Below are 56,358 nucleotides of genomic sequence, written 5' to 3'. Positions count from 1 at the left end.
AGCTTCTGGCGGTTTGAGCGTTCGATCTCCTTGACGATGATCTTCTCGACGATCTTTTCAGCCATCACTGTGACGCGCTCAGCCTGTGGTGCCTCGGTGAGCGTTTCTTCCAGGTCCTCGTCATCCTCGATCAGCGCGGAAGAGAGCGGCTGGGAAAGCTTCGAACCGTCGCGGTAAAGCGCATTCGCCTTTACGCCAAGCGACCAGCTCAACTCGTAGGCAGCCTTGCAGTCCTCGATGGATGCGTCGTTCGGCATGTTGACGGTCTTGGAGATCGCGCCCGAAATGAAGCTCTGCGCCGCCGCCATCATACGGATATGGCTTTCCACGGAGAGGTAGCGTTTGCCGATCTTGCCGCATGGGTTGGCACAGTCGAAAACAGACTGGTGCTCGTCCTTCAGGTGCGGCGCTCCCTCCAGCGTCATGGTGCCACAAATGTGGTTGTTCGCGGCCTCAACCTGCTCTTTCGTGTACCCAAGGTGACGCAGGAGATCGAAGCCCGGATCGGTCAGGCGTTCCTGTGGAATACCGAGAATTCCTGTGCAAAACTCCTCACCCAGCGTCCATTGGTTGAACACGAAACGAATGTCGAACGCGGTCGGTAGAGCCTTTTCGATCTTGTTAATCTCAGTCTGACCAAACCCGTGCCCAACAAGAGAGGTCGGGTTGATACCGGGAGCATTGTCGAGTGTGCCGTGGCCAACCGCATAGGCAACGATTTCCTCAACCTCATCCCGGGAGTAGCCGAGGTTTGAAAGTGCTGCAGGGACCGAGCGGTTGATGATCTTGAAGTAGCCACCACCCGCAAGCTTCTTAAACTTCACAAGCGCGAAGTCCGGCTCAATACCCGTGGTATCGCAATCCATTACAAGACCGATTGTGCCTGTCGGCGCGATTACCGTCGTCTGGGCGTTGCGGTAGCCGTGTTTCTCGCCAAGAGCAACGGCCTCATTCCAGACCGCATGGGCCAGGTTCAGCAGATTACCGTCTGGGCAATTGGCATGGTCGAGCGCGACCGGTGGGACCGAAAGCCCCTCATAGTCGGTCAGCGCACCCTGTGCCGCCCGGCGATGGTTCCGCATGACGCGCAGCATGTGTTTCGCGTTCTTTTCATAGCCCGGGAAAGCTCCAAGCTCCGCCGCCATTTCAGCCGACGTCCTGTAAGCCACGCCCGTCATTACGGCGGTCAACGCTCCACACAGCGCTCGGCCCTCGTCGGAGTCGTAGCTGTGACCAAGGTTCATGAGCAGGCCACCAATATTGGCGTAGCCAAGCCCCAGGGTCCGAAACCGGTAAGACAGTTCGGCAATTCGCTCCGACGGGAACTGGGCCATCAAAACCGAAATTTCCAGCGTGATGGTCCAGAGACGGCTGGCATGCATGTAGCTGCGCGCATCAAACTTGCCGTCTTTCAGGAACGTCAGAAGGTTCATCGACGCAAGGTTACAGGCGGTGTCGTCGAGGAACATGTACTCGGAGCAAGGGTTGGACCCACGGATCTCACCATCCTCCGGGCATGTGTGCCAGGCGTTAATGGTATCATGATACTGAATACCAGGATCCGCACAGGCCCAGGCCGCGTGGCCAATCTGTTCCCAAAGATCACGCGCCCGAACGGTCCGTGCGACCCCACCATCGGTCCGGCGCACGAGTTCCCAGTCGGCGTCGTCACGTACCGCCTTGAGGAAAGCGTCGGTCACGCGCACCGAGTTGTTCGAGTTTTGCCCCGAAACCGTCAGGTATGCCTCAGAGTCCCAGTCGGTGTCGTAGGTTTGGAAGTCAATCGATGTGAAACCCTGGGCCGCGTACTGCAGGACACGGTTGATGTAGGTTTCAGGAACCATCGCCTTTTTGGCGTCCCGTACCGCTTTCTTGAGCGCGGGGTTTTTCTTTGGATCAAACGCATCCGCTACACCGCCATCCCAGCTGCGGATGGCTGCAAAGATTGCGTTCAGCCGCTGCTCATGGACCTTGGAACCGGCGACGAGGCTCGCGACCTTCTGTTCCTCAAGAACCTTCCAGTTGATGAAGTCCTCAATATCCGGGTGATCCATGTCGCAGATCACCATTTTGGCGGCGCGGCGTGTGGTGCCGCCCGACTTGATGGCGCCCGCCGCGCGGTCACCGATCTTCAGGAACGACATCAGACCGGAAGATTTACCGCCGCCGCCAAGCGACTCGTTTGCAGCGCGCAGGGATGAAAAGTTCGTACCGGTACCGGAACCATATTTGAAAAGGCGTGCCTCACGGGTCCACAGGTCCATGATGCCACCGTCGTTTACGAGGTCATCCTCAACCGACTGAATGAAGCAGGCATGCGGCTGCGGATGCTCGTACGCGGATTTCGACTTCGTCAGCTGCTCCGTCTCGAAATCGACATAATAATGTCCCTGCCCCGGCCCATCGATGCCGTAGGCCCAGTGCAAACCGGTATTGAACCACTGCGGGCTGTTGGGCGCTCCCATCTGGCAGGCGAGCGAGTAACGCATTTCATCATAGTAAGCCCGCGCATCCTCCTCGGTGGAGAAATAGCCTCCCTTCCAGCCCCAGTAGGCCCAGGCCCCTGCGAGGCGGTCGAAGACCTGCTTGGCCGAGATCTCTCCACCGTAGCGTTCTTCTTTCGGCAGTTTGGCGAGCTTCGCCTCGTCCGGGACGGAGCGCCAGAGAAACGACGGCACACCCTTTTCGCGCACTTTTCGTGTGGCAGCGGGGACACCGGCCTTCCGGAAGTATTTTTGCGCAAGGACATCAGATGCAACCTGGCTCCAGGAAACGGGAACCTCAAGGTCGGTGAGGCTGAACACGACCGAACCATCGGGGCTGCGGATTTCAGAGGCGGTGGTTTTGAAATCGATCGCTCCGTAGGCACCGGTTTCGTGTTTCGTAAAGCGTCGCTCTATTTTCATGTCCTGCCTCTGATACTCATCTCCGGCCCGTTACCATGTGGCTGGCGGCTTCTGCCGCATCCAGGATAACACACCAGATATTGTGCGCGTCTGAATTTCGAGTACTAATTGCAGGCAAAGAGGCCGCCCGGTCAACCAAAATATATGCGAATTTCGCACATTTTGTGGTTGACACCAATGCACCCCCTACACCGGGTAGTGGTTAATTTTCATTAACGATTGCAGATAGTTACAATGAAATAAGGCGGTTCCGCGACAGAATCACGAATACCGCCTTTGCTTCGCCAGAAAATTGATTCAATTTTACCCGATTTCAACCATGAGTTGTTGGAAATATGGGTTCTCCGGAGTGCGGATTATGCTCGGCCAGTCGGGGTTGTGCATGCTGTCGGGAAAGTGCTGCGCCTCTACGCACAAACCCGCGTACGGACCATAGCGTTTGCCATCATGTCCCGGCGTATCAATCACCATCTCAGCTGCATTAAATACCTGAATAGCAGGCTCTTTTGTCCAAAGTGACAACTGAAGATCCGTCTCTTCGCAGTACACTGTGGCAGCCGGTATTGAGGTATCACGATCCGCCACAAGGACCAGATTATTGTCGAGACCCGTTTCACCTGTGGGCGAATCACCAACGGCACGCGGCGTCCGGAAATCGAGATGCGTGCCTTCAACGGTCTCAATCGTGCCCAGTGGAATCAGCGCGTCATCCGACGGAGTGTACTCCGCCGCATCAACATACAATATATGGCCCCGCACATCCGGTCCGGTACCGAGGTTGTAGTAACTGTGCTGAGCCAGATTGATTGGCGTTGGGCGATCCGGCCGCCCGTGCATTTCACAGATAAGCCGCGGCCCCTCCAACCGGTATTCAACCATGAACTCGACATGCCCGGGATAGCCCTGCTCCCCATCAGGACTCGAATAGGTCAGAATAACGGCCTCACGCTTTTCGTCGTGATCCATATTCCAGACACGCCGCTCCAGCCCCTTTACACCACCATGCAGATGATTGGGGCCGTCATTCGTGGTCAGTTGATAGCGTCTGCCTTCCAGTTCAAATTCCGAGTTTGCCGTCCGATTCGCGATCCGCCCCGCGATAACGCCGTGTGATCTGGCGTGTTCGACGTAGTCCTCGACCTTTGGAAAGCCCAGCACCACGCCCAAACTCCCTTTGGGTCCATCAACACGCCAGTCACGAACACAGGTTCCCAGACTAATAATCGACACCGCGGCCGAGGCACTCTCCAGCGTGATCTCCTCAACGGCCGTACCATCGACCCGACCAAATATGCGTTTTTTCATCTGCTCCCCCAATCGCTCGACTTCGTCAGTGCGGTTATAGAGACTTGAAGGGCAGTTCCAACACAGGAAAACGAAACGCATGAGCGCGGGCACCGTCCGGCACCCGCGCTTTTCACGCACTACACATCAGCAGTGCGACGAAGCGGGATTGTTTCCCCGCCCAGTCCGCAGTTATCCCCGGCGGTGGCCATCTCCGCGACGGTGGTCCCGATCATGGCGGTGTCCGTCACCACGACGGTCATCGCCATTCAGGACGCCGTCATCGTTGCGGTCCATGCGCTCAACAATATTGCCGAAACGCTCGTCCATCTCGGCCTGGGTGATCACGCCGTCACCGTCCTCATCGAGGTTCTGGAAGGTATCGACCATGCGGTTGCGAACGATTTCGAGATAGATCGACTCGAATTCATCAAGAGAAATATTCCCCTCGCCCGACTGATCCGCGCCAGTTACCAGAGCCGAGCGGTATGAATCAATTTCGGTCTGACTGACGGACCCGTCAGCATCCGCGTCAACGTTCTTCAGGATCTGGCCAAACATTGCACGACCACCGCGATGATCACCGCGGCCACCGCCAAATTTGGCATGAACGATACGTCCGTCGGATTCCGAGACTTCCGTCGGAGCGGTGGTGTTGTCAGCCTCCGTTTGTGCCGTAGCAAAAGTCAGACCCGACAACACGGTAGCGGCGGCCAAAAACGTAACGGGGATGATGTTGCTCTTTTTCATGTTTTGTCCTTTCGGTTTCAATGGAGACGCCTGTCGTCCCGCTGATCCCTAGGTAGCAACTCATTCCCAAAAAGGTTTGTCAGGCGACACCCAGGTTTGTCGCGGTTTGTCGCAACATATTGGCCTGATACGTTTTGCGACAAATCACCCCCCTGCAAGGCAGCAAAAGATTGATTTTTCGCGGGAAAAAAATGTTATCTGCACCTCACGACGCCCGATCCGCAACGTTGGAGACCCGATTTGTCCGATCCAATCGCCCCACATGTCCTTATCGTGGACGACGCTCGCGACATCCGTGAACCGCTGGGTCAGTACCTGCGGAAGCACGGCTTTCGGACGCAACTTGCCGGGAACGCATCGGAAGCACGGGGAGTCCTCGCGGGGTCCGCAATTCATATCGTCATTCTCGACATCATGATGCCTGGCGAAGACGGTCTCAGCCTGTGCCGCTGGCTGGTCGCCCATAACGGTCCGCCGGTTCTACTCCTCACGGCTATGGCAGATGAAACCGATCGGATCGTTGGCCTTGAGCTTGGCGCGGATGACTACCTTGTAAAACCGTTCAACCCGCGCGAACTTCTCGCCCGCGTCCGGGCCATCCTGCGGCGCGCTCCCCCGGAAATCGCGGCACCGCCGAGTGGCCGGCGACGGTTCGCATCGTGGCTGCACGATCCCGACGCAATGAAGCTTACCGCCGATGATGGCCGGACGGCGGACCTGACAACCGCCGAAAACAGGCTCATGGGGATCTTCCTTGACCATCCACGGACGGTCCTCAGCCGCTCAGCCCTCCTGGACATGACCGCCGGACGGGAAGCGAAGGCCTACGACCGCGCAATCGACAACCAGATGAGCCGTCTTCGCCGGAAACTTGAGCTCGACCCCAAAAAGCCACAGATACTCCTTACCGAATGGGGTGGAGGCTACAGGCTGGCTGCCGATGTCACAGAGGACGGATGATGGAAAGGCTCCGACGGTTCCTGCCCGACGCTCTGGCGGGCCGTATCATCCTGCTGCTGGTCTCGGCTATTGTTTTTGCGAACCTCATTGGTCTGGTTATTCTGACGCTTGAACAACAGAGGTTTGACCGCAACGCCAGCATAGAACGCGAAATTGAACGCACCGCGGCGCTTGTTCCCGCCATGGAGACCGTCGACGCTCCCACGCGCCGTCTCATAGCTGACGATGCCTCAACCCGGTTTGCACGGGTCAGGGTTCAGAACAAACCCATGCTCCAGGAATCCGTTCCGGACAGACGCTCAAGCGCATTCGCTCAACAGCTATCAGACGCCCTGGGACGCGACGATGTTAGGGTGTCCATCATCGACCGGCAGCAGCCCGACGCCAATGACAACTTTCGCAGCCGCTTCAGAGCCGAGGAAGTGATTGCGATTACCATACCACTTACCCAGCGCGATGGCCGCCCGGAATGGCTGAACGTGGTCACCCGCGGGGTAAAGCCGCCGCCTGAACGCATCGACGGCCAATTGTTCCTGACGGTGCTGATCCTCTCGCTTTTGCTGGTGCTTGGAGTCTCAATGCTGATCGCGCGCCATCTCACGAAACCCTTGGCGGAACTCTCAAATGCCGCCAAAGCCGTTGGCCGCGGCGATCGCAGTATCCGCGTCCCTGAGGAAGGCCCCAGAGAGATGCGGGACGCCGCGCGCGCGTTCAACGTGATGCAGGATGAAATCGCCCGGTTCGATGCGGAACGCGTGCGAATGCTGGCGGCTGTCGGTCACGATCTCAGAACACCCATGACCAGCCTTCGCATAAGGGCCGAAATGGTCGATGAAGACGAACAGCGCGACGCGATGGTACGCATTCTCGACGAGATGACAGTCATGGCGGACGGGCTGGTCAGTTACGCGCAGAAAGGCGAAGACACCGAACCTTTTGGCCGCATCGACCTTGGGAGCCTCGTCAGGCAACTCTGTGAAGATCGCGGAGTGAAATGCACCGCCCCCGAAGGTATTGAGGTAAAAGCCCGGCGCGTAGGCCTTGGCCGCGCCGTCGGCAACCTGATCGACAATGCAATCCGATATGGTGGCTCAGCAAGCGTGTCACTCACGCGGGACGACACTTCCGCATTCGTCGCGATCGACGACGAAGGGCCAGGCATCCCGACCGAATCTCTCGAGAGCGTTTTCCAACCATTCGTCCGCGGCGACAACAGCCGGAGCCTTTCAACCGGTGGCACCGGCCTCGGCCTCTCCATAGCACGAACCATAATCGTCGCGCATAGAGGACAGGTCACACTGGAAAACCGGGAACAGGGCGGATTACGGGCGACCGCAACCATTCCCCTGGGACCGCCTAAATAAAAGCCCGCGTGTACGATGAACAGGCGGGAGACGGCATCAGATGCATTGGTATTGAATCAGCGGAAGGCGTTTTTCAGGCTGGCACAGGCCCTGCCGAAATCCATTTGTCCGCTGTGGTTGGCCTTAAGGTTGGCCATAACGCGATTGATGTCCCGAATCGAGCTCGCACCCGTTCTCTCAATCGCCTTGTCGATCGCCTGCTCGACCTCACATTCAGAAAGCTGCTTGGGCAAATAGGTTCGAATAATTTCGATCTCCTTCCGCTCCTCATCAGCCAGATCAAGCTGCCCGGCCTCCTCATAAGCGGCCGCACTGCGCTCACGCTGTTCGACCATTTTAAGCAGGAAACCCATAATCTTGTCATCAGACAGCTCACCCGCTCCGTCATCATTTCGGAGGTGAAGCTCCTGATCCTTGATGGCCGCACAAATCAGCCGCAAAGTCGCGGCCCGAACCGGGTCATCCGACTTAATTGCCGCCTTGAGATCTCGAGAAAACCGTTCGCGGATCATTACACACCATGTCCAGTCGACCCATGCGGGTCAGGTTTTGGGGAATATAATGATGACACAAATTATTCGCAAGTTTCTTCACAAAGTGTAAGTTATTGTAAAAATTGTAGTTTTCAAAAAACCCACTCCTTGACCCTAGGCCACACTGAACGTAATTTCCCCCGAATTTTAGAGGATTCGAACATGTCGCAGAACCCTTCACCCACCGAAAAAACCGACGCCGCGCTGACCTTCGGACAGTCGCGACCAACCGGGTGTATCGTCCTGAATGATGGTCAGATTTTTTACGGAAACGGGTTCGGCGCGACCGGCACCGAGGCTGCGGAACTCTGCTTTAATACGGCCATGACCGGTTATCAGGAGATCATGACCGACCCCTCCTACGCCGGACAGGTCGTGACATTCACCTTTCCACATATCGGTAATGTCGGCACAAACGATGATGATGACGAAGCCACGGCGCCCTGGGCGGCCGGCATCGTCGTCAAATGGGATCCGACCGACCCGTCCAACTGGCGCAATACCAACCATATCTCCGAATGGATGCGGAAGAACGGCCGGATCGGTGTTGGCGGCATCGACACGCGTCGGCTGACCAGATCAATCCGCTCCCTCGGCGCCCCCCACGCGGTCATCGCACACGACCCGGAGGGCAATTTCGACACGGACGCCCTCCTTCAAATGGCTCGCGCGTTTCCTGGCATCGAGGGACTCGACCTCGCCAAAGACGTCACCTGTGCCCAAAGCTACCGCTGGAACGAAATGCGCTGGGCATGGCCCGATGGCTTCACCCCGAACGAAACCCCAGGTTTTCGCGTGGTTGCCGTCGATTATGGCGCCAAACGCAACATTCTGCGGTGTCTCGCGTCCGCTGGCTGTGAGGTCATTGTACTGCCCGCGACGGCCACCGCCGAAGAGGTGCTCGCACACGAACCGCAGGGATTGTTCCTCTCCAACGGGCCTGGCGACCCGGCTGCAACTGGCGAATACGCCGTTCCGATGATCAAGACGGTTCTCGAAAAGACCGACATCCCGGTTTTCGGAATATGCCTTGGACACCAGATGCTGGCTCTGGCGCTCGGTGCCCGTACAATCAAAATGAACCACGGCCACCACGGCGCCAATCATCCCGTGAAAGACCTTGAAACCGGTAAAGTGGAAGTGACCTCCATGAACCACGGGTTTGCCGTCGATGGTCAATCGCTCCCCGACACCGTCGCGGAGACACATGTGTCCCTTTTCGATGGCTCCAACTGTGGCATCGCCATGCGCGACCGCCCGGTCTTCTCGGTCCAGCAGCACCCCGAGGCAAGCCCCGGACCGCAGGACAGCTTCTACCTTTTTGAACGTTTTGTCAGTGAGATGGAGAAAAGGGTTAAGGAACCGGTTTAATCATTAACACCCGGTTAACTTAACTTCATCTTAATGCGCACCTAGTAATACTCTCAAAGTAATTTTGTGAGTATTCCTATGGCACGAGTATTGCCAATTATAACGGCGGCCAAACCGGCCATTGCCGAACCGAAGCCGGTTGCGGTCCGGAAACCACTTGGCAGCACCCTTGTTCAACAGGGTCTGATCGAGGAAAGCGTTCTCCAGGACGCCTTGGAACAGCAGAGAACCCAGGACCAGAAACTCGGCCAAATTCTTGTAAACAATCATTGTATCACTGACGAACAGCTTCAGTCCGCCCTTTCGAGCCAGTCCGGCCTGGGGCGCGTCGATCTGAACGACAGCCCCATCGATGCCAGCTTGATGGATGGCATCGATCCATACGCCTGCCTTGCAATCGGTGCGGTGCCATGGCGCCGGGTGGGCTCTACCCTGGTGATTGCGGTGTCCAGCCCTGATGACTCCGCCGCCGCGAGAAAACTCTTCTCCCAAATCGAGGCGAAACGCGTTTCCTTTACTCTGACCTCGGTCGAGCAAATCCGTGTCGCAATCTCAAATGCATGCCGCGGTCGCATGGATGCCGAGGCGAATATACGGACCCCGGAAGGTTACAGCTGCCGCTCATGGACACAGTCAATCAACCGAGGGAAATGGATCGCTGCGGTTGCCGTCATTTTCACATTTACTTCTTTTTCTCCGCTTCTTGCATTGCAAATCCTCATGTTCTGGATCCTTGCAATGAACGCGCTGACCATGTGTCTGAGACTGACAGCCCTGTTCGTGCGGGTTAAGGGGAAGAACAAAACAGAAAGCCACGGTGGCCTGAAGCTAATGGACTACAGGAAACTGCCGAGGGTGTCCCTGCTGATACCACTTAACGACGAATGTGCGGTCGTACCGAAGCTCGTCAATGCCATGAAGTCGTTGAACTATCCCCCAGCGTTGCTCGATATCAAGCTTGTGCTGGAGGAAGACGACCTCAAAACCCTGATGGCAATTGATGCAGTCGGTCTTCCTCCAAATTTCGACATCATCACCGTTCCCGGAAACGGACTACGCACCAAACCCCGCGCCATGAACTATGCTCTTCCCTTCTGCGAGGGCGAGATTGTGGGCATTTATGACGCCGAGGACCGTCCCGACCCTGATCAGATCCAAAAGGTGGTTGAACATCTACAGGCATCGCCGCCGGAGGTGGTCTGCGTTCAGGGATACCTCGATTTTTTCAACACCAACCGGAATGTCATCTCGCGCTGCTTTACCATCGAATATGCCATCTGGTTCAGGATTGTGTTGCTAGGCGTGCAAAAGCTCGGCATCCCGATTCCATTGGGCGGAACCACGGTATTCTTCCGCCGGAACGTGCTTGAAGAAATAGGGGCCTGGGACGCGCATAATGTCACGGAAGACGCGGACCTTGGCATGCGGCTCGCCCGTTTTGGCTACCGCTGCGACATGATCCCGTCGACAACGATGGAAGAGGCCAATCACCGTCCAGTTGCGTGGATCAAACAGAGATCACGTTGGCTCAAGGGGTACGTGATCACATGGGTTACCCACATGCGGCGCCCGATTGCCCTGGCACGCGATCTTGGCTTTCGTGGTTTCATGGGATTTCAGATTCTCTTTCTCGGAGCAATCACATCATACCTCGCCATACCCCTGTTTTGGGCACTCTGGCTGGCCATGCTGGGCTACGACTTCGATCTTTTGGCCGGAATACCGCATTGGCTCGCATTTGGCATGATATCTTCCATGATGGCTGGACAGGTGATCATGCTGTTCACCGCATTTGTGGCTGCACTCGACAGCGGACGCAATACCCTTGCGTTCTGGTCACCGGTCATGTCGCTCTACTGGCTTCTTGGAGCGGTGGCAGCCTATCGGGCGGTCTTCGAAGTATTCGTCAAACCGTCCTACTGGGCGAAGACCGAACACGGCATTGACGACACCCGATAAAGGCCGGCGTCATGCCCGACCGTCACCGTCGTCGAAATTGCCATCCGCCCCGGATTCCGCCAGCAGCCTGGTCTCAAAAGCGCGGCTGAGATGCTCCTGAAGGGCTGCATCGGCCTCCGGCCCGTCCCGCGCCTCAATGGCCCGAACAATCCGCTCATGCTCTTCCAGCGCCTTCTCACTCCGCCCATCGACTTCCAGCGACGTGGTGGCAAGCAGCGCCATGGAGCGCCTGACCGATTCCAGTTGCTGAATAAGGAACCGGTTGTGGCTGGCGAGGTGTATCTGGCGGTGAAAACGCTTGTTTGAGCGCGAGAGCAGGTCAGGCCGCCCGATCAGTTCGCGGTCCTTATCGATCATCGTCCAAAGAACCCTGATCTCTTCCGGACCGGCATGTTGCGCGGCCAGACGCGCGGCAAGCCCCTCAAGCTCCGACCGCACGACATACAGCTCGGCCAGTTCATCGTGATCGAGACTCGACACAACAAGGGAACGGCCATCCCTCGTCAGGACCGACTGGGTCTCAAGCCTCTGAAGTGCCTCCCGGATTGGCGTCCGTGACACGCCGAACCGAACCGCCAGCTCAGATTCCACAAGCTTGTCGCCCGGCTTGAACTCGCCCCGGTCGATGGCTTCGAGCACCATGTCATAGGCGTCGCGATTGGGATACATGCCATGCGTCATGCGCGATGTTTGGGCGGCGCGGCATTCCTTGTCAACGTTGCGCGGACATTCCCCACGCAATCGCGAACGTATTGGGTTTGCCCTCGGAACCGGACCGGCGTAATTAGAGAGCATGCCGAAAGAAAAGTTTCAGAATGTCACGACGTGGGTCTTCGATCTGGACCACACGCTTTATCCACCGGACGCGAACCTGTTTCACGGCATCCAGGAAAAGATGACCGGATATGTGATGCGCGAACTCAAACTGGAGTATCAGGAAGCGGCCGAACTCAGATCCCGGTACTGGCGGGAACACGGCACGACGCTCGCCGGCCTGATGCTCAATCACGGCATTGATCCACACCCCTTCCTTGATGAGGTGCACGACATCGCGCTGGACGCGCTCTCGCCGGATCTGGATCTGGTGGATAGCCTTCACAACCTGCCCGGCCGCCGGATCGTGTTCACCAATGGATCAAAGGAACACGCCCGCCGGGTGACCAGGGCGCGGGGAATTGATGGCGCCTTTGATGCCTTCTACGGTATTGAATGTGCGGGCTTCACGCCCAAGCCACACCGGACCGCGTTCGACCGAGTGATAGAACTTGACGGTTTTGAACCGGGGACAGCCGCCATGTTCGAGGATGAAGCCCGCAATCTGGAAATCCCCTACGAGCTGGGTATGCAAACTGTGCTCGTCGGACAAAAGTCCGACCAGGCTTACATTCACCATCAGACCGACGACCTGACCGGTTTCCTGCGCAACCTCGCGTAAAACCGCTAGCCGAAGAGGCGGACCGACATGACCCAACCCCCCGAATGCGTAGAAGTCCTGGTCGCCGGAGGTGGCGTCGCGGGCCTCGCCGCAACCGCCCTCTTCGCGTCGGAAGGCTTCACTGTCGCCTGTGTCGACCCTGCTCCGGTAATCACATCTTCGACCGAGGCGGGATCAGATCTGCGCAGCACCGCTTTTCTGATGCCCTCGGTGCGACTGCTGCAAAAATCAGGCCTGTGGGACACACTCGGGAAACATGCGACCGCTCTTGCCACCATGAGGATTGCCGATGCCGGCGGCGAGGAACCGGCCATCCGCGACGAGGTCGATTTCAACGCGACTGATGTGGGCGAAGAGGTCTTCGGCTTCAATCTGCCAAACTGGCTCCTTCGCCATGAAATGACAGAGAACCTGAGCCAACGCGAAAATGTCTTTCTGCTAAACGGAATGGGCGTCGAACACTTCACGCCGCGTACTTCCGGGAACATCCACCGGCTTAGCGACGGTTCGCAGATCACCGCTCAACTGACCATCGGCGCAGACGGGCGAAACAGCCGCATCCGTGAAATTCTCGACATTGATGCCAAAAAATGGAGCTACGGCCAAAAGGCACTGGTGTTCACCGTCACCCACACTGCCCCTCACCACAATGTATCAACGGAAATCCACCGGACAGGCGGGCCATTCACGCTCGTGCCGCTGCCCGGCATGGACGGCCACCACCGGTCGGCCATCGTCTGGATGGACACGGGACCTCGCGCCATGGAATTGGCCGCTCTGGATCGTGAAGCGTTCGAGTACGACCTCAACCTGCGCTCCTGCGGTGTGAATGGCCGACTTTCACTGGAAAGCGAACGAAAGGTGTGGCCCATCATCTCCCAGGTCGCGGACCGTCTTAATGGCCCGCGGACCGCGCTGGTCGCGGAAGCGGCCCATGTGGTCCCTCCCATCGGCGCGCAGGGCTTAAACATGAGCCTCGCGGACATCGCAACGCTGGGGGAGCTCTGCGCCACCGCCCGGACCAAAGGAAAGGACATTGGCGCTCAGGATCTGCTGGGCAAATACAACCGCCAGAGACATCCCGACATCGTCGCGCGCGTCGCGGGGATTGATGCCCTGAACCGGGCGGCCATGCAGGAAAACCTGGTCCTGCGTGATTACCGCCGTTCCGCGCTGAAACTTCTGCACGGACTGGCACCGGTAAGAAAATCCGTCATGGCGTTGGGGCTCGGTATGGGCGCCCGCCAAACGGACCCGGTCAACTGACTACAGAAGGGGTGCGGAGGCTTTCTCCTCCGAGAGCATGACATTCGACTCCACCGCTCCCATGCCCGGCAGCGTCATAATACGGCGGCGCAGGATGCGCTCAAAGTCACTGAGATCCCGCGCCACGACCTTCAATCGGTAATCGTAGACGCCGAGAACGTGCTGAACCAGCTGCACCTCCGGGATCGCCTTTACCGCGCGCTCAAACGCCTCCAGATCGAGCCTACCCTTTACCGCGAGCCGAATTCCCAGAAACACGACAACAGAAAACCCCAGCTTATCACGGTCCAGCACGATCCGTCGTCCGGCAATGACACCGGCCTCACGCAGCTTCTGAATCCGCCGCCAGGCCGCCGGCTGGGACAGGCCTACCCTCGCACCGACTTCACGGGCGTTGAGACTGCCATCCGAGAGAAGTACACGCAGCACCGCCCGATCCGTATCGTCAGGAACATACGCCATCAGATCGGAAGCCTGTTTGTGTCTTTCACCTCACTGACCAGCATCAGGGCCTCAATCTCCGAAATATGCGGAAGCGTCAAAATGCGTTCCCGGTAAATCTCCTGATAATGGGCCAGATCCCTTGCGCGAACATCCATGCGGATATCCACCCGTCCCAGAAGGCTTTGGATGTCTCCGACCTCGGGCACATCCCGAGCGGCTTTCAGGAACTCGTGAAACGCGTTCGGTTCGGTTTTTTCCAGGGTCACCCGCAGGAACACCTGCACCTCATATCCAAGCGCGCGGTAATCCACCTCAATCTCTCGGCCGAGAATAACGCCGCTGCTTTCCAGGCGTTCAAGTCTGCGCCAGCACGCTCCCGTCGAAACACCGGCCAGTTCGGCCAGTTGGGAGATTGGCATATCCGCATCATCCTGAAGCAGCCGTAGAAGACGTCTGTCCATATCATCGACTTCAGACATAAATTTTTCGATTACCTCCAGAAGGGCGAATATAGGTTTCGAAAATTCCGCAAAAATCCTGATAATGGAAAACCCAATCCCGCGTAAACCCCTATGCTCCGCCCATCAATACCCAAGGGAGCAAATCCAATGCGAGTTTACTACGATCGCGACTGCGACATTAACCTGATCAAGGACAAGAAGGTCGCAATCGTCGGCTACGGCAGCCAGGGCCACGCCCACGCACTGAACCTGCGCGACAGCGGCGCGAAGAATGTTGCCGTAGCCCTTCGCCCCGGCAGCGCCAGCATCGCAAAAGCCGAAGGTGAAGGCCTCCAGACCATGGCCATCGACGAAGCAGCAAAATGGGCCGACGTCATCATGATGACCATGCCCGACGAGCTTCAGGGCGACACCTATAAAAAGTACATCCACGACAACCTGCGTGAAGGCTCCGCAATCGCTTTCGCACACGGCCTCAACGTTCATTTCGGCCTCATTGAGCCGAAACCGGGCGTTGACGTCATCATGATGGCGCCGAAAGGCCCCGGTCACACCGTACGCGGAGAATTCGTCAAGGGCGGTGGCGTCCCCTGCCTCGTTGCGGTTCACAACGACGCTTCCGGCAACGCGCTTGAAATCGGCAAATCCTACTGCTCCGCCATCGGCGGCGGCCGTTCGGGCATCATCGAAACCGACTTCAAGGAAGAGTGCGAAACCGACCTCTTCGGCGAACAGGCCGTTCTCTGCGGCGGTCTCGTTGAACTGATCCGCATGGGCTTCGAGACGCTCGTGGAAGCCGGTTATGAGCCCGAAATGGCCTATTTCGAGTGCCTGCACGAAGTGAAGCTCATCGTGGACCTGATCTATGAGGGCGGCATCGCGAACATGAACTACTCGATCTCCAACACGGCCGAGTATGGTGAGTACGTTTCCGGTCCACGGATCCTGCCCTACGCCGAGACCAAGGCACGAATGAAAGAGGTTCTGGACGACATTCAGACCGGTAAATTCGTCTCCGCCTTTATGTCGGAAAACATCGCCGGCCAGCCGTCCTTCAAGGCAACCCGCCGCCGCAACGACGACCACCAGATTGAGGAAGTTGGAGCAAAACTCCGCGCCATGATGCCCTGGATCTCCGAAGGCAAAATGGTCGACAAGTCCCGGAACTGATACCTCCGGCCAGACACGTTTTCGGGCCGCCCCGGCACAACCGCCGGGCGGCCCAATTTCATTCCATCGGACGCTTTGGCAATTGAGTGTCGACAAGCCTCCGGCGAGCGGATAGAGAACCCGCTGTTCAACTGCTATTACCGGGACCGCCATGGCAACCGTCGTACTAACCGTTCATCTGATCATTGCGCTTGCGCTCATCGTCGTCGTCCTTCTCCAAAGGTCGGAAGGCGGCGGCCTTGGCATGGGCGGCGGAGGTGGCGGTGGCGTCATGACCGGACGTGGCGCGGCAACCGCACTTTCCAAGGTCACATGGATGCTCGGCATCGCATTCGTGGTCACATCCCTCGCGCTGACCATCATTGGTGTTCGCGACGGCGCCTCGAATTCCGTGATCGACGGTCTTGCGCCTTCCGTAGACGCGTCTGGCGACGGCTCCCCGGCCTCCTCCCCGCTCGGTAACGATCTCCTGCCACCGCTGCCGGAAGATGGCCCGTCCACACCACCGGCCGCTGACGAGCCGGCAACACCACCAGCCGTCGAATAAACGGAACGTCAGTGGAAACCGCTCAATTCCCTTCCAAAAGAGGCAAGGGAATTGGCGTCAGCCTATTGCCGCTCAACGGGATCTCGCTTAAGGATTGAGTCCCGTGGGGCAGGATTTCGCAGAGGTTGCTCCAAAGCCTAACGTCACGGGAATATCAAATATGGCAAGGTATATCTTCATCACAGGTGGCGTGGTTTCGTCACTGGGCAAAGGCCTTGCGTCCGCGGCATTGGGCGCGCTTCTCCAGGCCCGGGGCTACTCCGTACGGCTTCGGAAGCTGGACCCCTACCTCAACGTCGACCCCGGAACCATGTCGCCTTTCGAGCACGGTGAGGTTTTCGTCACCGACGATGGCGCCGAAACCGACCTCGATCTGGGCCACTACGAAAGGTTCACCGGAGTTGCCGCACGGAACACGGACTCCGTGTCCTCAGGCCGCATCTATTCCAACGTCCTCGATAAGGAACGCCGCGGCGACTACCTCGGAAAGACCATCCAGGTCATTCCGCACGTTACAAATGAAATCAAGGACTTCCTTGCCGTAGACGGTGACGAGGTTGACTTCATGCTTTGCGAGATCGGCGGAACCGTGGGCGACATCGAGGGACTTCCCTTCTTCGAGGCTATTCGTCAATTCGGCCAGGACCGTGAACGCGGCCAGTGCATTTTCATGCACCTCACCCTCCTGCCCTTCATTAAGGCCAGCGGCGAGCTTAAAACAAAACCAACGCAGCACTCGGTCAAGGAACTACGGTCCATCGGCATCGCGCCGGACGTACTTGTCTGTCGCTCGGAACACCCGATCCCGAAGAAGGAACGCGAGAAACTCGCACTGTTCTGTAACGTCCGCCCCGACGCCGTGATTGCCGCCAACGATCTGCGCTCCATTTACGAAGCGCCCCTGGCCTACCACCAGGAAGGCCTCGACCAGGCGGTTCTCGACGCATTCGGCATTTCACCCGCCCCGAAGCCGAAACTCGACAAATGGGACGACGTGGTCGACCGTATCCACAATGCCGAGGGCGAGGTAAAGGTCGCGATCGTCGGCAAATACACCCAGCTTGAAGACGCCTACAAATCCATCGCCGAGGCCCTCACCCACGGCGGCATCGCCAACCGGGTAAAGGTCAGCGCGGAATGGATCGACGCAGAGAAGTTCGAGACCGGCAACGACATTGCACCGCTGCTCGACGGCTACAACGCCATCCTTGTGCCGGGTGGTTTCGGCGAACGCGGCACGCAGGGCAAGATCAACGCGGCCCGGTTCGCCCGCACCCGCAAAATTCCCTATCTCGGCATCTGCCTGGGAATGCAGATGGCCGTTATCGAAGCTTCACGCAACATCCTCGGCCTGGAGGACGCGGGCTCCGAGGAGTTCGACTACGAGCGGGGCCACAACAACTACACGCACGTCATCTATCACCTAAAGGAATGGGTCGAGGGCAACCGCACGATCAAACGGGCGGTCACGGACAACAAGGGCGGCACCATGCGGCTTGGCGCCTACAACGCCACGCTCAAGCCGGACAGCCAGGTCGCCAAAATCTATGGCACCACCGACATTTCCGAGCGCCACCGTCACCGTTACGAGGTGGATATCGAGTATCGAGACAAGCTGGAAAAATGCGGTCTCGTGTTTTCCGGTCTGTCTCCGGACGGTCGCCTGCCGGAGATCGTGGAAATTCCGGATCATCCCTGGTATATTGGCGTACAGTTCCACCCGGAGCTCAAGTCAAAGCCATTTGAACCACACCCGCTGTTTGCCGATTTCGTAAGAGCCGCCGTGGACCAGTCGCGTCTGGTATAAGGCGGCGGAGAGCCTACATACACCAAATGATAGCAGACCTTCTCCGCCGTCTCGCCGGCACCCCGACCGAGGACACGCTCGATCCGCATGACGCGCGGCTCGCCTTGGCTGCCCTCATGGTCAGGATCGCAAGAACAGACCACACCTATACCGAAGCGGAACGCGAACGGATCAGCCGCGTTCTGTCAGATTACTACAGTCTTGGGGCACAGGAGGTCGAAGACCTGCGTCGGGAAGCGGAACAGACCGAAGCCGAGGCCCCGGACACCGTGCGGTTCACACGGCTTATCAAGGCCGCCGTTCCCTATGAGGACCGCGAAGGCATTGTGGAAGCGCTCTGGCGCGTGGCCGCAGCGGACGGCATCAATGATGAGGAACACGGGCTGCTCAGGCTTGTCGCCAACCTCGTTGGCGTGTCCGACAAGAACAGCGCGCTGGCAAGACAACGGGCACTGGCCCGCGACGACTAGGTCCGGTTCAAACTGTTGATCTAGAAATCCAGGCTGATCCGGCGGGTCAGACTGAAGCGGAACTCGTACTGGTCCTCGGAGCCGCTTTCCGCAATCGGGGACTCAGCCGCATCATTCATCAGACGCGTATATTCCGCACTGCCCTCAAGGCCCCAACGCTCGTTAAACTGGTATCGAGCCTCCAGAAGGACACCCGCCCCCAGCACACCGCCCTCGGCGTCATAAGCCTCGATACCTGACCGGGCCGACTCCTCTTCGGAGACCCCAAAATACTCGTCGGCAAACCTTGCGTCACCGAGCGAGATCCGCGGCCCGAGGGTCAGGGTCAAACCTTCGATCGGATAGGCAATCGCATCCGCACCCACATCGCCAACCCAGGCGTGATGCCCGATGAAACCATATCTGACATCCGCGAAAACACGGTAGTTTCTCTGCTCGTATCCGATACCGAAACCGGCCTCAAAAGCGCGGTCTATATCGTCGAGGCCCTCAATCTCCTCATAGTCGTCGGAGTCACGCTTGCCGATGTAACCGACCGATCCGCGAAGTCCCAAACCACGCCGGAAGCCGACCGCGTCTCCGGAACCATATTCAAACCCGCCTGGGAAACGGACATAGTCGAGCCGAAGCGCTGCACTTGGCCCGAGCTCATATTCGCTCGACCCCAGATAGGCCGGGCTTACAGCAACACCAGCCCGGACCGTGGCAACGAAATCGGGGTTTTCCGCGTCGATATATTCATTCTCAACGATGAACTCGAGCGCCGGCGGCAAACCGCCCTCATCCTCATCCGCATGCGCAGGAACGGCAAAAAAGGCACCGGAAAAGGCCGCTGCGAAACCAGCGGCGGACACCACGTTCAGGTTCGGTTGCGGAGCCAATTTCGTAAGCCTTTCCAATTTGATCCCGGGAATCATTAACTTATTGCATTCCCCAGTTAACACAGTGTGATTTTCCGCCCTCCAATAGCAAGGAAAATTCGCACTCCTCTCCCGATCCCGCCCCGAATGTCACAGGTTTGTCAGATAACGTCGCCCCAGAACCGACTGCAATATCTGAAAATTCACCGACCTGGCGAAATTATCACATATTTTCAGAGATTGTTCGCGCTATACGTGTGTCGACTGCAGATTTTCCCAACAGTCAATCAGACCGGCCATTCAAGGACGGAAATGGAATCACCCTTAATGCGTCCGTGCCGCCAGATTGGCCTCCAACACCTGTCTAACCGCACCGATATCGGCATCCTTGCAAACGAACGCATCACCGATGTCGCGCGCCAGAATAAAGGTCAAACGGCCGGCCTCGACCTTCTTGTCCTGACCCATTAGATCGATCAACACATCCGCATCGGGCAAACTCCCCTCGATATCCTCCATACGATACCGCATTCCCATTTTTGAGTAGTGCTGAGCAATCCTGCCGGGCAGTTCCTGCGAACAAAGGCCCATGCCCACACTCGCCTCAAATGCCAGCATGCAACCGACTGAAACTCCCTCGCCATGCAGCAGACGGTCGGAATATCCGGTTGCCGCTTCCAGAGCATGCCCAAACGTGTGACCGAGGTTCAGGAGCGCCCGCCGGCCGCGTTCGGTCTCATCCTCTTCCACAATCTCCGCCTTCATTTCACAGGAGCGTTTCACGAGGTAATTCCTTGCCTCCAAGTCTCCCTGCAGGGCAGACGGACCGTTTTCCTCAAGCCAGTGAAAAAACGCAGCGTCCCCAAGCAGCCCGTATTTGACCACCTCACCATAACCGGCGAGATAATCGCGTTCCGACAATGTTGCGAGTAGCCCCGTATCCGCCAGAACCAGTGACGGCTGGTGAAACGCCCCGATGAGGTTTTTTCCCAGCGGTGAGTTGATCGCCGTTTTGCCACCCACTGAACTGTCCACCTGCGCAAGCAGCGTCGTGGGAATTTGAACAAACCTCACACCCCGCCTGTTGATGGCCGCGGCAAACCCGACGAGATCGCCAATGACACCACCACCCAGTGCGACAACAACATCGCCACGGTCGATCCGTTTCTCGATCAGCCATTCCACGGTCTGTTGAAGCGCAGCCCAGGACTTTGTCGTCTCTCCCGGCTCCAGCACCAGCACCTCAAAAGCGATTCCGGCGCCTCTCAGGCTATGCTCGAGTGTTTCCAGGTGGTGCGCGGCAACGTTCCGTTCAGTAACCACCGCAACCTTCGCCGAACCAACCAGAGACCCCATTTCAACGCCAGCGTCCGCGAGCAGCCCCGACCCGATACGAATGTCATAGGAACGATCGCCAAGCGACACCCTGACCGTTTCACGCTCCATCAACGTTTCTCCCCAATGGTTTTGTCACCGGATGTGGCCGCGCCGTCATATGCCCGCACGGAGTCGATAATTCGAACCGCCATGTCCACGTGGCTTGCGCCGCGCACGCTTTCGACGATTACATCGGCTTCGGCATAAATGGGTGCACGACGACGTTCCAGGTCCGCAAGGACCTGCCGCGGATTCGGATTGTCCAGCAGCGGGCGCCCTGGTCGTCCCCGCACGCGTTCCCAGAGAAGCTGGACGTCCGCCCTGATCCACACCGAGGTGCCATGCGCCTTGATTTCTTCCCGGGTCCGCGCCTCCATGAACGCACCACCACCGGTTGCAAGAACGCAGGGACGACCGGCCAGAAGACGCGCAATCACCCGCCGCTCGCCGTCGCGAAAAGCCGCCTCACCGAGGCCGGCGAAGATCTCTGGAATGCTCATTCCGGCCGCCTCAACGATCTCCGAATCGGAATCAACGAAATCAACATTAAGGATTGCGGCCACTCTTTTGCCGACACTCGTCTTGCCAGCTCCCATCAGCCCCACGAGCACAAGGGTTTTTTGCAGTTTAAGCGTTTCAAACCCATTAGGAAGGCTGGATTTTTCCGGTTCATTCATGTCATTTGTTATTCGGACGCACCGGTAGTACACCACTCATTAAGTCAAGGTCGGTCATTGTCATGTGATTGAACAGGACCTTGGCCTAGGGTCAAGCCAGGAAGGCAGGACAATTCGGAATGGGATACGTTTTTAAGGGTTTTTTGTTTTTGGTCGTCGCGTCAGCCGCTTATCTGCTGGCGATGGCGATATTTTCCGACTTGCCCGCACCAACGGCGGAAATCTCCAAACCCATAGATGCGATGTAGACCGTTAAAACTGCGCACGGGTCTTGCGACAGCCGGCATTTTGCTGGCCGTACCGGCATGGGCGAATGACCCGCGCAGCGCAATTCCATGGCTTTCGGAGAGCGTAAGCGAAACCGGCGCTGTCCCGGAGCAATCCGGCAATTCGGCCTTTGGCGTGGAGGAGGTAACCACTACGGTTCTGAGTAACGCGGCATACTCGACTGCCGGAATTCTCTCGCCACAGGACACCGGGTTCAATGCCGACATCTGGGGGCCCACGGATGCCGCGACGGCCCTCACCCTGGTCAGAGAGCATGGCGGCCGCGGTGTGCCCGAGACCATTCGTCTGTTCAAACGCATCCTGCTTGCCGCAACCCCAACGCCAGGCAGCACCGAGGATGGCCGCGACATTTTTGTTGCACGCCTCGACCGTCTTCTCGAACTTGGTGCCCTTGAGGAAACCGAAGCCCTAATCGGCATGACCGGTGCGGAAGACCCCGCAATTTTCCGCCGCTGGTTCGATGTGGGCCTGCTGAGCAACCACGCGGACGCGCCCTGCCGCGAACTTCGCCGCAAACCCACGCTGTCGCCGACCCTGCCCGCTAGGATCTTCTGCCTCGCGCGTGGCGGAGACTGGGGAGCCGCAGAAATCACACTGACGATGGGTCAGGAGGTCGACGCCTTCGACCCGGCACAGCATGCCCTGTTGGCACGTTTTCTCGATCCCGAACTCTTTGAGGAGGAGCCGGCCCCCGAGGCGCCCGACCCTCTGACACCGCTGGATTTCCTGATGCGCGAAGCCGTTGGTCTGCCACGGCCGGCCGCCCGGCTTCCTTTGGCCTTTCTCCACTTCGATCTTGACGAACACGCCCCGCTGCGCATCCGGGCCGAAGCGGCCGAACGCCTCGTTCTGGCCACTACCGTGTCGCCGGAAGTCCTGTTTGAGGCCTACCGATCCGCAAAACCGGCCGCATCCGGGGGCATCTGGGACCGCGTCGCCGCCACCCAGGATCTCGATGCCGCTCTGGCCGACTCGGACCAGGCTGACCTCCCGGACGCCATACTGGCCGCGGACGAGGTCTTCACTGAGCGGGGCCTCCGTTCCGCCTTCGCCTATGCCTACGGGCCACAACTGAGTGAAATCGACCGGCAGTCCCTGCCCCAGGACGCACAATTCGCAGTGCTGGACCTGCTTCTACTTGCCGGAGAAACGGACCTCACCGACATTCCCGCAGACTACCCAAACAAAATCCTTGTCGATCTGGCGAACGGTCAGACCCCACAGCACTTAACGAAAGATCCGGTCTCCACGGCTGTCAAAAACGCCTTCGCACCAACCGGCGATCCGTCCATTCGCGATGTGCGTCTGCAAAGAATGCTCCGCGAGAAACGCCAGGGCGAGGCTCTGTTCGCCGCGCTTGACCTGCTTCAGGGCGGAACGGACCTCGCTCCGGACTCCCTCCGCTCCGCGCTGCTACTCTTACGTAAAGCCGGACAGGAAGAAACCGCCCGCAAAATCGCGATCCAGACCGTACTGGGTTCCGGGAGGCCGGATTGAAATCGCGGGACCGCATCGCGCAGTTTCTGGAGGCAATTCAGGCCGAACGGGACGCCGCCTCCAACACAATCGCCTCCTATGCCCGGGACCTCTTGGATTACGAGGAGTTCCTCATGTCCAGAAACACCGACATCATCGAGGCAATGCGCCCCGATATTGAGGCCTATCTGGTGGACCAGACCGACCGGGGCATGGCCGAAACCACGAGGGCCCGGCGCCTTTCAGCCCTGCGGCAGTTCTATCGGTTCTGCTTCCTTGAGGGCTGGCGCGAGGATGACCCCGCCGCGCTCATAAAAGGCCCCAAACGCCGCCGCGCCCTGCCCGGCACGCTAAGCGAGGACAACGTGGACCGGCTTCTGGAGGCCGCCTCATCGACCGGAAAAAACCAGACCGAACGCCTGCGCAACACGTGCCTGATGCAGATTCTCTACGCCACCGGCCTGCGTGTAACCGAACTCGTTTCTCTGCCCGTCGCGGCCGTGCGCGGCAATCCGCAGATGATCCTCGTCCGGGGCAAGGGCGGTCGCGAACGCATGGTACCCCTTTCCGTACCGGCCAAAACCGCGCTGGAGGCCTGGCTGACCGAGCGTGACCGGCTTCAGGCGCTCGCTACTAAAAAAGGCAAACCGGACTCCGCCCATCTGTTTCCGGCCCGCGGAAAACGCGGTCACATGACCCGGGAGCGTTTCTTCCTCCTGACCAAGGAACTTGCCGCCAACGCGGGCCTCGACCCGTCAACAATCTCGCCCCACACCCTGCGGCACGCCTTCGCGACGCATCTCCTGTCGCATGGCGCGGACCTCCGGGTTATCCAGACCCTGCTCGGTCACGCCAGCATCGGAACGACGGAAATTTATACCCATGTGCAGGACGCGCGGATGAAGGAGCTTGTTTTCGAAAAACATCCTCTCGCCGCGGAAACCGCCCCGGACCTTGAAGACGGCGACGACTGGCCCCATAAACCCTAAATACCTCGAAGTATTCACAGGGCTCAAAAGTTATGGAAACCGCAGAAGCGGCCACGTCGTTCTGGCCGATCGTCATAACGGGAATCGCAATTCTGGTGCTGTTATGTCTTTCGGCCGTGTTTTCCGGGTCGGAGACGGCCCTGACCACGGCCAAGCGCGGCAAACTCCACTCCATGGACGGCAAGGGCGACCGTGGTGCGGGCGTGGCCCTGAAGCTGATCGAGGACAAGGAACGCCTGATCGGGGCCATTCTGCTCGGAAACAACCTCGTCAACATCCTCGCGACATCGCTCGCGACCATGTTTTTCACGGTGCTATTGGGTGAGGGCGCGGTCGCCATTGCCACGCTGGTAATGACCGGCCTTGTGCTGGTGTTTTCCGAAGTACTGCCCAAAACCTACGCCATCACCAATGCAGAGACGATGGCGGCGCGCGTCTCTCCCCTGATACGCGGCGTTGTTGTGGTCCTTTCTCCTGTCGTGAATGCAGTCCGAGCCCTGGTTCGCACCATACTGGGCGTATTTGGCGTCAGCACCGACCCGGAGGCGCATTTTCTGGCCGCCCAGGAAGAAATCGCCGGAGCGATTGCCCTCCACCACTCCGAGGGCGCTGTGGAAAAAGACGATCGGGACCGCCTGCTCGGCGCACTGGACCTTGGCCAACGCAGGGTGGAGGAAGTCATGCTCCACCGCCGAGAAATTGAAATGATCGACGCGGACCTGCCCCCGGCGGAGATCCTCGCAAAGGCACTGGAATCCCAGCACACCCGCATCCCGCTCTACCGCGAGGACCCGGAAAACATCATTGGTGTGCTGCACGCCAAGGACCTTTCCCGTGCCGTCCACCAGCTCGGCCTCGACAGCCGCGAGTCGCCTGCCGACTTTAGCGAGCTGAACATCGAGGAAGTGGCGATGGAGCCCTACTTCGTGCCCGAGACCACGCCTCTCGACGAACAGATGCGTGCCTTCCTTCTGCGCCGTTCACATTTTGCCCTCGTCGTTGACGAGTACGGCGCCCTGCACGGGCTCATCACGCTTGAGGACATTATCGAGGAAATCGTCGGCGACATTACCGACGAGCATGACACGCAGAAATCCTCAGGGATTGAGCCCAACGACGACGGATCGGTCGAGGTCGATGGTGGCGTGACGATCCGCGACCTTAACCGCGACTGTGACTGGTCGCTCCCGGATGAGGAGGCCAACACCATCGCCGGGCTCGTCATCCACGAGGCACAGGCCATCCCCAATGCCGGTCAGGTGTTCAGTTTCCACGGCTTCCGGTTCGAGGTGCTGGAACGTGAAAACAACCGCCTCACCCGCATCCGCGTCCGCAAACTGCTGTAGCACAAGGGGCGCTCTGGTCCCTTACCGACCTTTAAACAGCGATCCAAGAATACCGCGCACCAGGGCTTTGCCCTGTCGTGAGTTTAGCTGTTTCACCACGGTTTTGGCCAGTTCCGCACCGAGCGAAGGCGAACTGGGTGACCGGCTGGACCGGGAATAGCTGCTCCCGGTTCCAGGTTTCGACCGGGACCCCGCGGGGGCCCTGTACTTCCTCAGTTCCGCCTCAAGTTCCTTGACCCGTTTCGCGGCCTCGTCCTCCTCGGCGGCCTTGCGTTCCAGGTCCTCCGCCTCACTTGCCGCCTCATCAGCCCGTTTCGCCAGGATCTCGGAGGCGGATTCACGGTCAATGGCCACGTCATAGCGACCCGCCATGGGCGACGCTGAAATGGACGCGGCACGCTCTTCGTCGGTGATCGGGCCCATGCGGGACTTTGGAGGCCGGATCAGAGTGCGGCTGACCATCGCCGGCACACCCTTGTCCTCCAGAAGCGACACAACCGCCTCACCGGTCCCCACATTCTGGATCGCTTCTTCCGTGTCAAAATCAGGATTGGGCCGGAACGTCTCCGCCGCCTGCCGCAGGGCCTTTTTGTCACGTGGCGTGTAGGCGCGCAGCGCGTGCTGGATCCGGTTCCCCAGCTGCGCCAGAACATCACCCGGAACGTCATCCGGGTTCTGGGTCACGAAATAGACCCCGACTCCTTTGGACCGGATCAGCCGGACAACCTGAACCACCTTCTCCGTCAGCGCGTCCGATCCGTCCTTGAACAGAAGATGCGCCTCATCGAAGAAAAACACCATTTTTGGTTTGTCCGGATTGCCCACCTCGGGCAGTTCCTCGAACAGCTCGGACAAGAGCCAAAGCAGGAAGGTCGCGTAGAGCCGCGGCGACTGCATCAGCCGGTCCGACATCAGCACGTTGATCCGGCCCATCCCCTCATCGGTCGCAATAAAATCGGACAGGGACAGCGACGGCTCTCCAAAAAACTGGTTCGCCCCCTGATTTTCCAACACCAGAAGGTTGCGCTGAATGGCCCCCACCGACGCGGAGGCAATATTGCCATAGGTCCGCCCAACCTCACTGGCATTGTCACCGAGCCAGACCAGCATAGACTGCAGATCCTTAAGATCGAGAAGCGCCAGGCCCTGTTCATCCGCCACACGGAACAGGATATTGAGAACACCCTCCTGGGCCTCCGTCAGGTCCATCATGCGCGACAGAAGCAGCGGCCCCATCTCACTGACGGTCGTGCGAACGGGATGCCCGGTTTCACCGAAGAGATCCCAGAACACGGTCGGATAGTTTTGATAACCAAAATCGGGCATTCCAATGGTGGTTGCCCGCCCGGTCAGCGCCTCATGCAGCTTGCCCTCACCCTCGCCGGGCTGGGAAAGTCCCGACACGTCACCCTTCACGTCCTGCACGAACACCGGCACTCCGGCGGCCGAGAACCCTTCGGCCAGTATCTGCAGCGTAACGGTCTTGCCCGTACCGGTGGCTCCGGTGATCAAACCATGCCGGTTTGCGTATCGAAGCAGCAGTTCACGCGGTTCGCCGTAGGACGGTCCTCCGCCGCCAACAAAAATCCCGTCATCCGCCATTGACCGCTTCCACTCATAAAATTTTCTGGAAACACTATGTTAATCATTTGAATTTAGTTTCATCAATGTGTCCCGGCACCGTTTGGTCAAGGGACACGCGACTTCCTCCCTGTTGAACTTGGCCGGTGAACTTCACCGGCCTTTTTTTGGCTGAATGTCATGAAAATCAGACAAATATTTTGATTATTCCAACGTTCCAAAGCACTTGACCGATGGGGAATCGCGTTCTAGCTTTCCGCCACGAAGTTCGGCAAGTCCGACAGGGAAAGTCGCAAAATGCGGGAAAAGGGTGTGGCGTTGCCGCGCCCTTTTCACTTGTAACAGCCTCCTGAGCACCCGTGCGCCGCTGTTGACTCCATGTCTGCGGGGTGCGATTTCGCACACTCAAAGATCTTTCATCAAAGGAAGGACGCGAGCGGCAAATGAAACACATGTTACAGGCTACGACCGCGGCAATCGCGGCCCTCTTCATCGCATCCGGCGCGATGGCCCAGGACACAACGGAAACCGAAACACCGGCAGCGGAAACCGGAAGCACTCCGGCAACACCACCCGCAGGTGATCCTGCCGCAGCGGAATCCCGTATTCAGGTCAAATCGACCCATGGCGACTGGCAGGTCCTGTGCGCACCGGACGAGAGCGACTGCTACATGTACCAGGTGGCGCTGAACTACCGGAACCAGCCCGTTGCGGATTTCAACATCGTCCGGATCGAGGACGACACACCGGCCAAAGCGGGCGTCACCGTTCTCACACCTCTTGGCACCCTGCTCACAGCGGGCCTCGTCATGCAGGTCGATGACAACGATCCCCGACAGTTTCCCTTCGTATGGTGTGACGGGGCCGGGTGTTTTTCCCGCTTCGCATTTGACGAGGAGTTCCTGAACGACCTCAAGGCCGGTCAACAGGGGCTGGTCAGCCTCCGGTCCATGTCGAACCCGGCGCAGGAAATCATTCTGAACCTGTCACTGGACGGCTTCACCGCCGCGTTCAACGAACTGGAACCGCTGAGCAACGCATCGCAGCAACAGCCCCAGCAGTAACGCCCTCTATACGGCCGTCAGAAGCAGCACCGCATTCAGCCCACCAAAGGCGAATGCGTTGCTCATGGCGGCCGTAACGCGCGCCTCACGCGCCTCATTGGGCACCACGTCCAGGTCGCAGTCCGGATCGAACTCCTCGTGATTGATCGTCGGCGCGACCACACCCTCCCGCAACGCCATCACGCAGGCCAGCAGTTCCACCGCCCCCGTCCCGCCAATCAAATGGCCGTGCATCGACTTGGTGGAGGAAATCATCAGGTTGTCGGCGTGCGCACCAAATACCTCACGCACCGCCGCGCATTCAGTCCGGTCATTCGCCGCCGTCCCGGTACCGTGAGCATTGATGTAACCGACGCTTTCCGGGTTCAGACCCGCGCTCCGCAACGCACCCCGCATCGCACGGATGGCACCACGAATGTTGGGTGTCACAATATCGGACGCATCCGAACTCATCGCAAAGCCCGTCACCTCCGCAAGAATATTCGCGCCGCGCGCGCGGGCATGTTCATAATCCTCAAAAATGAAGACCGCGGCCCCCTCGCCCTGCACCATACCGTTGCGGTTGGCTGAGAACGGACGGCACCCATCTTTGGACATCACCCTCAGACCTTCCCACGCCTTGATGCCACCAAAGCACAGCATGCTCTCGCTGCCGCCAGTCACAATCACATCGGCCTGACCGCTTTTGATAAGCGCAAAGGCCTGACCCATGGCATGGTTCGACGACGAACAGGCGCTCGCAACAGTGAAAGTCGGCCCCTGAAGGTTATGGGCCATCGACACGTGACTAGCCGCAGAGTTGTTCATCAGGCGCGGCACCACAAACGGATGTACGCGGTTTTTGCCTTCCTCATAAACAAGCCGGTAGTTTTCATCCTGCGTCTGCAATCCGCCGCCGGATGTCCCAAGGATCACGCCCGACCGTTCGGACAACTCCGCATCCTCAAATTCCAGCCCGGACTGCGTGATGGCCTCACCGGCCGCAATCATGGCGAACTGGGTAAATGGGTCGAAAAGCGTAAGCTGCTGTCGGCTGAAAAACTCCGCGGGATCATACCCGGTCACCTGACCGCCGATACGAATGGACAGGCGTTCCACCCCCGGAAAATCCAGAGGCCCGATACCCGACCGTCCATTTTTCATGGCATCGCAGGTTTCCGCTGCGGTCTTACCGAGAGCGTTGAACGCGCCCTCGCCGGTAATGACCACGCGCCTGGTAGACAGATCAGTCATTCCGGGAAGAGATCAGATCCTCTACGGCCTTGATCATTCCACCCACCGAGCTGATATCGAACTCCCCGGACTCCGCCTCATTGGCGTTGAAGGGCACCGCGATATCAAAAGTTTCCTCAATGGAGAATATCACCTCCACGAGAGCCACGGAATCAATTCCGAGGTCTTCCAGCGTGGAGGAAGGGCTGATCTCGCTGCGGTCGACAATGGCCTGCTCGGCCAGAATGTGCATCAGCCGGTCACTTACCGTCAAAGTTGCCGTATCCGACATGTTAACTCCATCAGTCACGTTCGCAACAGTGGTTTACGGCTTTGCGGGCGGCTAGGGAACCTGTTTCTGATCTGTCATGAACTTGTCAAGAATCCGGGGCAGCCGACGGAGCGCCTTGTACATGGACACGTTCTGGTCCATCCGCACTGCCGGATAGCCCATCATGATACGGTTTTCGCCCACATTGCTGGCCACGCCGGAATTCCCGGTAATCACCGAATTGTTGCCAATATGGAGGTGATCGGCAATCGAGGCCGCGCCCCCAATGACCACCCGGTCACCGATACGCGTCGACCCGCCAATGCCCGAATGACCGCAGATCAGGCAGGTATGGCCAACCTGAACATTGTGGCCAATCTGAACGAGGTTATCGATTTTGGTGCCGTTTCCGATGGACGTGTCGCGGATCGTGCCACGGTCGATGCAGGCATTCGCCCCCACCTCAACGTCATCACCGACCACGACCGCGCCAAGCGAATTGATCCGGACATATGACTCCTGGTCCTGCGACGTAATCGCACCTGTGGACCGTGCTTCGTCAACAACACCCGGAGTCGGCGTCACGAATGAGAACCCGTCTCCGCCAAGCACCGCACCGGGCTGGGCAATGAACCGGTCGCCAATCCTGACACGCGCACCGATCTTGACACCCGCATGGAGCAGCGCGTCATCGCCAATCTGCACGTTCTCCGAAATCATCACGTGCGGCAGAATACGGCATCCCCTGCCGATCTTCACATTGCCTCGGATCACGACGAACGGTCCAATGGACGCGCCTTCGCCAATCTCGGCAGACGGATCAATAACGGCCATTGAACTGATGCCGTCCTCCACGTGCAAAGGATGGTCGAACACCTCCGTCACACCCGAGAGCACATAGCGCGGACGCGGAGCAAAAATCGCGGCCTTTAGTCCCATGGCCTGCCAGTCGGCATTGGGCCACAAAATGGCCGCTTCAGCCGCGCCATTCTTCAGTTCGTCCGCAAACTCCGGGCTCATGGCGAGTGCGACCTCGTGCCGCTGGGCCGTGCCAGGCTCTGCCGCGCCGGACACCATGAGTTTGTCATCCCCGGCGGCATCCGACCCCAGGGCTTTGGCCAGTTCGGCAATGGATATCATGTCAGCCCCTATTTTCCGCAGCCTGCAAAGCTCCATGCTGCGCCCACGCCGCCGCATCACCGCTCAGGTCAACACCCTTGGCCGCAAGTGCATTGAACACCGTCGCATCGCGTCCATAGATGTCCGCGCGGTACCGGATACCGTCCTCCGGATCGCTCCAGACCGTACGGTAAACCAGGTGAACCTCAACCGGTTTCTCAAGGTTTACGTGCCGTTCCTTTTTGGTCTGCAGCCAGCCATCAAATGATGCCTGCGGGTTATCATACTGACCGTCAAGCAGTTCAAGCGCCAGATCAATCGGCTGCTCCAACCGCACACAGCCGTTGGAAAATGCCCGTGCGTCCTTCTTGAAATAGCTCTGCGCCGGCGTGTCGTGCAGATAAATCGAGAACTCGTTGGGGAACATGAATTTCACGCGCCCAAGCGCATTGTCCAGGCTCGGGTTCTGCTTCACCCGGAACGGGAAGCTCTCGTCGGAATACTGCGCAAAGTTCACCAGCCGCGGGTCAATCTTTTTGCCCGATCTGGTGTAGAGGCTCATTCCGTTCCGATCGAGAACCGTGGGATCCTTGCGAAGCTTCGGCAGGTAGACCCGCGTCGCGATGCTGTCGGGAATGTGCCAGGTCGGATTGACCACCATATAGGTCATTTCGTCGGAGAATTCCGGCGTCCGGGTTTCCTCGGCATCACCAACAACCGTACGAGAATGCCAGACCGGCGTGTCCCCAATATACATGGTAGCGGAATAGTCCGGGATGTTTGCCATGATCCGCCGCTCGCCAAGATCGTGGTTCAACCAGCGCATGCGCTCGAGATTGACCAAAACCTGCTTCAGGCGGTCCTCCGGCGACGCGTTCATCGCCTGGAAGGTGCGGAAGCCCGCGACACCATCGTCGATCAGGCCGTAATCCCGCTGGAATGTCTTCACCTCCGCTGCCAGGGCGTCGTCAAAAACCTCCGGATCTTCAACACTTTGCTCCGGACCATAGCCCAGACGCTGCAACCGTCCGCGCAGGTCCACCACCCGCATGTCCCGGTCACCCGGATGCAGTGTCTCGCCCGTGGGCATCTTCGCGCCCCAGGGGTTGCTCTCAAGCATTGAGCGAAGACGCAGATGCTCCGCAATCAGTTCGCGGTATTCCGGCGCCTGCGGCTCCATGTCCGCCAGCACCTGGTCCACCGTTGAACTGGAAAGACGCTTCAGAATATCCGCATCATCAGCACGAACGGTTTTGACCGCCATCTCCTCGTCCAGCGAGATCGGCGTCAAAATACCCGCGGACAGATCCCCTGCGAGTTGCAAAAACACATCCATCGCAGCCATCTCGGCGCGAACGAGCGCCGCCGGATCGGAAGCCTCTGCCAAGGTCACGACGGCAAATTCATAGCGGTCTGCCGGCAGGCCATGTATCGGCGCTTCCGCCACGGCCTCCGCGAGCAATTCCATGTTTTCAGACCAGAAAAACTCAAAATCCCGCAGAGCATAGAATTCCTCGACCGCTTCCCGGCGCCCGGGCTCCAGCCTTGAAATCCCGTACATCAGTTCCGCCTGTTCCGGCGTAAACACGGGTGCCTGTTCCAGCGCGGTTTCCGTAACCGGCGCCGCTTCTTCGGGGGCCAGCGCCTGCGCCTGCAGATCCTGGACACCGACAATCGAAGATCCCAGCAGAACTGCCCCGGCTGTGACCCTTAAAATGGAAAATTCCATCTCCGCCTCTTTTCAGTTTTTTGTCTTCTTGCCCGACAAATATGAGTGCGATCCTAACGAAGCAACCGATGGACCGTTGACTTTTTTTACCATGATTGGCACGCGCTAACCATAGATTAACCACTTTGGCAGATTTCTGCTTACGCATGATCGGTTAACAATCAGTACTTGGAAAAAGCTGCTGACTGTGGCATCTATATAACAGGAGCGCGAAAAAAAGTCGCTCGAGAGCAGTAATGAGGCAATAAAAAAATGGACAGTGACAATTTTCGTCCGTCCCGCAGGCAGTTCCTTGGCGTGTTCACTGGAATTGCAACAGTAGCAGCAGCACCGGTATACTCGAAAACGTTCGGCTTTCTTCGGCAGGCTGGCGATATTCGTCGTATCAGAATGTACAGTCAGCGTACCGGAGAATCCATCGACACCATTTACTATGCGAATGGAAAGTACATTCCCGAAGTAATGGCAGAAATAAGCTACTTTATGCGTGACTGGCGTCAGAATGCGGTCAAGGATTACGATCCGCGCAACCTCGACATTCTCGCGGCCTCCAGCAAAAAAATGGATACCGACGAGCCTTATCTCATGATTTCCGGCTACCGCACCCCCAGGACCAACCGCATGCTGCGCGGGGCCGCACAAAATTCCTATCACATGCAGGCCATGGCCGCGGATGTCCGTCTCCGCGGCCGTTCCGTTAACCAGATTGCCGGTGCCGCTAAGTCCTGCAACGGCGGCGGTGTTGGCACCTACGCGCGCTCAAACTTCGTCCATATGGACTGTGGCCCGATCCGCACCTGGCGCGGCTGATCCCGAACCTTTCCAAACGAAAAAGCCGGAAGTCAGACTTCCGGCTTTTTTGATTCAGGCCCGGACCGTTCCGTTCCCCTCAACAAGATATTTGAAGCTGGTCAGCTGTTCGGCCCCGACCGGACCACGCGCATGCAGCTTACCGGTCGCAATGCCAATCTCCGCGCCCATGCCAAACTCGCCGCCATCCGCGAACTGGGTGGAGGCGTTACGCATCAGAATCGCGCTGTCGAGGTTCCGGAAAAAAGTATCCGCAACAGCGTCGTCTTCCGCGATGATGCAGTCCGTGTGATTGGAGCCATATTTGCGGATATGCACCACCGCATCGTCCACGCCATCCACGATCCGGGCCGCGATGATCATGTCGAGGAACTCACGCCCCCAGTCATCCTCGCCCGCCGGAACCACGCCGCGAATGGAGAAAAGCTCATCATCGCCGCGCACCTCAACACCGGCAGACACCAGGTCGTTGATGAACGGTGCGCCCTCACCCTCATAAAACGCACGGTCGATCAGCAGACACTCCGCCGCGCCGCAGATCCCGGTCCGGCGGGTTTTTGCGTTCAAGATGACCGCCCGCGCCTTCTCCATATCGGCCGAGCGGTCGATATAGATGTGAACGATGCCTTCCAGATGCGCAAACACCGGCACGCGGGCGTCCTGCTGTACCCGTCCAACCAGACCCTTGCCGCCGCGGGGCACGATAACGTCGATATGGTCCGTCATGGTCAGCATCTCACCCACCGCCGCGCGGTCCGTGGTTGGAACAAGCTGGATGCTGTCTTCCGGCAGGCCTGCGCTCTTGAGCCCCTTGACCAGAGCCGCATGGATCGCCGCGTTGGACTTCGCGGCCTCGGACCCGCCGCGCAGAATCACGGCGTTGCCGGCCTTCAGGCACAGGGCACCGGCATCCGCCGTCACGTTGGGTCGGCTCTCAAAAATCACGCCAATCACGCCAATGGGCGTACGGACCCTGCGGATGTGCAGACCTGTCGGGCGGTCCCATTCGGCCATCACCTCACCTACGGGATCGTCCTGCTCCGCAATGGAGCGGAGCCCCCCGGCCATGGCCTCGATCCGCCCCTGATCCAGCAGCAGGCGGTCGAGCATCGCGGAACTCAGACCCTTGGCCCGGCCGCCCTCCATATCAACGCCGTTTGCTTCCATGATTGCGGCGACGTCAGTCATGATCGCATCCGCAGCAGCCAGAAGCGCGGCTTTCTTCGTCTCTGGTGGGGAAGTGGACAGAACCGACGCGGCCGCCCGGGCGCGTTCTCCCATATCCCGCATCAGGGATCTGATTTCGGTTATTTCATTCATGTCCTTACTCCCAACTGCATCACCATGTCGTTGCGGTGTATCACCTCGGCACGCCCCTGAAATCCGAGAAGCTCCGGTATCCGCGACGATCTGTGACCCATGATTTTTCTTGCATCCACGGCACCATAACCCGCAAGCGCGCGGGCGATGACCGTGCCGGTCCCGTCAACAATATCAATCGGATCCCCCCGGGAAAACGATCCAATCACTTCCGTCACGCCCGCCGAGAGCAGCGACTTGCCCGAGGCCAGCGCGGATACGGCCCCACTGTCGACCATGATGCGTCCACGGGGTTTCATGCCCGTAATCCAGCGTTTGCGTGCCACATGAGGGTCGCCAACGGCCTCAAACCAGGTACAGGCCGCCCCGTTCAGCAGGGCCGATACCGGTCGTTCCACGGCACCCTCACAAATTGCCATCGAGCACCCGGCCCTCGTGGCAATCCGAGCCGCCATGACCTTGGTTGCCATGCCTCCGCTCGAATAATTGCTGCCCGGCCCACCGGCCATGGCCTCGATCTCGGGAGTGATTTCCTCAATCGTGCCGTAGCGTTTCGCAGTTGGATCAGCCTTCGGGTTGGCACTGTAAAACCCGTCAACATCAGAAAGCAGCACCAGAATATCCGCACCAGCCATGCTTGCCACCTGCGCGGCCAGCCGGTCATTATCGCCATAGCGGATTTCATCCGTGGCGACGGTGTCGTTTTCGTTCACGATCGGAACCGTGCCAAGTTCCAGAAGCGTCTCCAAAGTGCGGCGCGAATTCAGATACCGCCGCCGCGCCTCACTGTCCTCCAGCGTCACCAGGACCTGGGCCGTCACGATCCCAAAAGGCGCGAGCACCATCTCATAGGCCCGCGCCAGCTTGATCTGCCCGACCGCTGCGGCGGCCTGGCTTTTTTCCAGCGCCAATGGCCCCTCCGGCAGGCGCAGAACGCTCCGTCCCAAAGAAATCGACCCGGAGGACACAATGACGACATTGCGCCCCTGACGGCGCAGTTCGGCCACGTCCCGAGCCAGACCCTCAAGCCACTGAAGCCTGGGCTCCCGCGTTTCAGGGTCGACGAGCAGGGCCGAGCCAATTTTTAAGACAACCGTTTTGGCCTGGGAGAGACGTTCGGCCGAAGTCAGGGACGCCATGGCTCATCCGCTCCTTCCGGCTCAGCCTCCTTCGTCCTGGCGTCATCAATCACGGAACGCAGGGCCCGCAACACATCCGTAATGCCCATCCCGGCCGCGCCGGAAATTGCATGGACACGCATCCCGGCAGCGTCCGCAAGTGCCTCGGACGCCTCACGAATTTCGTCCTCACCGAGGCTGTCGATCTTGTTGATCGCCAAAACCACCGGCTTGTTGCCGAGGATATCACCGTAGAGATCAAGCTCCTGCCGCACCGTCCGGTAATCCTCGACCAGCGTCTCCGATGTGGCGTCCACCAGATGCAGCAGCACGGAACACCGTTCCACGTGGCCGAGGAACGTATCCCCTAGCCCCCGCCCCTCATGGGCACCCTCGATCAGACCGGGAATGTCGGCCACCACGAACTCGGTCCCGTCCACACCGACCACGCCCAGGTTCGGATGCAGTGTCGTGAAGGGATAGTCGGCTATCTTCGGGCGTGCGTTGGAGGTCGCGGCCAAAAATGTTGATTTTCCGGCATTAGGGAGACCGACCAGCCCCGCATCCGCGATCAGCTTAAGCCTAAGCCAAATGGTCAGCTCAACGCCTTCCTGACCCGGATTTGCATTGCGCGGTGCCTGGTTGGTCGCGGTCTTGAAATGAAGGTTGCCCCAGCCGCCATTGCCGCCACGGGCCAGAAGCACACGGTCACCGACCTGATCGAGGTCCGCGATCACCGTCTCGCCGTCCTCCTCAAGGATCTCGGTGCCGACGGGAACCTTCAGGACCACGTCATCGGCGCTCTTGCCGGTGCGCTGGCTGCCCCGTCCGGGCTGGCCGTTTTTGGCAAAGAAATGCTGCTGGTAGCGGAAGTCGATCAGCGTGTTGAGGCCTTCGACGGCCTCCGCATACACATCACCGCCCTTGCCGCCATCACCGCCATCGGGGCCGCCATATTCGATATATTTTTCACGCCGAAAACTTGCGCAGCCGTTGCCGCCGGCGCCGGAGCGCACGTAGACGCGGGCAAGATCCAAAAACTTCATTTCCCCGCGCCCCGTATCCCTGATTAGTCGTTTTGCAGATCGAGGCGATAGTCAAAGGCCGCGACCCTGCTGTTTCGCGCCAGTGAGTACACCTCGGATTCACCGATATATTTGAAACCGTTACGCATGAGAACCTTGATCGAGGCCTCATTTTCCTGAAAAGCGTTTGCCGTCAAAGCCCGCAGCCCCGCCGCCCTGGCCTGATCGACCACGGCCGCCACGGACTGGCTGGCGTAGCCGGTTCCCCAGACGGCCGGAGCGACCCAGTAGCCGATCTCGGCCTCATCCGCATCGCGATGTTTGAGGCTCACGACACCCACGAGCCCGTTTTCACCATCCTGGCCCGCATCAATGCCCCAGACCTGCTCCTGCCGGTCGTCCGACGTCACACGGTTAAGGTAGGCGTCGGCCGCACCCGGAGGGTACGGATGGGGAATGGAACTGACCATCTCGGCCACGCGGCGGTCGCTGGCATAAAGGCCCAGTAGCCCCGCATCCGCCCGCGTCAGAGGGCGCAAGACGAAGGTTTTCAGCTCAATACTATCCTGGAGGCGCTCGGCGGGGTCCATCTGAAATCATCTTCCAATACAGTAAAGGCCGGCTCACCGGCCGGCCTTTCTTGACAGATCTGTCGGTCGGCTGTGCCTTATTCCGCAGCTTCCGCTGCCGGGAGCACGGAGATAAAGGTACGACCCTTGAAGCCCTTACGGAAGGAAACAGTGCCTTCCTCGGTCGCAAAGATCGTGTGGTCGCGGCCCATGCCGACGCCCTCACCCGGCCACCACTTGGTGCCGCGCTGACGGGCTACGATGTTGCCAGGAATGACTTTTTCGCCGCCGTACTTCTTGATTCCAAGACGGCGGCCGGCGCTGTCGCGACCGTTACGGGATGAGCCGCCTGCTTTTTTATGTGCCATTGTGCTTTCTCCTCGTTACTCGGCCGCTGTTTCTTCAGCGGGGGCCTCGGCTTTTTTGGCCTTGGCGGTTTTCTTCGCACCAGCGACGATGTCGGTGATTTTTACGCGGGTCAGATACTGACGGTGGCCGCGGGTGCTTTTGGAGGAGTGTTTCCGGCGGCGTTTTTTGAAGGAGATCACCTTCTCGCCACGGTACTGCTCAAGCACCTCGGCCTTGACGGAGGCACCACCAACCAGAGGGGCGCCAACGGTGACCTTGTCGCCACCCAGCATCAAAACCTGATCGAATTCAACGGCTTCCCCGGCCTCACCGGCCAGTTTTTCCACTGAGAGAATGTCGTTGACGGCAACTTTGTACTGTTTGCCGCCCGTCTTAATTACCGCGAACATCCGCGTTGTTCCTTCTTTTACCCGCGTCCTGTGGCCCCGGATCTCCGGCGTTTTTGCGGGGCTTTCCCCGCGCCTGCAAACTGCGCGCATTGCTCATACGATTACTCCGGACAGCAGGACGCCTACCGGAGCGGGCTATATGGCCAAACGCGGGGCACCTGTCAAGATCACCTGTCAGGTTTCGGGCCTGAAGTGTCCCAATCGGCTGTCGAAGTGGCGCAGATTGACAGTGAAGTGGCACAGATTGTGAGTCAAATGGCACAGATTGCACGGGGTTTTGCCGAAAATGGCCGAAATTGCACGGCAAATGCCCCTTACAGGGAGCCATACCGACCCGGTATGGATTCCGCAAAGGAGGGCTTGGAGGCCATGTCACGCAAACTGGTTTTCGTCATTTTCCTGACCGCGCTCTGGGCCGGAGTATTCGTGGCGTCGTGGTACATGTCGGCTTCGGTCGAGGGGCCGCGGAATCTCGACACCGGGTTCCGGCGGCTGGACGTTCTGGCGCGCTATCAGATCGTCGCGTTCGGGATCGCCGCGCTTGCGGGAATTTTCGGCATCGCCTGGCGGCGGGAGGGGCGCCAGATTGTGGTGATCGGGCTGCTGCCGGTGGGGATGACGGTGGTGCTGGTCGCGGTTGTGACGGGGGCGGTCTGGATGATGTCGGATGAGGATGGAATGGAGACCGGGCGGGTTCCGGTCAAGCCGACGGCACCGGCAGCGGTTGCGCCCGAAGGCGGGTAGCACTCTGGAGATGATGTATGCCGATCAAGATTGCCGGGCGGTTTCCGGTCTGCTCTTTTCGAAGGAGTTCGTGAGGGAATTGATGGCCGTTAAAAACAGCATGAACAGCATTGGTATGAGTTGGTGACCGCGACCGGAGACGGAACCCGCGTTCGGCGTGGCGCAGTGTTACTGGTCTGTGTGCTGGCATGGCTCGTGTCCGTGGTCTGGGCGCAGGCGCAGACCGGACCCCGTGAAATCCGCGTTGGGGTTTTTGTGACCTCGGTGTCCTCGATTGAGCCGAGTGACGGCAGTTTTCGCGTGGCGGGGTATCTGTGGTTCATTGATCCGGCCGGGAAGTTTGACCCGGAGAGTGATATGGAGCTTCTGTTTCGGTCCGGGTCGACGGAGGTGTTTGCCCAGAGGGACCTGCCCGACGGAGCGAGCTATACGGCTGTCGCGTTCGATGGGGTCGTCGATCATCCCTTCGACGTGCGGGAATATCCGTTTGATGAGCAGCAGCTGGTGTTTCAGATCGAGGCAGCGGACAGCATCGGTGTTTTAAAATTCGTGCCGGACAACACGGATTCGCGGGTTGCGGATTTTGTGCGGGCTCCGGGGTGGCGGACCGGTGCGCTGGAACTCGCGGCGACGGATGTCACCTATGATACCGGATTTGGGGTGCGGACCGGGCGTCCTACGTTTTCGCGACTGGCCGTGTCGCTTGACCTGGAGCGCAACCTATCGCCATTTCTGTTTGAGAAATTTACCGGATTTTTCGTGGCCTTCGTGATTACCGTGCTGGTGGTTTTTGTGCCGATTGACGAGTTTGGAACCCGGGTGGGCATGACGACCGGATCGGTGTTTGCGGCCGTGTTCAACCGCTACCGCATGGAGGACGCGACGGGGTTCGACGCGGTGTTCGGGCTGGTGGATCAGGTGTCCATGCTGACCTTCAGTGTAATTTTGCAGATCCTGATCCTGACCCTGGTGGTGCATCGCCGGTCACTCAATCACGGCTCCTGGCACGCCGTGGATTTGAACCGGCGGGTGGGCGCGGTGATAATTGGCGTCCATGTGGCGCTGGGAGTGCTGGTGTTTGTTCTTGCGCTGAGGTGAGGTGCAGGTTCGCGGCGGTGATTCACACACCCCGAAGAACAACGCGTTCTCCAATGCCTGTCCGGGTACTGGGGCAACGATCCTGCCACCATCCCCGGCGTGTCGGCACGACACGCCATGCCCGACTTTCCCCCCGGGAGGGCATCCCCGACGACGGCCTCTGCTCAATGGTTTCGGGAGTTTGGGCGACAGGTGCTGAACAACCGGATTGGAGCCCTCCCAAAGTCGGGCATGGCGCGTCGAGCCTCAGGTCAGGGCTGAGGGGGGAGCCGTTTTGAGTTGATAGCCCTCCAAGGAAGCCGCTTACGCTGTGACCAAACCGACCCGGGATTCACTCCTCCTGTGGGGCGGGTTCCGGGCGTATGGTTTCTCCCCGTCCAAAAGCCTTTGCGAGTTTTTCGGGCTCGTGCAGGTGGAGTTCCTGCTGCGGGAACGGGATGGTGATGCCCTCTTTGGCGAAGCGCTCGTAGATCTCGAAATTGGTGTCGGACAGGACGGTCATCATGTAGTTGACGTCGCGCAGGTAGCAGCGGATCTCGAAATTGAGGGAGCTGGGGCCGAATTCCATGAAGAGCACGGTGGGGGCCGGGTTTTCGAGGACCAGCGGGTTCTGTTCGATGATGTCGATCAGGATCTTTTCGACCTGGCGGGGGTCGCTGTCGTAGCTGACGCCGACCGGGACGGCCAGGCGTCCAAACGTGTTGGTGTGGGTCCGGTTGAGCACGGTGCCCGCGATGAGGTCCGAATTGGGCACGATCACGGAGCCGCGCTCGAAGGTTTCGATCTCGGTCGAGCGGACCCGGGTGCCTTTTACGTAGCCGGAGAAGCCCGCGACCTCGATCCAGTCGCCTTCCTTGATGGGGCGCTCGATCAGGAGGATGATGCCGGAGACGAAATTCGAAACGATGTTTTGCAGGCCAAAGCCGATGCCCACCGAAAGCGCGCCGGCCACGATGGCGAGGCCGCTGAGGTCAAAGCCCGCGGCGGAGACACCGGCCAGCAGTGCGATGGCGACGCCGACATAGCCAAGACCGGCCGTCACCGCGTTGCGCACGCCCGCGTCGAGTTTGGTGCGTGGCAGGACGACGCCGCGCACGAGGGACTGGAGGACGCGGAAAATCCCGAGAATGAGACCCGCGACAAAGAGGAACTTGACCACCCCGGCGAAGGAGATGCGCATGTTGCCGAGCGTGACGCCCTGCCCCATCAGCTGGATCAGTTCGACGATTTCGGGCCAGTTGACGCCCCAGATCATCAGGAAGAGCGGGATCGAGCCGATCATGATGACCGCCCCGATGATGACCGGGATCAGGCCGTCATCGGTGCCGGAGGCGGGCGTCTGGCTCTCGATGCGTTTTTCCGTGAGCCAGCTTCTGGCGAGGGTGGTGAAGACGTCGAACACCACCGCGGCGGCGGCGATCAGCCCGAGGGTTTTGGCCACCGGGAAGGTGGAAAACCGGGCCAGGTTCATGTAGCCCGCGGCGGCGATGAACGGGGCCGCGACGGCCACAAAACGCACGATGCGTTCGACCATGCGGATGAGGTGAACGCCCATGCCGGCCGCGTTCATGTCGACGCTGGAGGCCTCGATGAGGACCAGAAGGCTCTCCCGGATGGCGCGGATGGTGCTGGCCGCCCGCCAGAGCATGAGGGCCGCGAGAACCGTGACCGGGAAAAGCAGCACGGACTGGGCCGTGGGGCTGAGGTTCCAGGCGGCGCTGGTGTCGCGGTGGATGATGTTGAGCGCGACGAGGAAGCCGAGGGCCAGGACCGTGTTGCCGCCCGAAACGGCGGTGGCGTCGTCGAGGGGCAACGGGCGGTGGCGGGACGCGCGGGGGGCGAAAAGCGAGGTGCGCAGCCAGCCCGCGGCGATGATCACCAGAACGAAGGACGGCAGGTAAAAGACGAAGGCGGAACCGGTCTCGTCCACGAGGTTCTCGTACCGGAGAACGCCAAACACCATGCCCGCGCCAATGGTCGGAATCAGCAGGGCAACGAGATTGCGCAGCGCCAGGGCGAGCGCGACGGAGCGTTTGTGGCTGGCGGTGACGATGCGGTATTCCGCCCAGGCGGCGAGCCTGCGACGAATGTAGATCGCAAGGGTGAGCCCCACGGCGATGAACAGGATGTTGACCGGCAGGCGGGTGATGATGTGGTCGCGGACGCTGTTTTCCAGCGGGATCATGCGCGCGACGGCGAGCTGGCGCCCGAAACTTTCCTTCAGGTCGGTCCAGGCGATGCCCCAGTTCACCGGGCGTACGGGCATCGGGTAGTGCCGTGTCGCCTCATCGGAGAGGCGGCGGAACATGCTGCGGTCGTAGAGGCGCAGGAGGTAGTTGATGCGCTGGATGATCTCGTCGGCGCGCTGCACGGGGGCGTTGGCGAGGCGGATTTCGGTTTCCAGTTCGCTGCGGACTTCGGCCACGTCGGGTGGCTCCGAGACACTGTCGGGCGGCGGCTCGCCCAGGGCCTCGAGACGCTCGTTCAGATCGGAGACGACCGAGCGGTTGTCGTCGGCCAGTTGGGTGGCCTCGGCCCGGATGTCGACGAGGGTCGAGCGCATTTCCTCGAGCCGGCCAACAGACATGTTGTTATTGTCAACGAGGGCTTCGGCCTCGGAGGCGATGGCGTCCCAGCGCTCGAAATCGCGGCGCATTTCCTCGCTCAGGCCGCTGGTCTGGGCCTGGAGGAGCCCCGCGAAGAGCAAAACACACAGGGTTAGGGCGAGCGCAGCGAGCCTGGGGAGGCGCGCCCGCGACGGGAGTTCAGCGGCGGAGGGGATCTCAGCCCTCCATGACATCCGGGATGTCCTGGGCCGGGCGTGACAGCCACTCGGGCACCTTCAGGTTTTTGGAGCGCAGGAATTCCGGATTGTAGAGCTTGGACTGGTAGCGGTTGCCCACGTCACAAAGGATCGTGACGACGGTTTTGCCAGGTCCGAGATCCCGGGCCATGTGGATGGCGCCGGCCACGTTGACGCCGGAGGACGGACCGAGGCAAAGGCCCTCATCCTCGAGAAGGTCGAAGACGGTCTCGATCGCCTCGGCGTCGTGGATGTTGTAGGGCATGTCGACCTCGAGCCCTTCGAGGTTCGCGGTTATGCGGCCCTGCCCGATGCCCTCGGTGATGGAGGAACCTTCGGATTTCAGTTCGCCGTGACTGTAGTAGTTGTAGAGCGCGGCACCGTCAGGGTCGGCCAGGCCAATTTTGACCTGCGGCTTTTTGGCGCGAAGCGCGGTGGCCACGCCCGCGAGCGTGCCGCCGGAACCCACGGCGCAGATGAAACCGTCGATATGGCCGTCAAGCTGGGACAGAATCTCGGGGCCGGTCGCGTCGATATGGGCCTGGCGGTTGGCAACATTGTCGAACTGGTTGGCCCAGATCGCGCCGTTCGGCAGGGTCTCGTTCAGGGCGGCGGCAAGGCGCCCGGAATAGCGGACATAGTTGTTCGGGTCGCGATAGGGTTTTGCCGGGACCTCCACAAGCTCCGCCCCGCAGGAGCGCAGCATGTCCTTCTTTTCCTTGCTCTGGGTTTCGGGAATCACGATGACGGTGCGAAACCCCATGGCCGCACCGATAAGCGCGAGGCCGATGCCGGTATTGCCCGCGGTGCCCTCGACAATGGTGCCGCCGGGGCGCAGTTCGCCGGATTTGACCGCGTGCTGAATGATCGAAAGGGCCGCGCGGTCCTTGACCGACTGGCCTGGGTTCATGAACTCGGCCTTGCCAAAGATGTCACATCCCGTCAGTTCCGATGCTTTTTTCAGCCGGATCAGGGGCGTACCGCCCACGGCTTCCGTCAAATCAGCAGCAACCCTCATGTATCCCCCAGACCCGAAATCAAAGCTATTGGTCAAAATGTCCTAGACCTTTGACCGGCGCCATTCAAGTATGGGCCTGTCCCGCCGGGGGCAATAGGTTCCGCCCAATTTGGTCGGACCGTCGCCGTCGGCCGCCCGGGCGGGGCAGTAGCTGGCGCCCGAAGAGTTAACGTAAGGTAAATTGATTTACGTCAATTCACCGCTTTTTCTACTTAAAATTGTACGTAATGGTATCAAATTTGTTGACCGGTTCTTTACTCTATGGCATTCGTGGCTCTGTAAACAATTCTGGGTTGTGTAGAGAGTAGAGCCATCAATCACCGCGACGGGCGGAGACGCCGACCACCAGATCCTCCCGGAACCGCGGCACATCGAGACAGGCGGTCACCATCCTCGGGATACCCGCATTGAGCAAAAGACTTTGGGAAACGGTCCGGAACGGAACACGCTCCGGACTCGGATTTTTGCCGGTAATCGCCTCGATGGCCATTATCGCGGCCTTCGGCATTGTGGCCGAACGCCAGACGGCTGCCACGACCCGGCATGTGGAACGCGCCGAGGTCGCGAAGTCGCTGGAGGCCGCGCATACTGCCCTGCAGAAGGTGATAGAGCGGGACATGGAGGTGCTGGCCGGGATTGCCGGTGCGGCGGCGGCTCATGGAGAGCTTAATCAGGAGATTTTTGATACCGCGGCAAAGTCGATTGCGGGCGGTGAAACGTCGGTAGACGGGCTGTTTGCGATCAATGCGGCCACGGGCGAGATCCTGAAAAAGGGTTGGGTGCCGGTCGAGGACGAGTTCTTCGATCAGCTTGAGCACAACCCTGAGGGTCAGGGCACACGGTTCATCCGCCAGCTCGATCATTCAGCGATTCTGCTCTGGACGCCGGTCTGGATTAGTGAGGAGGACGGCACGCGACAGGTCTGGGGTCATGTGGCGGGAACGCTTAACACGCGGTCGGTGATGGAACGTGTGGGGTTTGCGGAAACCTCGCCGGATCTGCGCATCATGCTGACAACGGCGCGCCCCAGCACCACCACCGGGCCGGGACTTGCGCCGATTTACGGCAGCAGAACCATTCTGGCCGAGGATCCCGTTCAGGTGGACGTGTCGGTGCCGGGGGGTGAGTGGACGCTGTTTGCGATGCCGGCGGAGGGCTGGACCTTCATGCATGGTACGGTGCAGCTGATCCGGGTTCTGACCCTGTCCTCGGTACTCCTTGTGGGCGGGCTGATGCTGTATACGCGGCGGCTGACCGTCGAACGCCAGAAGAATATCGAGATGCTGCGCCAGCGCGAGGCGCGGATTGTGGAGACGACCAGCCGCCTCGATGTGGCGCTCGATTCCCTGCGCATTGGTGTTTGGGAATATGATCCGCAGACCAGGAAGGTTTACTGGGACGTGCGGATGCGGGAACTTTATGATCTGTCGGACGCGCCACGGCATCTGGATTATTCCGTCTGGCGCGCTGCCCTGCACCCGGATGACCGGGATGAGGCCGAGAAGACGGTTGCAGACGCGTTTAACGGGCGCAAACCCTATAACACCCAGTACCGGATCGTACGGCCGGACGGAACGGTGCGGCACGTGCGGGCCAAGGCACGGGCCTGTGTGCAGGATGGCTATGTGACCTATATTGGCGTGAACTGGGACATCACGGAATCGGTTCAGCGCAAAAAGGAACTGGAGCGGCGCCGGCGCGAGGTGGATGAGAACAACGAGGCCAAGTCGCGCTTCCTCGCCACCATCAGCCACGAGATCCGCACGCCCATGAACGGGGTTCTGGGTATTCTGGATCTGATGCTGCATGACGAACTGAGCCCGGCGCAGCGGGAGCGGGCCAGCATTGTTCAGGGGTCGGCCAAACATCTTCTGTCCATTGTGAACGATCTTCTCGACATGTCGCGGCTGGAATCGGAGCGGGTGAAGCTCTTCCCTGCCCCGGTTGATATTCGGCGGATGTCGGAGGAGGCCGTGTCGCTGCTCGCGAATATCGAAACGCGCGACCGCATTCGCATGACGAACCATGCCACGGACGCCGTGCCGGAGCTGATCATGTGTGATCCGGTTCGCATCCGGCAGGTGATCATGAACCTGGTCAGTAACGCGCTGAAATACACCGATGCCGGGCAGATCGACGTGCGGCTGGATTATGAGGCGCATTCGCGGGGCATTTTGCGGGTGTCGGTGAAGGATACCGGGATCGGGATTGCGCCGGACGCGCAGAAATCCCTGTTCGAGCGCTATGCCCAGGTGGATTCGGAGAACGCGCGCAAGCGTGGCGGAACCGGACTGGGGCTGGCGATCTGCCGGGAGCTGGTGGAATTGATGGGCGGGGGTATCACGCTCAAAAGCGAACCTGGCAAGGGCAGTGAGTTCAGCTTCTGGATCCCGGCGGAGGATGCCTCGAAGATCGAGCGGGATGAGGATAAGGCGGAAGACAGCGGGGCCGCGGCGGTCGGTCGCAGTGCAAAGCGCGGTGCGCGGGTGCTGGTGGCCGAAGACAATATCGTGACGCAGAAGGTGCTGGCGGGCTATCTTGAGATGGCCGGGCATGAGGCGACGTTTGTGACCAGTGGTCTCGATGCGATGACCCAGGCGAAAAAGGGCAGTTTCGATCTGGTGTTCATGGACATCGAGATGCCCATTCTCGACGGGTTCAATGCCACACGGCTGATCCGGAAACTTGATGCACCGAGGTGCGACATTCCCGTCATTCCGATGACCGAGACCGATGACGAGGATTTCCGCTGTGCGCGGTCGGACCTGGGACTGCGCCCTGCGGTGCGCAAGCCGGTATCGCTCGACGATCTTTATGACGCGATGGAGGAGGCTCTGGCGGAGTGTCCAAAGACCGAGCCGTTCCTGGCGCAGGTCCGGCGTCCGGTTCCGCAGATCACGGCCTGAGCCACCCTTACGCCATCAGGACCAGATGCGGGTGAGGAACCGGGCCACGGAGGCGTGGGCGCGTTCGGCATCGTCGACGAGACCGAGCCAGCCGAAGAAGCCGTGGACCATGCCGGGGAATTCCTCGTACTCCATCTCCACGCCCGCTTTGGTCAGGAGACCGGCATAGGTCACGCCCTCGTCGTGAAGGACGTCGCATTCGGCGGTCAGGACGAAGGCGGGTGGCAGGTCTGCCAGGCTCGGGGCGTTGGCGGGACAGGCCCGCCATTCGTCGCGGCGGGCGGCATCGGGCAGATAGCGTTCCATGAACCAGACGACGGATTCGGTTTCCAGAACGCCATAGCCTTTTCCGTAGCGGTCGTATGATGGCGTGCCGCCGCGGTAGTCGATGACCGGGTAAACCAGGATCTGGGCCCCGATTTTTGGCGCACCGGCGTCACGGGCCAGGAGCGCCACGACGGCGGCGAGGTTGCCGCCGGCGCTGTCGCCCGCGATGGCGATGCGGTCGGGGTCGACGCGCAGCGTCTCAGCGTTGTCGGCCACCCAGCGGGTGGCGTCGAAACAGTCGTCCACGGCGGCGGGGTATGGAAACTCCGGGGCCATGCGGTAATCGACAGAGACGAGCGTGCAGCCGCAGCTTATAGCCATGTGGCGGGCGGTGGTGTCGTAGCTGTCGAGACTGCCGAGCACGTGGCCACCGCCGTGGTAGAAGACGATGACGGGTGCGTTGACGGCGTTGGAGGTACGGTAGATGCGCACGGGCACGTGGCCGTAACCCGCGCCGGTGGAGGTGTTTTCGACCTCCATCACCTCGGGTGGCGGGTAGTTTTCGCGCCGCGCCGCCGCCATGGCCTCGGATTGCTGCCGGGCGGCGTCGGTGGTGAGATCCTGCACCATCGGGATGTTGCGTTCGGCCATCATGTCGATGATCGCCTGGATCTGTGGATGCACGTCACTGGGCATGGTTTTGCCGCTCCCCTGTTTGTCCCGGGACCATATCGTGCATGGGCCTGGTGTCACCCGGTTTCTCGCGGCGCGGGCGGGTTATGATGAAGGCGCAGGCCATGAGGCCACCGGCCAGCAGGTAAACGAGGCGCATTCCGTTGGAGATGGCGGCGGGTGAGACGTCGCCCGCCACGTCCGCGCCGGTGCCAAAGGCGAAGACCGCGCCCATCAGGGATGCTCCGGCAACGAAGCCGAGATTGCGCGAGAGGTTCAGGAGGCCCGAGACCGTGCCGCGGGCGGAGGTTGGTGCGAGGGACATGAAGGCGGTGTTGTTGGCGACCTGAAAGAGCTGGTAGCCGGGGGTGAGCAGGATGATGGCGAGGATGTAGCCGGTGATCCCCAGGGCCAGGGGCAGGAACGCGAGGGCGAAAGCGCCGGTGGTGAGACCGGTCAGGCCGAGGGCAAGCGCGCGTGTCGTGCCCCAGCGGTCAACGACGCGGCCGGAGGGGATGCCGCAGAGCCCGGCGATGGCGGGTCCGGTTGAGAGAACGAGACCGGCGGCGGCGGCGCTGAGGCCGAGGCCGTGGTTGAGGAAGAACGGGCCGACGATGAGGGTGGACATCATGGTCATGGCCACGAGCAGATTGGCGGTCAGGCCGGGAAGTATTTGGCGCAGGGGCGGTTTGACCGGTTCGGGCGCTGGTGTCACGGCCGTTGGCGCATCGGCTGGCAGGGCTGACCAGGCGAGCCAAATGGCGGGGAGCGTGCCGGGGATGAGGATTGCGAATGTGGCGCGCCAGTCGAGCCAGGCCACGAGGAACCCGCCGAGAGACGGGCCGAACGCGGTGCCGATGGCGGCGGTGGTGCCGAGCAGACCCATGTAGTGGCCGACCCGGTTGGCGGGCGCGGTCGCGTGGACGAGGGCAATCGTCAACGTCATCAGGAAGGCGGCACCCGCGCCCTGGAGTGCGCGGGCGGCGACGAGCGCGTGGAGACCGGGGGCGAGTGCGCAGAGGGCTGAGCCGAGGGTGAAGACCGAGAGGCCCAGTATGAGGGCCTGGCGGCGTCCGACCCTGTCGCCGAGGCGGCCCGCAACGGGGCTGGTGACGGTTAGCGCGGCGAGGAAGGAAATGGCGACCCACTGGACCTGGTCGAAACCGGCGTCAAAACCCGCGGCGATGTCGGGAAGTGCGATGTTTGCGATGCTGGTGCCGAGGGAGGCGAGGAACATGGCAAGGGCGAGACAGAGTGGACCCGCCCTGCCCGTTTGGGTGTCGGATCGTGTGGTTTGGTCGGGTTGCATGTGCCGTATCCTCTTGTCTGAATTTGGACCGGCCCGTAAGCTACGACCTCAAGTCAACTTGAGGTCAAGCATGAAACTGCTCGATATTGGTGAGGTGGCGCAAAAGAGCGGGCTGCCCGCGTCGACGCTGCGGTATTACGAGGAGACCGGGCTGATTTCCTCGGTGCGGCGGCACGGGTTGCGGCGGCAGTTCGAGCCGGGTGTTTTGTTGCGGCTGAAGCTGATTGCGTTGGGACGGACGGCGGGATTTGCGCTGGGCGACATCCGGGACATGTTTGGCAGCGACGGGAGCCCGGAGCTGCCACGGGCGGAGCTGCATGAGCGGGCGGATGCGCTGGACCGGCGGATCCGGGAGCTGACGGCGCTGCGCGACACGATCCGGCATGTGGCGGACTGCCCGGCGCCGAGCCATATGGAATGCCCGACCTTTCGGCGGCTGGTGAATGTGGCGGGACGCGCGGCGGGTGCAGCGGCACGGCGAAAGCGCCCCAGGGGGCAGACACCGGCGGATTGATCCAGGTCATCGCGGATTTGCGCGTTCCGGGCTTAGGGTTCGCCGAAGTGATTTTGAACGTTGGTGGATACCTTGAAACTGATGATCGCCATTTTGGTTCTGGTTGCGCTGGGCACGGCCGGTCTGGTCCTGCTGCGGTTGCGGGACGCACGGGCGGACCGGGCGGAGTGGGCGCGGCTGGCCGGGTTGCAGCCCAAAGGGCGGGCGGTGTTTTCAGCGGAGATGGTGGCGGACCTGCCGGAACCGGCGCGGCGGTTCTTTCGCTTTGCGATTGCAGAGGGGGCGCGACTGAGGCCGGTTGTTGAGTTGCGGATGACGGGGCGGATGGGTCTGGGGACGAAGGAAAACCCCGGTTACCAGCCGATTGAGGCGGAGGAGATACTGGCGGCACCGGAGGGTTTTGTCTGGTCGGTGCGGACGCGGGGCGGCATGGCGGTGTCGGGGTCGGATTCGGGAAAATGGACGCGGTTTTGGCTCCTCGGTCTGATCCCGGTGGCGCGTGTGGGCGGGGATGCGGACCATACGCGCTCGGCCTTTGGGCGGTATGTGGCGGAGGCGGTGTTCTGGTCGCCCGCGGCGGTGCTGCCCCGTGACGGTGTGACCTGGGCGGCGGTGGACGCGGAGACGGCGCGGGTCACGGTGCGGCACGGGGATCTGGAGCAGGCGGTTGATGTGTCGGTGGATGCGGAGGGGCGGCCGGTGGAGGTGGCGTTTGACCGCTGGACCAATGCGAACCCGGAGAAGGCATACCGCCTGCAACGGTTTGGCGGCTACATGTCGGATTTCCGGGAGGTGGAGGGCTATCGCCTGCCCCACCATGTGGAGGCCGGGAACCTCTTTGGGACGGAGGGGTATTTTCCGTTTTTCATTGTGGATGTGGTCGGGGTGCGGTTTCCGGGCACAGGGTAACTGAGGGCTGTCCCGGTCACTGGTCGGCAGGCATGGGCCGGATGGTCTGGCCGCGCTTCGGTTCACCGCGGGTGACGGGTTGGCCGTCCGCCATGTAGTCGACGAAGAAGGCGGGAAGGCCCTCGCCCTGCCCGAGTTCCGGTGTGGTTTGCAGGTGGAAATGCAGGTGCGGCTCGGAGGTGTTGCCGGAATTGCCGCAGCGGCCGAGTTCAGTGCCGATGGTGACGCGCTCACCGGGTGTGACCGCGACGCTGCCCTGACGGAAATGGGCGAAGAGGCCGTACTCGCTGTTGCCGAAATCGATCCAGACATGGTTCCCGGCGGGATTGTCCGGGTCGGTTGAGCCGATGGGCTGGTCGGGAGCGTCGGTGACGGTTGAGACCACGGTGCCGTCGGCGGGGGCGAGGATGGGGCGGTTCCAGCAGTGGTAGCTGGTGAGGCGGGTCGGATCGCCCGCGTGACTGGCGCCGTTTTCCATGACGATCAGGTCCATGGCGAAACGCTGACCGTGGTCGATGGCGTGGTAGTTGTCGATGATGTCGCGGCCACCCCAGTAGACGTACCATTCCCCCTCAACCGGCAGGCGCAGTGAGGTTTTGGTTTGGTAGTCGAGAAATCGGCTGTCGGCGGGGGTAAGCTGTTCGCCCACATAGAGCCCGGCGATGCGGTTTTTTGCGGTGAAGGTGACGATGAACTGGATAGGAACGGGTGCCGTCGTCCAGCGGGCGGTGCGCAGGTATACGGTGTGGGCGCCCTGTGGCCGGGTGGTCTCAGTGAGGAGGTCGGCCTCCGCGCCGTAGCGGGTCAAAACATCGGCCTGGACGTCCGACAGGGCGCGGACGGACCCGAGAGCCGCGCGCATTTCGGGGGTCATTTGGGACCAGATCGTGTCGAACCCGCCATCCAGGAACAGGCGGTACACCTCGCGGCCATCCCCGGCCGTGGCCGCCGGAGCGGACGGGCCCCAGGAGAGGCCGAGGGCCGTGGCAATGGCCGCGAGGAGCGGTTTCATGGGCGCATGTCCCCGGTGTCAGACGAGTTCCAGGCCCTCGTCCTCGAGATGGTTTTCGATGATCTCGCGGAAGGAGGCGTCGGAGGTGAAGCCGAGGCTGCGCGCGCGACTGTCATCGAAACGCGTGGCCCAGCCGGAGACGATTTTCTCGATGAACGGATCGGGTTCGCGGCGGATGAGCGCGACGGCGCGGTCGCCCGCGACCTCGCGCAGGGCCTCGATCTGCTCGGCCACGGTGGCGGAGAGGCCGGGCATGGTCAGGGCGCGGCGGGGACCGATCGGGGTGGTGTCCATGGTCAGCGCGTGGCGCAGGAAACCGACGGCGGAACGGGGGCTGGCATGCCAGTGACGGACGCTGTCATCCACGGGCAGAACGGCCTCCTGCCCCGCAAGCGGCTCGCGCAGGATGTTGGAGAAGAAGGAGGATGCGGCGAGGTTGGCCTTGCCCGGACGGATGCAGATGGTCGGCAGACGCAGGGCGACGCCATCCATGAAACCGCGGCGGGTGTAGTCGCACAGGAGCAGTTCGCCCATGGCCTTCTGGGTGCCGTAGCTGGTGAGCGGGGTGAGGTGGAAATCGCCGGGAATGGTATCAGGAAACGGCGCGCCGAAGACCGCGATGGAGGACGCGCTGACCACGCGGGGGGTATAGCCCTCCTGCAGGCGGATGGCGTCGAAGAGGTTGCGGGTGGCGTCGAAATTGACGGCGTAGCCCTTGTCGAAATCGGTCTCGGCCTCGCCGGAGACGATGGCCGCGAGATGCACGACGGCGTCGGGGCGCTCGGCGATCAGCGGCTCAAACACGCCCTCATCGGCGATGTTGAAGGTGTAGGAGGAGATGGGGATGTTCGCGTCGGGATAGTCGGGGCCTGGCACGGCGTCTGCCAGCATGAGACCGGAGAGACCCGGCACGGGGTTGTCGAGCAGTGACTGGACGAATTTGCGGCCGATCATGCCGGCGGCGCCAATGAGCAGAACTTTCATGTGTTTTTCCTCCCTCGAATGGCACCGGTCATCCTCTCCGCCAATGGCGGCAGGCGTGCTGCATGTTGCGGAGAAGCCGGGGCCGTAATGCAATTGTGCGCAGTTTAAATACCCTGCGCGGTGCATCCGCAAGCCCGGACTTGGCATTAAGCCGGAGGGGGCGGTTTGGAAAAAGCGCTTGAACCCGGTGCGTTATGCCGGATGCATGGCGGCGGATTTCGCGCGGCGATTCGACGCGGGAGTAATAATTACAAAAAGGGGAAACGGCCGGATGAGTGGACACGCAACTTTTCATGATCTTTCGGGAGCGAGCGTTTTTATCACCGGGGGCGGTTCGGGCATTGGCGCCGCGCTGACGGACGGGTTTATGGCACAGGGGGCGAATGTGGCCTTCGTGCAGCGTTCAAATGCGGGCGCGTTCGTGGATGAGATGGAGGCGAAGCACGGGAGCAGGCCGCTGTTCATGACATGTGACGTGGTGGATGTGGAGGCGTTGCAGGACTGCATGGCGCAGGCGGCGACGGCGCATGGGACGGTGACGGTGCTGGTGAACAATGCGGCGGTTGACCAGCGGCATGAGGTGGACGGCTACACGGTCGCGGAATGGGACATGGCCCAGGCGATCAATCTGCGGCCGCATTTCTTCACGGCGCAGGCGGCGCATCCGGGCATGAAGACCGTGGGTGGCGGGTCGATCATCAATTTCTCCTCCATCTCCTACATGCTGGGCATGGGTGGGATGGACAGCTATGTTACCGCCAAGGCCGGGATCACGGGGCTGACCCGTGGACTGGCGCGGGAGTTTGGGCCGGACGGCATTCGGGTGAACGCGGTCATGCCGGGATGGGTACTGACCCAGCGGCAGAAGGATCTGTGGGCCACGCCGGAGTCGCTGGCGGCCATGCTCGACAAACAGTGCCTGAAGGAGCATCTGGTGGAGGCTGATATTGTGGACGCGGTTCTGTTCCTCGCGTCGAACACCTCGCGCATGATGACCGGTCAGGCGTTGGTGGTGGATGGCGGCGCGGTGATGACGGGCTGAGCGGGAGTTTGGATATGAATACATGGATTGCGGTTGACTGGGGCACGTCGAACCTGCGCGCGTGGAAGATGGGTGCGGATGGCCGCGCCGTTGAGGAAGCCGGGTCGGATGCGGGCATGGGCACGCTGGACCGGGACGGGTTTGAGCCCGCTCTGCTTGCGCTGATCGAGCCGTGGCTGACGGAGGGTGAGGTTACCCCTGCCGTGGCCTGCGGCATGGTTGGGGCGCGGCAGGGCTGGGTCGAGGCGGCCTATGCCAAAGCGCCATGCCCTCCGGTGAGCGCGGGCGGTTTTGTGCGGGCGCCGGTGAAGGACGCGCGGTTTTCGTTCTATATCGTGCCGGGTGTGCAGCAGAGCGGACCGGATGACGTGATGCGCGGCGAGGAGACCCAGGTTGCCGGGTTCCTGAAGAAGGAGCCGGATTTTGACGGGGTTTTGTGCCTGCCCGGGACGCACACGAAATGGGTGCATATTTCGGCCGGCGAAATCGTCAGTTTCAACACCTTCATGACCGGGGAGATGTTTGCGCTTCTGTCGAAGAACTCGGTGCTACGCCATTCGGTGACCAGTGATGACTGGGATGAGGCGGAGTTTGACGCGGCGGTGGAAACGGCGCTGTCGAAGCCCGAACAGGCGGCGGCGAACCTGTTTCGCATTCGCGCGGGATCGCTGCTGAGCGGGCTGGAACCGGCGTCGGCGCGGGCGCGTCTTTCGGGGCTTCTGGTCGGGATGGAACTGGCCGGATCGAAGCCCTACTGGCTGGGACGGGACCTGGTTCTGATCGGGAACAAAAACCTCTCCGCGAATTACCGCCGGGCGCTGTCGCTGTGCGGGCTGGAGGCGCGGGAGGCCGATGCCTCGGAAATGACACTGTCGGGTCTGTCCCAGGCCCATGCTGACCTTACAAAGGCGGGAGTACCCCTATGAGCCGTAAACTGATTGCAATTCTGCGCGGGCTGGAGCCGGCAAAGGCCGTTGACACCGTGCAAGTCATTCTGGACGCCGGGATTGACTGGATCGAGGTGCCGCTGAACTCGCCCGATCCATATCGCAGCATTGGTGACATGCAGCAGGCCTTTGGCGACCGGGCCAATATCGGTGCGGGCACGGTTCTGACCACGGAGCAGGTCGATAAGGTCAGGGCGACCGGTGCCACGTTTATCGTGTCGCCCAACTGCAATACGGAGGTGATCCGGCACACCAAGAGCCTTGGGATGGGGTCCTATCCGGGGGTGTTTTCGCCCACCGAGTGTTTTGCGGCACTTGAGGCCGGTGCGGATGCGCTGAAGATTTTCCCGGCGGGCATGATGGGTGTCGGCGGGCTGAAGGCCGTGCGGGCCGTTTTGCCGCCGGAGACCGATATTTATGCCGTGGGTGGCGTTGGGCCCGCGAATTTTGAGGAGTGGCATGCGGCGGGAGCCTCGGGCTATGGGCTCGGGTCGTCGCTATTTTCGCCGGACTGGAGCATTGAGGAGGTCGGCAAACAGGCGCGCGCGTCGGTGGAGGCGTGGGACCGGGTGCATGGGGGCTGACGGACAGTCGCTGGTGTAGTGTCTCCACCCCATCTTAGGTTGCCGCCTGTAGTCTGAGGGCATCGCGGACCTCGGGGGGCGCGTGAGCGCATCCCATGGGGGAGGTCTGCGCTGCCCGGCGGTGCCGCCGGGCGGGACGGTTGCGTTGGGCGTGCCACATCGGAGTACGGCGTGGGCGGAGTGGGATTCCCGCGCAATACCACTTTACTTTTGAATCGCCTCCGGCAAATTTCGGGCGTCGGTTTGGCGATGGCGTCGCCAACGGCCCCGTAAGGGCCGCGCCGGGGAGCGACCGGAACATCCTGTACGCCGGGAAGTCAGGGCGGGCCCGCATGGGCGCGGCCGCCCGTCGAACGGGAGATCCGGGTATGAAGACGACACGTCAGGACTTTTTCACGCTGCACAATGGAGAGAAGGCTCCGCTGCCGTTTTTGGCGGAGGAATATGACGCGCGGCTGGCCGGTTTGCGGCGGATCATGGCGGAGCGCGGGCTGGATGCGGTGATTCTCACCTCAATGCACGGCATCGCGTATTACAGCGGCTTTCTTTACTGCGCGTTTGGCCGGTCCTATGGTCTGGTGGTCACGGAGGAGCGCAGTGTCACGGTCAGCGCCAATATCGACCTCAGCCAGCCCTGGCGGCGGTGCCATGGGGAGAACGTGATCTATACCGACTGGCAGCGGGACAATTACTGGCGGGCGGTGGCGGATCTGGCCGGTCGGGGGAAGCGTATCGGGGTGGAGCATGACCATCTGACGCTGCAGGCGCGCGGGAAGCTGGAGGCGTTTCTGGCCCCGGAAACGGTGGAGGATGTGGCGGAGGCCTCGATGCGGCAGCGGATGGTGAAGTCCGCGGCGGAGATCGACCTGATCCGGGAAAGTGCGCGGATTGCGGATATCGGTGGTGCGGCCATACGCGACGCGATCAGGCCAGGGACGCGGGAGATCGACGTGGCCATGGCGGGGCGCGACGCGGTGGAGAGGGCCGTGGCGGAGCGGTTTCCCGACAGTGAGATTCGCGACAACTGGGTGTGGTTTCAGTCCGGGATCAACACGGACGGGGCGCATAACCCGGTGACGACGCGGGCGCTGGAGACGGGTGATATTCTGAGCCTGAACGTGTTTCCGATGGTGTCGGGCTATTACACGGCCCTGGAACGGACACTGTTTTTGGGCGAGCCGGATGCGGCCTCACGGGAGATATGGGAGGCGAATGTGGGGGCGCATGAGCTGG

General features: G+C 60.5%; 52 protein-coding genes and 1 pseudogene (2 of these 53 cut by a window edge). 25 read left to right on the top strand and 28 right to left on the bottom strand.

The window, feature by feature from the left end:
• The 3 genes from ACP15P_RS09530 to ACP15P_RS09520 form a co-directional block, all read right to left on the bottom strand.
• Positions 1-2,906 carry the 5' portion of a vitamin B12-dependent ribonucleotide reductase gene (locus ACP15P_RS09530; RefSeq protein WP_424928220.1) on the bottom strand. 751 nt of this gene lie to the left of the window's left edge, so the window shows 2,906 of its 3,657 coding nt (coding positions 1-2,906); the start codon lies at positions 2,904-2,906; the stop codon falls past the left edge of the window.
• Positions 2,907-3,209: 303 nt separating this feature from the next.
• Positions 3,210-4,211, bottom strand: a complete 1,002-nt coding sequence (locus ACP15P_RS09525; RefSeq protein WP_424928219.1) for an aldose epimerase family protein — start codon at positions 4,209-4,211, stop codon at positions 3,210-3,212.
• A gap of 171 nt (positions 4,212-4,382) precedes the next feature.
• On the bottom strand, positions 4,383-4,940 hold the full coding sequence (locus tag ACP15P_RS09520; protein WP_424928218.1) for an EF-hand domain-containing protein: 558 nt from the start codon (positions 4,938-4,940) through the stop codon (positions 4,383-4,385).
• Between the two features lie 240 nt (positions 4,941-5,180).
• Between ACP15P_RS09520 and ACP15P_RS09515 the strand changes: the two genes are divergently transcribed.
• On the top strand, positions 5,181-5,900 hold the full coding sequence (locus ACP15P_RS09515) for a response regulator (protein WP_424928217.1): 720 nt from the start codon (positions 5,181-5,183) through the stop codon (positions 5,898-5,900).
• The gene (locus tag ACP15P_RS09510; protein ID WP_424928216.1) at positions 5,897-7,264 is read left to right on the top strand and encodes an ATP-binding protein; all 1,368 of its coding nucleotides are present in this window, start codon (positions 5,897-5,899) and stop codon (positions 7,262-7,264) included. The genes ACP15P_RS09515 and ACP15P_RS09510 overlap by 4 nt, the downstream gene beginning before the upstream one ends.
• A gap of 56 nt (positions 7,265-7,320) precedes the next feature.
• Here the strand turns inward: ACP15P_RS09510 and ACP15P_RS09505 are convergent, their stop codons facing one another.
• On the bottom strand, positions 7,321-7,776 hold the full coding sequence (locus ACP15P_RS09505) for a GatB/YqeY domain-containing protein (RefSeq protein WP_424928215.1): 456 nt from the start codon (positions 7,774-7,776) through the stop codon (positions 7,321-7,323).
• Positions 7,777-7,959: 183 nt separating this feature from the next.
• Here ACP15P_RS09505 and carA point away from each other — a divergent pair, with 183 nt between their 5' ends.
• Positions 7,960-9,168 carry a glutamine-hydrolyzing carbamoyl-phosphate synthase small subunit gene (carA, locus tag ACP15P_RS09500; RefSeq protein ID WP_424928214.1) on the top strand — a complete coding sequence of 403 codons (1,209 nt, stop codon included), beginning with the start codon at positions 7,960-7,962 and terminating at the stop codon, positions 9,166-9,168.
• Between the two features lie 78 nt (positions 9,169-9,246).
• Positions 9,247-11,127: a glycosyltransferase family 2 protein gene (locus tag ACP15P_RS09495; protein ID WP_424928213.1), complete on the top strand. Its 1,881-nt coding sequence runs from the start codon at positions 9,247-9,249 to the stop codon at positions 11,125-11,127.
• A gap of 9 nt (positions 11,128-11,136) precedes the next feature.
• On the opposite strand, the gene ACP15P_RS09490 is transcribed toward ACP15P_RS09495, so the two are convergent.
• On the bottom strand, positions 11,137-11,796 hold the full coding sequence (locus tag ACP15P_RS09490; protein ID WP_424928212.1) for a GntR family transcriptional regulator: 660 nt from the start codon (positions 11,794-11,796) through the stop codon (positions 11,137-11,139).
• 124 nt (positions 11,797-11,920) lie between these two features.
• Here ACP15P_RS09490 and ACP15P_RS09485 point away from each other — a divergent pair, with 124 nt between their 5' ends.
• Together ACP15P_RS09485 and ACP15P_RS09480 are read left to right on the top strand one after the other, a co-directional pair.
• Complete coding sequence (locus ACP15P_RS09485) at positions 11,921-12,562, top strand: pyrimidine 5'-nucleotidase (RefSeq protein ID WP_424928211.1); 642 nt, start codon at positions 11,921-11,923, stop codon at positions 12,560-12,562.
• A gap of 27 nt (positions 12,563-12,589) precedes the next feature.
• Positions 12,590-13,828 (top strand): FAD-dependent monooxygenase, encoded by a 1,239-nt coding sequence (locus ACP15P_RS09480; RefSeq protein ID WP_424928210.1) that lies wholly within the window; start codon positions 12,590-12,592, stop codon positions 13,826-13,828.
• Here ACP15P_RS09480 and ACP15P_RS09475 read toward each other — a convergent pair whose 3' ends face one another.
• Both ACP15P_RS09475 and ACP15P_RS09470 read right to left on the bottom strand, forming a co-directional pair.
• Positions 13,829-14,290: an Lrp/AsnC family transcriptional regulator gene (locus ACP15P_RS09475; protein WP_424928209.1), complete on the bottom strand. Its 462-nt coding sequence runs from the start codon at positions 14,288-14,290 to the stop codon at positions 13,829-13,831. It abuts the gene before it with no gap.
• Positions 14,290-14,751 (bottom strand): Lrp/AsnC family transcriptional regulator, encoded by a 462-nt coding sequence (locus ACP15P_RS09470; protein WP_424928208.1) that lies wholly within the window; start codon positions 14,749-14,751, stop codon positions 14,290-14,292. Before ACP15P_RS09470 ends, ACP15P_RS09475 begins: the two co-directional genes overlap by 1 nt.
• A gap of 129 nt (positions 14,752-14,880) precedes the next feature.
• Between ACP15P_RS09470 and ilvC the strand changes: the two genes are divergently transcribed.
• The 4 genes from ilvC to ACP15P_RS09450 all read left to right on the top strand — a co-directional run bounded on the left by ilvC (position 14,881) and on the right by ACP15P_RS09450 (position 18,727).
• A complete protein-coding gene (gene ilvC, locus ACP15P_RS09465; protein WP_424928207.1) occupies positions 14,881-15,903 on the top strand; it encodes a ketol-acid reductoisomerase in 1,023 nt (340 codons plus the stop codon).
• Positions 15,904-16,054: 151 nt separating this feature from the next.
• Complete coding sequence (secG, locus tag ACP15P_RS09460) at positions 16,055-16,450, top strand: preprotein translocase subunit SecG (protein ID WP_424928206.1); 396 nt, start codon at positions 16,055-16,057, stop codon at positions 16,448-16,450.
• Positions 16,451-16,610: 160 nt separating this feature from the next.
• Positions 16,611-18,257, top strand: coding sequence for a CTP synthase (locus ACP15P_RS09455; protein ID WP_424928205.1), 1,647 nt, complete (start codon positions 16,611-16,613; stop codon positions 18,255-18,257).
• A gap of 26 nt (positions 18,258-18,283) precedes the next feature.
• Positions 18,284-18,727: a tellurite resistance TerB family protein gene (locus ACP15P_RS09450; protein WP_424928204.1), complete on the top strand. Its 444-nt coding sequence runs from the start codon at positions 18,284-18,286 to the stop codon at positions 18,725-18,727.
• A gap of 20 nt (positions 18,728-18,747) precedes the next feature.
• On the opposite strand, the gene ACP15P_RS09445 is transcribed toward ACP15P_RS09450, so the two are convergent.
• From ACP15P_RS09445 to ACP15P_RS09435, 3 genes are all read right to left on the bottom strand, one after another.
• Positions 18,748-19,608, bottom strand: a complete 861-nt coding sequence (locus ACP15P_RS09445; protein WP_424928203.1) for a MipA/OmpV family protein — start codon at positions 19,606-19,608, stop codon at positions 18,748-18,750.
• A gap of 303 nt (positions 19,609-19,911) precedes the next feature.
• Positions 19,912-21,033: a 3-dehydroquinate synthase gene (aroB, locus tag ACP15P_RS09440; protein ID WP_424928202.1), complete on the bottom strand. Its 1,122-nt coding sequence runs from the start codon at positions 21,031-21,033 to the stop codon at positions 19,912-19,914.
• Complete coding sequence (locus ACP15P_RS09435) at positions 21,033-21,641, bottom strand: shikimate kinase (RefSeq protein WP_424928201.1); 609 nt, start codon at positions 21,639-21,641, stop codon at positions 21,033-21,035. The genes aroB and ACP15P_RS09435 overlap by 1 nt, the downstream gene beginning before the upstream one ends.
• 119 nt (positions 21,642-21,760) lie before the next feature.
• Here ACP15P_RS09435 and ACP15P_RS09430 point away from each other — a divergent pair, with 119 nt between their 5' ends.
• Genes ACP15P_RS09430 through ACP15P_RS09415 form a run of 4 tightly spaced genes read left to right on the top strand, consistent with a single transcriptional unit; the run spans position 21,761 to position 25,740 of the window.
• Positions 21,761-21,889 (top strand): hypothetical protein, encoded by a 129-nt coding sequence (locus ACP15P_RS09430; protein ID WP_424928200.1) that lies wholly within the window; start codon positions 21,761-21,763, stop codon positions 21,887-21,889.
• Positions 21,879-23,426, top strand: a complete 1,548-nt coding sequence (locus ACP15P_RS09425; protein WP_424928199.1) for a hypothetical protein — start codon at positions 21,879-21,881, stop codon at positions 23,424-23,426. The genes ACP15P_RS09430 and ACP15P_RS09425 overlap by 11 nt, the downstream gene beginning before the upstream one ends.
• Positions 23,423-24,394, top strand: a complete 972-nt coding sequence (locus ACP15P_RS09420) for a site-specific tyrosine recombinase XerD (protein ID WP_424928198.1) — start codon at positions 23,423-23,425, stop codon at positions 24,392-24,394. The genes ACP15P_RS09425 and ACP15P_RS09420 overlap by 4 nt, the downstream gene beginning before the upstream one ends.
• A 32-nt stretch (positions 24,395-24,426) precedes the next feature.
• Positions 24,427-25,740, top strand: a complete 1,314-nt coding sequence (locus ACP15P_RS09415) for an HlyC/CorC family transporter (RefSeq protein ID WP_424928197.1) — start codon at positions 24,427-24,429, stop codon at positions 25,738-25,740.
• A 21-nt stretch (positions 25,741-25,761) separates the two neighbouring features.
• Here ACP15P_RS09415 and ACP15P_RS09410 read toward each other — a convergent pair whose 3' ends face one another.
• The gene (locus ACP15P_RS09410; RefSeq protein ID WP_424928196.1) at positions 25,762-27,342 is read right to left on the bottom strand and encodes a helicase HerA-like domain-containing protein; all 1,581 of its coding nucleotides are present in this window, start codon (positions 27,340-27,342) and stop codon (positions 25,762-25,764) included.
• Between the two features lie 422 nt (positions 27,343-27,764).
• Here ACP15P_RS09410 and ACP15P_RS09405 point away from each other — a divergent pair, with 422 nt between their 5' ends.
• Entirely contained in the window at positions 27,765-28,385 is a 621-nt protein-coding gene (locus tag ACP15P_RS09405; protein WP_424928195.1) for an invasion associated locus B family protein, read from the top strand.
• A 6-nt stretch (positions 28,386-28,391) separates the two neighbouring features.
• On the opposite strand, the gene ACP15P_RS09400 is transcribed toward ACP15P_RS09405, so the two are convergent.
• The 4 genes from ACP15P_RS09400 to ACP15P_RS09385 are packed head-to-tail and all read right to left on the bottom strand — an operon-like array spanning position 28,392 to position 32,716.
• Entirely contained in the window at positions 28,392-29,618 is a 1,227-nt protein-coding gene (locus ACP15P_RS09400) for a beta-ketoacyl-[acyl-carrier-protein] synthase family protein (protein ID WP_424928194.1), read from the bottom strand.
• Complete coding sequence (locus ACP15P_RS09395) at positions 29,611-29,889, bottom strand: acyl carrier protein (protein WP_424928193.1); 279 nt, start codon at positions 29,887-29,889, stop codon at positions 29,611-29,613. Before ACP15P_RS09395 ends, ACP15P_RS09400 begins: the two co-directional genes overlap by 8 nt.
• A gap of 51 nt (positions 29,890-29,940) precedes the next feature.
• Positions 29,941-31,008: a UDP-3-O-(3-hydroxymyristoyl)glucosamine N-acyltransferase gene (gene lpxD, locus ACP15P_RS09390; RefSeq protein WP_424928192.1), complete on the bottom strand. Its 1,068-nt coding sequence runs from the start codon at positions 31,006-31,008 to the stop codon at positions 29,941-29,943.
• Between the two features lies 1 nt (position 31,009).
• Positions 31,010-32,716, bottom strand: a complete 1,707-nt coding sequence (locus tag ACP15P_RS09385; RefSeq protein WP_424928191.1) for a L,D-transpeptidase family protein — start codon at positions 32,714-32,716, stop codon at positions 31,010-31,012.
• Between the two features lie 252 nt (positions 32,717-32,968).
• Between ACP15P_RS09385 and mepK the strand changes: the two genes are divergently transcribed.
• Complete coding sequence (gene mepK, locus ACP15P_RS09380) at positions 32,969-33,526, top strand: peptidoglycan L,D-endopeptidase MepK (RefSeq protein WP_424928190.1); 558 nt, start codon at positions 32,969-32,971, stop codon at positions 33,524-33,526.
• A gap of 54 nt (positions 33,527-33,580) precedes the next feature.
• On the opposite strand, the gene ACP15P_RS09375 is transcribed toward mepK, so the two are convergent.
• The 6 genes and pseudogenes from ACP15P_RS09375 to rplU all read right to left on the bottom strand — a co-directional run.
• Positions 33,581-34,846 carry a glutamate-5-semialdehyde dehydrogenase gene (locus ACP15P_RS09375; RefSeq protein WP_424928189.1) on the bottom strand — a complete coding sequence of 422 codons (1,266 nt, stop codon included), beginning with the start codon at positions 34,844-34,846 and terminating at the stop codon, positions 33,581-33,583.
• Positions 34,843-35,985 (bottom strand): glutamate 5-kinase, encoded by a 1,143-nt coding sequence (proB, locus tag ACP15P_RS09370; protein WP_424928188.1) that lies wholly within the window; start codon positions 35,983-35,985, stop codon positions 34,843-34,845. The genes ACP15P_RS09375 and proB overlap by 4 nt, the downstream gene beginning before the upstream one ends.
• Positions 35,973-37,010, bottom strand: a complete 1,038-nt coding sequence (gene obgE / locus ACP15P_RS09365; protein WP_424928187.1) for a GTPase ObgE — start codon at positions 37,008-37,010, stop codon at positions 35,973-35,975. Before obgE ends, proB begins: the two co-directional genes overlap by 13 nt.
• A gap of 23 nt (positions 37,011-37,033) precedes the next feature.
• A complete protein-coding gene (locus ACP15P_RS09360; RefSeq protein WP_424928186.1) occupies positions 37,034-37,579 on the bottom strand; it encodes a GNAT family N-acetyltransferase in 546 nt (181 codons plus the stop codon).
• 77 nt (positions 37,580-37,656) lie between these two features.
• Entirely contained in the window at positions 37,657-37,926 is a 270-nt protein-coding gene (rpmA, locus tag ACP15P_RS09355; RefSeq protein WP_424928185.1) for a 50S ribosomal protein L27, read from the bottom strand.
• A gap of 21 nt (positions 37,927-37,947) precedes the next feature.
• Positions 37,948-38,316, bottom strand: a pseudogene (gene rplU, locus ACP15P_RS09350) (50S ribosomal protein L21); the annotation flags it as partial.
• A 369-nt stretch (positions 38,317-38,685) separates the two neighbouring features.
• Between rplU and ACP15P_RS09345 the strand changes: the two are divergent.
• Together ACP15P_RS09345 and ACP15P_RS09340 are read left to right on the top strand one after the other, a co-directional pair.
• On the top strand, positions 38,686-39,060 hold the full coding sequence (locus ACP15P_RS09345) for a hypothetical protein (protein ID WP_424928184.1): 375 nt from the start codon (positions 38,686-38,688) through the stop codon (positions 39,058-39,060).
• Between the two features lie 165 nt (positions 39,061-39,225).
• The gene (locus ACP15P_RS09340; RefSeq protein ID WP_424928183.1) at positions 39,226-40,158 is read left to right on the top strand and encodes a ligand-gated ion channel; all 933 of its coding nucleotides are present in this window, start codon (positions 39,226-39,228) and stop codon (positions 40,156-40,158) included.
• 331 nt (positions 40,159-40,489) lie between these two features.
• Here the strand turns inward: ACP15P_RS09340 and ACP15P_RS09335 are convergent, their stop codons facing one another.
• The 3 genes from ACP15P_RS09335 to ACP15P_RS09325 form a co-directional block, all read right to left on the bottom strand.
• The gene (locus ACP15P_RS09335) at positions 40,490-42,958 is read right to left on the bottom strand and encodes a mechanosensitive ion channel domain-containing protein (RefSeq protein ID WP_424928182.1); all 2,469 of its coding nucleotides are present in this window, start codon (positions 42,956-42,958) and stop codon (positions 40,490-40,492) included.
• Positions 42,942-43,979, bottom strand: a complete 1,038-nt coding sequence (locus ACP15P_RS09330; protein WP_424928181.1) for a cysteine synthase A — start codon at positions 43,977-43,979, stop codon at positions 42,942-42,944. Before ACP15P_RS09330 ends, ACP15P_RS09335 begins: the two co-directional genes overlap by 17 nt.
• Before the next feature lie 313 nt (positions 43,980-44,292).
• Positions 44,293-44,469, bottom strand: coding sequence for a hypothetical protein (locus tag ACP15P_RS09325; RefSeq protein ID WP_424928180.1), 177 nt, complete (start codon positions 44,467-44,469; stop codon positions 44,293-44,295).
• Here ACP15P_RS09325 and ACP15P_RS09320 point away from each other — a divergent pair.
• The gene (locus ACP15P_RS09320) at positions 44,462-46,885 is read left to right on the top strand and encodes an ATP-binding protein (RefSeq protein ID WP_424928179.1); all 2,424 of its coding nucleotides are present in this window, start codon (positions 44,462-44,464) and stop codon (positions 46,883-46,885) included. The genes ACP15P_RS09325 and ACP15P_RS09320 overlap by 8 nt on opposite strands.
• 15 nt (positions 46,886-46,900) lie before the next feature.
• On the opposite strand, the gene ACP15P_RS09315 is transcribed toward ACP15P_RS09320, so the two are convergent.
• On the bottom strand, positions 46,901-47,848 hold the full coding sequence (locus ACP15P_RS09315; protein ID WP_424928178.1) for an alpha/beta hydrolase: 948 nt from the start codon (positions 47,846-47,848) through the stop codon (positions 46,901-46,903).
• On the bottom strand, positions 47,838-49,133 hold the full coding sequence (locus tag ACP15P_RS09310; RefSeq protein ID WP_424928177.1) for an MFS transporter: 1,296 nt from the start codon (positions 49,131-49,133) through the stop codon (positions 47,838-47,840). Before ACP15P_RS09310 ends, ACP15P_RS09315 begins: the two co-directional genes overlap by 11 nt.
• 70 nt (positions 49,134-49,203) lie before the next feature.
• Here ACP15P_RS09310 and ACP15P_RS09305 point away from each other — a divergent pair, with 70 nt between their 5' ends.
• Positions 49,204-49,647 (top strand): helix-turn-helix domain-containing protein, encoded by a 444-nt coding sequence (locus tag ACP15P_RS09305; RefSeq protein ID WP_424928176.1) that lies wholly within the window; start codon positions 49,204-49,206, stop codon positions 49,645-49,647.
• Between the two features lie 81 nt (positions 49,648-49,728).
• A complete protein-coding gene (locus ACP15P_RS09300; protein ID WP_424928390.1) occupies positions 49,729-50,556 on the top strand; it encodes a DUF6544 family protein in 828 nt (275 codons plus the stop codon).
• Between the two features lie 16 nt (positions 50,557-50,572).
• Here ACP15P_RS09300 and ACP15P_RS09295 read toward each other — a convergent pair whose 3' ends face one another.
• Positions 50,573-51,568 carry a M23 family metallopeptidase gene (locus ACP15P_RS09295; protein WP_424928175.1) on the bottom strand — a complete coding sequence of 332 codons (996 nt, stop codon included), beginning with the start codon at positions 51,566-51,568 and terminating at the stop codon, positions 50,573-50,575.
• A gap of 18 nt (positions 51,569-51,586) precedes the next feature.
• The gene (denD, locus tag ACP15P_RS09290) at positions 51,587-52,552 is read right to left on the bottom strand and encodes a D-erythronate dehydrogenase (RefSeq protein WP_424928174.1); all 966 of its coding nucleotides are present in this window, start codon (positions 52,550-52,552) and stop codon (positions 51,587-51,589) included.
• A gap of 271 nt (positions 52,553-52,823) precedes the next feature.
• On the opposite strand from denD, the gene ACP15P_RS09285 reads away from it, so the two are divergent.
• The 4 genes from ACP15P_RS09285 to ACP15P_RS09270 all read left to right on the top strand — a co-directional run.
• Entirely contained in the window at positions 52,824-53,594 is a 771-nt protein-coding gene (locus ACP15P_RS09285) for an SDR family NAD(P)-dependent oxidoreductase (RefSeq protein WP_424928173.1), read from the top strand.
• 14 nt (positions 53,595-53,608) lie between these two features.
• Complete coding sequence (locus tag ACP15P_RS09280) at positions 53,609-54,520, top strand: 2-dehydro-3-deoxygalactonokinase (RefSeq protein ID WP_424928172.1); 912 nt, start codon at positions 53,609-53,611, stop codon at positions 54,518-54,520.
• The gene (locus tag ACP15P_RS09275; RefSeq protein WP_424928171.1) at positions 54,517-55,125 is read left to right on the top strand and encodes a 2-dehydro-3-deoxy-6-phosphogalactonate aldolase; all 609 of its coding nucleotides are present in this window, start codon (positions 54,517-54,519) and stop codon (positions 55,123-55,125) included. The genes ACP15P_RS09280 and ACP15P_RS09275 overlap by 4 nt, the downstream gene beginning before the upstream one ends.
• Before the next feature lie 368 nt (positions 55,126-55,493).
• On the top strand, positions 55,494-56,358 hold the 5' portion of the coding sequence (locus ACP15P_RS09270; protein WP_424928170.1) for an aminopeptidase P family protein. It continues 350 nt past the right edge of the window; only the first 865 of its 1,215 coding nucleotides appear in the window; it begins with the start codon at positions 55,494-55,496; its stop codon lies off the right edge, out of view.

This window comes from Amaricoccus tamworthensis, from assembly GCF_049800875.1.
Lineage (GTDB): Bacteria > Pseudomonadota > Alphaproteobacteria > Rhodobacterales > Rhodobacteraceae > Amaricoccus > Amaricoccus tamworthensis.
Note: the sequence above shows the minus strand (reverse complement) of the source record. Positions and strands in the feature narration are given on the sequence as shown.

What these genes read in the sequence shown, in the direction of transcription:
- ACP15P_RS09525 (WP_424928219.1), bottom strand. Translation starts at nt 4,211, where the DNA reads ATGAAAAAACGCATATTTGGTCGGGTCGATGGTACGGCCGTTGAGGAG.
- ACP15P_RS09520 (WP_424928218.1), bottom strand. Translation starts at nt 4,940, where the DNA reads ATGAAAAAGAGCAACATCATCCCCGTTACGTTTTTGGCCGCCGCTACC.
- ACP15P_RS09510 (WP_424928216.1), top strand. Translation starts at nt 5,897, where the DNA reads ATGATGGAAAGGCTCCGACGGTTCCTGCCCGACGCTCTGGCGGGCCGT.
- ACP15P_RS09505 (WP_424928215.1), bottom strand. Translation starts at nt 7,776, where the DNA reads ATGATCCGCGAACGGTTTTCTCGAGATCTCAAGGCGGCAATTAAGTCG.
- carA (WP_424928214.1), top strand. Translation starts at nt 7,960, where the DNA reads ATGTCGCAGAACCCTTCACCCACCGAAAAAACCGACGCCGCGCTGACC.
- ACP15P_RS09495 (WP_424928213.1), top strand. Translation starts at nt 9,247, where the DNA reads ATGGCACGAGTATTGCCAATTATAACGGCGGCCAAACCGGCCATTGCC.
- ACP15P_RS09490 (WP_424928212.1), bottom strand. Translation starts at nt 11,796, where the DNA reads ATGTATCCCAATCGCGACGCCTATGACATGGTGCTCGAAGCCATCGAC.
- ACP15P_RS09485 (WP_424928211.1), top strand. Translation starts at nt 11,921, where the DNA reads ATGCCGAAAGAAAAGTTTCAGAATGTCACGACGTGGGTCTTCGATCTG.
- ACP15P_RS09480 (WP_424928210.1), top strand. Translation starts at nt 12,590, where the DNA reads ATGACCCAACCCCCCGAATGCGTAGAAGTCCTGGTCGCCGGAGGTGGC.
- ACP15P_RS09475 (WP_424928209.1), bottom strand. Translation starts at nt 14,290, where the DNA reads ATGGCGTATGTTCCTGACGATACGGATCGGGCGGTGCTGCGTGTACTT.
- ACP15P_RS09470 (WP_424928208.1), bottom strand. Translation starts at nt 14,751, where the DNA reads ATGTCTGAAGTCGATGATATGGACAGACGTCTTCTACGGCTGCTTCAG.
- ilvC (WP_424928207.1), top strand. Translation starts at nt 14,881, where the DNA reads ATGCGAGTTTACTACGATCGCGACTGCGACATTAACCTGATCAAGGAC.
- secG (WP_424928206.1), top strand. Translation starts at nt 16,055, where the DNA reads ATGGCAACCGTCGTACTAACCGTTCATCTGATCATTGCGCTTGCGCTC.
- ACP15P_RS09455 (WP_424928205.1), top strand. Translation starts at nt 16,611, where the DNA reads ATGGCAAGGTATATCTTCATCACAGGTGGCGTGGTTTCGTCACTGGGC.
- ACP15P_RS09450 (WP_424928204.1), top strand. Translation starts at nt 18,284, where the DNA reads ATGATAGCAGACCTTCTCCGCCGTCTCGCCGGCACCCCGACCGAGGAC.
- aroB (WP_424928202.1), bottom strand. Translation starts at nt 21,033, where the DNA reads ATGGAGCGTGAAACGGTCAGGGTGTCGCTTGGCGATCGTTCCTATGAC.
- ACP15P_RS09435 (WP_424928201.1), bottom strand. Translation starts at nt 21,641, where the DNA reads ATGAATGAACCGGAAAAATCCAGCCTTCCTAATGGGTTTGAAACGCTT.
- ACP15P_RS09430 (WP_424928200.1), top strand. Translation starts at nt 21,761, where the DNA reads ATGGGATACGTTTTTAAGGGTTTTTTGTTTTTGGTCGTCGCGTCAGCC.
- ACP15P_RS09425 (WP_424928199.1), top strand. Translation starts at nt 21,879, where the DNA reads ATGCGATGTAGACCGTTAAAACTGCGCACGGGTCTTGCGACAGCCGGC.
- ACP15P_RS09415 (WP_424928197.1), top strand. Translation starts at nt 24,427, where the DNA reads ATGGAAACCGCAGAAGCGGCCACGTCGTTCTGGCCGATCGTCATAACG.
- ACP15P_RS09410 (WP_424928196.1), bottom strand. Translation starts at nt 27,342, where the DNA reads ATGGCGGATGACGGGATTTTTGTTGGCGGCGGAGGACCGTCCTACGGC.
- ACP15P_RS09405 (WP_424928195.1), top strand. Translation starts at nt 27,765, where the DNA reads ATGAAACACATGTTACAGGCTACGACCGCGGCAATCGCGGCCCTCTTC.
- ACP15P_RS09400 (WP_424928194.1), bottom strand. Translation starts at nt 29,618, where the DNA reads ATGACTGATCTGTCTACCAGGCGCGTGGTCATTACCGGCGAGGGCGCG.
- ACP15P_RS09395 (WP_424928193.1), bottom strand. Translation starts at nt 29,889, where the DNA reads ATGTCGGATACGGCAACTTTGACGGTAAGTGACCGGCTGATGCACATT.
- lpxD (WP_424928192.1), bottom strand. Translation starts at nt 31,008, where the DNA reads ATGATATCCATTGCCGAACTGGCCAAAGCCCTGGGGTCGGATGCCGCC.
- ACP15P_RS09385 (WP_424928191.1), bottom strand. Translation starts at nt 32,716, where the DNA reads ATGGAATTTTCCATTTTAAGGGTCACAGCCGGGGCAGTTCTGCTGGGA.
- mepK (WP_424928190.1), top strand. Translation starts at nt 32,969, where the DNA reads ATGGACAGTGACAATTTTCGTCCGTCCCGCAGGCAGTTCCTTGGCGTG.
- ACP15P_RS09375 (WP_424928189.1), bottom strand. Translation starts at nt 34,846, where the DNA reads ATGAATGAAATAACCGAAATCAGATCCCTGATGCGGGATATGGGAGAA.
- proB (WP_424928188.1), bottom strand. Translation starts at nt 35,985, where the DNA reads ATGGCGTCCCTGACTTCGGCCGAACGTCTCTCCCAGGCCAAAACGGTT.
- obgE (WP_424928187.1), bottom strand. Translation starts at nt 37,010, where the DNA reads ATGAAGTTTTTGGATCTTGCCCGCGTCTACGTGCGCTCCGGCGCCGGC.
- ACP15P_RS09360 (WP_424928186.1), bottom strand. Translation starts at nt 37,579, where the DNA reads ATGGACCCCGCCGAGCGCCTCCAGGATAGTATTGAGCTGAAAACCTTC.
- rpmA (WP_424928185.1), bottom strand. Translation starts at nt 37,926, where the DNA reads ATGGCACATAAAAAAGCAGGCGGCTCATCCCGTAACGGTCGCGACAGC.
- ACP15P_RS09345 (WP_424928184.1), top strand. Translation starts at nt 38,686, where the DNA reads ATGTCACGCAAACTGGTTTTCGTCATTTTCCTGACCGCGCTCTGGGCC.
- ACP15P_RS09335 (WP_424928182.1), bottom strand. Translation starts at nt 42,958, where the DNA reads ATGTCATGGAGGGCTGAGATCCCCTCCGCCGCTGAACTCCCGTCGCGG.
- ACP15P_RS09330 (WP_424928181.1), bottom strand. Translation starts at nt 43,979, where the DNA reads ATGAGGGTTGCTGCTGATTTGACGGAAGCCGTGGGCGGTACGCCCCTG.
- ACP15P_RS09320 (WP_424928179.1), top strand. Translation starts at nt 44,462, where the DNA reads ATGGCCATTATCGCGGCCTTCGGCATTGTGGCCGAACGCCAGACGGCT.
- ACP15P_RS09325 (WP_424928180.1), bottom strand. Translation starts at nt 44,469, where the DNA reads ATGGCCATCGAGGCGATTACCGGCAAAAATCCGAGTCCGGAGCGTGTT.
- ACP15P_RS09315 (WP_424928178.1), bottom strand. Translation starts at nt 47,848, where the DNA reads ATGCCCAGTGACGTGCATCCACAGATCCAGGCGATCATCGACATGATG.
- ACP15P_RS09310 (WP_424928177.1), bottom strand. Translation starts at nt 49,133, where the DNA reads ATGCAACCCGACCAAACCACACGATCCGACACCCAAACGGGCAGGGCG.
- ACP15P_RS09305 (WP_424928176.1), top strand. Translation starts at nt 49,204, where the DNA reads ATGAAACTGCTCGATATTGGTGAGGTGGCGCAAAAGAGCGGGCTGCCC.
- ACP15P_RS09300 (WP_424928390.1), top strand. Translation starts at nt 49,729, where the DNA reads ATGATCGCCATTTTGGTTCTGGTTGCGCTGGGCACGGCCGGTCTGGTC.
- ACP15P_RS09295 (WP_424928175.1), bottom strand. Translation starts at nt 51,568, where the DNA reads ATGAAACCGCTCCTCGCGGCCATTGCCACGGCCCTCGGCCTCTCCTGG.
- denD (WP_424928174.1), bottom strand. Translation starts at nt 52,552, where the DNA reads ATGAAAGTTCTGCTCATTGGCGCCGCCGGCATGATCGGCCGCAAATTC.
- ACP15P_RS09285 (WP_424928173.1), top strand. Translation starts at nt 52,824, where the DNA reads ATGAGTGGACACGCAACTTTTCATGATCTTTCGGGAGCGAGCGTTTTT.
- ACP15P_RS09280 (WP_424928172.1), top strand. Translation starts at nt 53,609, where the DNA reads ATGAATACATGGATTGCGGTTGACTGGGGCACGTCGAACCTGCGCGCG.
- ACP15P_RS09275 (WP_424928171.1), top strand. Translation starts at nt 54,517, where the DNA reads ATGAGCCGTAAACTGATTGCAATTCTGCGCGGGCTGGAGCCGGCAAAG.